58 protein-coding genes (2 of these 58 cut by a window edge) are annotated in these 55,380 nt (G+C 68.7%); 21 read left to right on the top strand and 37 right to left on the bottom strand.

The annotated features are described in order from the left end of the window. Positions 1–119, bottom strand: partial view of a GntR family transcriptional regulator gene (locus FDA38_RS37530; RefSeq protein WP_137258918.1) — the start only. The gene continues 763 nt to the left of window position 1, outside the view; only the first 119 of its 882 coding nucleotides appear in the window; it begins with the start codon at positions 117–119; its stop codon lies off the left edge, out of view. 97 nt (positions 120–216) lie between these two features. On the opposite strand from FDA38_RS37530, the gene FDA38_RS37525 reads away from it, so the two are divergent. The 5 genes from FDA38_RS37525 (at position 217) to FDA38_RS37505 (ending at position 5,573) form a co-directional block, all read left to right on the top strand. Beyond that, positions 217–1,044: an ABC transporter ATP-binding protein gene (locus tag FDA38_RS37525; RefSeq protein WP_137258917.1), complete on the top strand. Its 828-nt coding sequence runs from the start codon at positions 217–219 to the stop codon at positions 1,042–1,044. Then, positions 1,044–2,018 carry an ABC transporter substrate-binding protein gene (locus FDA38_RS37520; protein WP_137258916.1) on the top strand — a complete coding sequence of 325 codons (975 nt, stop codon included), beginning with the start codon at positions 1,044–1,046 and terminating at the stop codon, positions 2,016–2,018. Before FDA38_RS37525 ends, FDA38_RS37520 begins: the two co-directional genes overlap by 1 nt. Positions 2,019–2,062: 44 nt before the next feature. Further along, on the top strand, positions 2,063–4,231 hold the full coding sequence (locus FDA38_RS37515) for an iron ABC transporter permease (RefSeq protein WP_325053139.1): 2,169 nt from the start codon (positions 2,063–2,065) through the stop codon (positions 4,229–4,231). 22 nt (positions 4,232–4,253) lie between these two features. Beyond that, positions 4,254–4,844, top strand: a complete 591-nt coding sequence (locus FDA38_RS37510; RefSeq protein WP_137258914.1) for an HhH-GPD-type base excision DNA repair protein — start codon at positions 4,254–4,256, stop codon at positions 4,842–4,844. Positions 4,845–4,982: 138 nt separating this feature from the next. Further along, a complete protein-coding gene (locus tag FDA38_RS37505) occupies positions 4,983–5,573 on the top strand; it encodes a TIGR03086 family metal-binding protein (RefSeq protein ID WP_137258913.1) in 591 nt (196 codons plus the stop codon). On the opposite strand, the gene FDA38_RS37500 is transcribed toward FDA38_RS37505, so the two are convergent. The 3 genes from FDA38_RS37500 to FDA38_RS37490 form a co-directional block, all read right to left on the bottom strand. Next, positions 5,523–6,755 carry an FAD-dependent monooxygenase gene (locus tag FDA38_RS37500; RefSeq protein ID WP_137258912.1) on the bottom strand — a complete coding sequence of 411 codons (1,233 nt, stop codon included), beginning with the start codon at positions 6,753–6,755 and terminating at the stop codon, positions 5,523–5,525. The two genes, FDA38_RS37505 and FDA38_RS37500, sit on opposite strands and share 51 nt — an antisense overlap. 84 nt (positions 6,756–6,839) lie before the next feature. After that, the gene (locus tag FDA38_RS37495) at positions 6,840–8,855 is read right to left on the bottom strand and encodes an NADPH-dependent 2,4-dienoyl-CoA reductase (protein WP_137258911.1); all 2,016 of its coding nucleotides are present in this window, start codon (positions 8,853–8,855) and stop codon (positions 6,840–6,842) included. Continuing rightward, positions 8,852–9,394: a PadR family transcriptional regulator gene (locus FDA38_RS37490; protein WP_137258910.1), complete on the bottom strand. Its 543-nt coding sequence runs from the start codon at positions 9,392–9,394 to the stop codon at positions 8,852–8,854. The genes FDA38_RS37495 and FDA38_RS37490 overlap by 4 nt, the downstream gene beginning before the upstream one ends. A gap of 127 nt (positions 9,395–9,521) precedes the next feature. On the opposite strand from FDA38_RS37490, the gene FDA38_RS37485 reads away from it, so the two are divergent. Continuing rightward, positions 9,522–9,998, top strand: a complete 477-nt coding sequence (locus FDA38_RS37485) for a cation:proton antiporter regulatory subunit (RefSeq protein WP_137258909.1) — start codon at positions 9,522–9,524, stop codon at positions 9,996–9,998. Between the two features lies 1 nt (position 9,999). Then, on the top strand, positions 10,000–11,202 hold the full coding sequence (locus tag FDA38_RS37480; RefSeq protein WP_137258908.1) for a cation:proton antiporter: 1,203 nt from the start codon (positions 10,000–10,002) through the stop codon (positions 11,200–11,202). Here FDA38_RS37480 and FDA38_RS37475 read toward each other — a convergent pair. From FDA38_RS37475 to FDA38_RS37465, 3 genes are read right to left on the bottom strand one after another with little or no spacing between them, the layout of a single operon-like run. Then, positions 11,199–11,684, bottom strand: coding sequence for a methylated-DNA--[protein]-cysteine S-methyltransferase (locus FDA38_RS37475; protein WP_137258907.1), 486 nt, complete (start codon positions 11,682–11,684; stop codon positions 11,199–11,201). The genes FDA38_RS37480 and FDA38_RS37475 overlap by 4 nt on opposite strands. Next, positions 11,681–12,235, bottom strand: a complete 555-nt coding sequence (locus tag FDA38_RS37470) for a GNAT family N-acetyltransferase (protein WP_137258906.1) — start codon at positions 12,233–12,235, stop codon at positions 11,681–11,683. The genes FDA38_RS37475 and FDA38_RS37470 overlap by 4 nt, the downstream gene beginning before the upstream one ends. Positions 12,236–12,237: 2 nt before the next feature. Then, a complete protein-coding gene (locus FDA38_RS37465) occupies positions 12,238–13,731 on the bottom strand; it encodes an AlkA N-terminal domain-containing protein (protein WP_325053136.1) in 1,494 nt (497 codons plus the stop codon). A 118-nt stretch (positions 13,732–13,849) separates the two neighbouring features. Here FDA38_RS37465 and FDA38_RS37460 point away from each other — a divergent pair, with 118 nt between their 5' ends. The 4 genes from FDA38_RS37460 (at position 13,850) to FDA38_RS37445 (ending at position 19,254) form a co-directional block, all read left to right on the top strand. Further along, positions 13,850–14,590 (top strand): SDR family NAD(P)-dependent oxidoreductase, encoded by a 741-nt coding sequence (locus FDA38_RS37460; protein WP_137258905.1) that lies wholly within the window; start codon positions 13,850–13,852, stop codon positions 14,588–14,590. Positions 14,591–14,621: 31 nt separating this feature from the next. Next, positions 14,622–15,398 carry an LLM class flavin-dependent oxidoreductase gene (locus tag FDA38_RS37455; RefSeq protein ID WP_137258904.1) on the top strand — a complete coding sequence of 259 codons (777 nt, stop codon included), beginning with the start codon at positions 14,622–14,624 and terminating at the stop codon, positions 15,396–15,398. 75 nt (positions 15,399–15,473) lie between these two features. Next, positions 15,474–16,478, top strand: a complete 1,005-nt coding sequence (locus tag FDA38_RS37450) for a LacI family DNA-binding transcriptional regulator (protein WP_137258903.1) — start codon at positions 15,474–15,476, stop codon at positions 16,476–16,478. A gap of 46 nt (positions 16,479–16,524) precedes the next feature. Further along, positions 16,525–19,254, top strand: a complete 2,730-nt coding sequence (locus FDA38_RS37445; RefSeq protein ID WP_233715161.1) for a glucosidase family protein — start codon at positions 16,525–16,527, stop codon at positions 19,252–19,254. A gap of 390 nt (positions 19,255–19,644) precedes the next feature. Here the strand turns inward: FDA38_RS37445 and FDA38_RS37440 are convergent, their stop codons facing one another. The 10 genes from FDA38_RS37440 to FDA38_RS37395 all read right to left on the bottom strand — a co-directional run bounded on the left by FDA38_RS37440 (position 19,645) and on the right by FDA38_RS37395 (position 27,318). Further along, complete coding sequence (locus FDA38_RS37440; RefSeq protein ID WP_137258902.1) at positions 19,645–20,406, bottom strand: hypothetical protein; 762 nt, start codon at positions 20,404–20,406, stop codon at positions 19,645–19,647. Further along, positions 20,403–21,299, bottom strand: a complete 897-nt coding sequence (locus FDA38_RS37435) for an ATP-binding cassette domain-containing protein (RefSeq protein WP_137258901.1) — start codon at positions 21,297–21,299, stop codon at positions 20,403–20,405. Before FDA38_RS37435 ends, FDA38_RS37440 begins: the two co-directional genes overlap by 4 nt. Further along, a complete protein-coding gene (locus FDA38_RS37430; protein ID WP_137258900.1) occupies positions 21,299–21,658 on the bottom strand; it encodes a GntR family transcriptional regulator in 360 nt (119 codons plus the stop codon). Before FDA38_RS37430 ends, FDA38_RS37435 begins: the two co-directional genes overlap by 1 nt. Positions 21,659–21,716: 58 nt before the next feature. Then, positions 21,717–22,436: a GOLPH3/VPS74 family protein gene (locus FDA38_RS37425; protein ID WP_137258899.1), complete on the bottom strand. Its 720-nt coding sequence runs from the start codon at positions 22,434–22,436 to the stop codon at positions 21,717–21,719. Further along, positions 22,420–22,638, bottom strand: coding sequence for a hypothetical protein (locus FDA38_RS37420; protein ID WP_137258898.1), 219 nt, complete (start codon positions 22,636–22,638; stop codon positions 22,420–22,422). The genes FDA38_RS37425 and FDA38_RS37420 overlap by 17 nt, the downstream gene beginning before the upstream one ends. Positions 22,639–22,651: 13 nt before the next feature. Beyond that, positions 22,652–23,557, bottom strand: a complete 906-nt coding sequence (locus FDA38_RS37415; RefSeq protein WP_137258897.1) for an SPFH domain-containing protein — start codon at positions 23,555–23,557, stop codon at positions 22,652–22,654. Positions 23,558–23,624: 67 nt separating this feature from the next. Further along, positions 23,625–24,323 carry an aminotransferase class IV gene (locus FDA38_RS37410; RefSeq protein WP_137258896.1) on the bottom strand — a complete coding sequence of 233 codons (699 nt, stop codon included), beginning with the start codon at positions 24,321–24,323 and terminating at the stop codon, positions 23,625–23,627. A gap of 12 nt (positions 24,324–24,335) precedes the next feature. Further along, positions 24,336–25,706, bottom strand: coding sequence for an aminodeoxychorismate synthase component I (pabB, locus tag FDA38_RS37405; RefSeq protein WP_137258895.1), 1,371 nt, complete (start codon positions 25,704–25,706; stop codon positions 24,336–24,338). A 43-nt stretch (positions 25,707–25,749) separates the two neighbouring features. Then, positions 25,750–26,529 carry a class I SAM-dependent methyltransferase gene (locus FDA38_RS37400; RefSeq protein ID WP_137258894.1) on the bottom strand — a complete coding sequence of 260 codons (780 nt, stop codon included), beginning with the start codon at positions 26,527–26,529 and terminating at the stop codon, positions 25,750–25,752. Between the two features lie 75 nt (positions 26,530–26,604). Then, positions 26,605–27,318 carry a metal-dependent transcriptional regulator gene (locus FDA38_RS37395; RefSeq protein WP_137259116.1) on the bottom strand — a complete coding sequence of 238 codons (714 nt, stop codon included), beginning with the start codon at positions 27,316–27,318 and terminating at the stop codon, positions 26,605–26,607. Positions 27,319–27,370: 52 nt separating this feature from the next. Here FDA38_RS37395 and FDA38_RS37390 point away from each other — a divergent pair, with 52 nt between their 5' ends. After that, positions 27,371–28,681, top strand: a complete 1,311-nt coding sequence (locus FDA38_RS37390) for a cryptochrome/photolyase family protein (RefSeq protein WP_325053135.1) — start codon at positions 27,371–27,373, stop codon at positions 28,679–28,681. 73 nt (positions 28,682–28,754) lie between these two features. After that, a complete protein-coding gene (locus FDA38_RS37385; protein ID WP_202878018.1) occupies positions 28,755–29,147 on the top strand; it encodes a GntR family transcriptional regulator in 393 nt (130 codons plus the stop codon). A gap of 37 nt (positions 29,148–29,184) precedes the next feature. Here the strand turns inward: FDA38_RS37385 and FDA38_RS37380 are convergent, their stop codons facing one another. Beyond that, positions 29,185–30,399, bottom strand: coding sequence for an RNA-guided endonuclease InsQ/TnpB family protein (locus FDA38_RS37380; RefSeq protein WP_233715160.1), 1,215 nt, complete (start codon positions 30,397–30,399; stop codon positions 29,185–29,187). 65 nt (positions 30,400–30,464) lie between these two features. On the opposite strand from FDA38_RS37380, the gene FDA38_RS37375 reads away from it, so the two are divergent. Both FDA38_RS37375 and FDA38_RS37370 read left to right on the top strand, forming a co-directional pair. Continuing rightward, positions 30,465–31,343 (top strand): ABC transporter ATP-binding protein, encoded by an 879-nt coding sequence (locus FDA38_RS37375; protein WP_137258892.1) that lies wholly within the window; start codon positions 30,465–30,467, stop codon positions 31,341–31,343. Beyond that, positions 31,340–32,389: an ABC transporter permease gene (locus tag FDA38_RS37370; protein WP_137258891.1), complete on the top strand. Its 1,050-nt coding sequence runs from the start codon at positions 31,340–31,342 to the stop codon at positions 32,387–32,389. Before FDA38_RS37375 ends, FDA38_RS37370 begins: the two co-directional genes overlap by 4 nt. Here FDA38_RS37370 and FDA38_RS37365 read toward each other — a convergent pair. From FDA38_RS37365 to FDA38_RS37355, 3 genes are all read right to left on the bottom strand, one after another. Continuing rightward, entirely contained in the window at positions 32,355–33,626 is a 1,272-nt protein-coding gene (locus FDA38_RS37365) for an APC family permease (protein WP_137258890.1), read from the bottom strand. The two genes, FDA38_RS37370 and FDA38_RS37365, sit on opposite strands and share 35 nt — an antisense overlap. Position 33,627: 1 nt before the next feature. After that, positions 33,628–34,161 (bottom strand): hypothetical protein, encoded by a 534-nt coding sequence (locus FDA38_RS37360; protein WP_137258889.1) that lies wholly within the window; start codon positions 34,159–34,161, stop codon positions 33,628–33,630. 75 nt (positions 34,162–34,236) lie between these two features. Further along, on the bottom strand, positions 34,237–34,794 hold the full coding sequence (locus FDA38_RS37355; protein ID WP_137258888.1) for a TetR/AcrR family transcriptional regulator: 558 nt from the start codon (positions 34,792–34,794) through the stop codon (positions 34,237–34,239). 74 nt (positions 34,795–34,868) lie between these two features. On the opposite strand from FDA38_RS37355, the gene FDA38_RS37350 reads away from it, so the two are divergent. Beyond that, entirely contained in the window at positions 34,869–35,123 is a 255-nt protein-coding gene (locus FDA38_RS37350; RefSeq protein WP_137258887.1) for a hypothetical protein, read from the top strand. On the opposite strand, the gene FDA38_RS37345 is transcribed toward FDA38_RS37350, so the two are convergent. From FDA38_RS37345 to FDA38_RS37325, 5 genes are all read right to left on the bottom strand, one after another. Beyond that, positions 35,120–35,956, bottom strand: a complete 837-nt coding sequence (locus FDA38_RS37345; protein ID WP_137258886.1) for a class II fructose-bisphosphate aldolase — start codon at positions 35,954–35,956, stop codon at positions 35,120–35,122. The two genes, FDA38_RS37350 and FDA38_RS37345, sit on opposite strands and share 4 nt — an antisense overlap. A gap of 11 nt (positions 35,957–35,967) precedes the next feature. Further along, positions 35,968–36,882, bottom strand: a complete 915-nt coding sequence (locus FDA38_RS37340; RefSeq protein WP_137258885.1) for a 1-phosphofructokinase family hexose kinase — start codon at positions 36,880–36,882, stop codon at positions 35,968–35,970. After that, positions 36,870–38,000 (bottom strand): N-acetylglucosamine-6-phosphate deacetylase, encoded by a 1,131-nt coding sequence (gene nagA / locus FDA38_RS37335; protein WP_137258884.1) that lies wholly within the window; start codon positions 37,998–38,000, stop codon positions 36,870–36,872. The genes FDA38_RS37340 and nagA overlap by 13 nt, the downstream gene beginning before the upstream one ends. Next, the gene (locus FDA38_RS37330; protein ID WP_233715159.1) at positions 37,997–38,953 is read right to left on the bottom strand and encodes an ROK family protein; all 957 of its coding nucleotides are present in this window, start codon (positions 38,951–38,953) and stop codon (positions 37,997–37,999) included. Before FDA38_RS37330 ends, nagA begins: the two co-directional genes overlap by 4 nt. Positions 38,954–39,102: 149 nt before the next feature. Then, on the bottom strand, positions 39,103–39,699 hold the full coding sequence (locus tag FDA38_RS37325) for a TetR family transcriptional regulator (RefSeq protein ID WP_233715158.1): 597 nt from the start codon (positions 39,697–39,699) through the stop codon (positions 39,103–39,105). Positions 39,700–39,978: 279 nt separating this feature from the next. On the opposite strand from FDA38_RS37325, the gene FDA38_RS37320 reads away from it, so the two are divergent. Continuing rightward, complete coding sequence (locus FDA38_RS37320; RefSeq protein ID WP_137258882.1) at positions 39,979–40,701, top strand: hypothetical protein; 723 nt, start codon at positions 39,979–39,981, stop codon at positions 40,699–40,701. Here FDA38_RS37320 and FDA38_RS37315 read toward each other — a convergent pair. The 4 genes from FDA38_RS37315 to FDA38_RS37300 form a co-directional block, all read right to left on the bottom strand. Next, on the bottom strand, positions 40,698–41,303 hold the full coding sequence (locus FDA38_RS37315) for a CGNR zinc finger domain-containing protein (protein WP_137258881.1): 606 nt from the start codon (positions 41,301–41,303) through the stop codon (positions 40,698–40,700). The two genes, FDA38_RS37320 and FDA38_RS37315, sit on opposite strands and share 4 nt — an antisense overlap. 4 nt (positions 41,304–41,307) lie before the next feature. Beyond that, positions 41,308–42,288: an SPFH domain-containing protein gene (locus FDA38_RS37310; RefSeq protein WP_137258880.1), complete on the bottom strand. Its 981-nt coding sequence runs from the start codon at positions 42,286–42,288 to the stop codon at positions 41,308–41,310. Next, positions 42,288–42,581 (bottom strand): hypothetical protein, encoded by a 294-nt coding sequence (locus tag FDA38_RS37305; RefSeq protein WP_233715157.1) that lies wholly within the window; start codon positions 42,579–42,581, stop codon positions 42,288–42,290. Before FDA38_RS37305 ends, FDA38_RS37310 begins: the two co-directional genes overlap by 1 nt. A 270-nt stretch (positions 42,582–42,851) precedes the next feature. After that, positions 42,852–43,568: a TetR/AcrR family transcriptional regulator gene (locus FDA38_RS37300; protein ID WP_233715156.1), complete on the bottom strand. Its 717-nt coding sequence runs from the start codon at positions 43,566–43,568 to the stop codon at positions 42,852–42,854. A 109-nt stretch (positions 43,569–43,677) separates the two neighbouring features. On the opposite strand from FDA38_RS37300, the gene FDA38_RS37295 reads away from it, so the two are divergent. Continuing rightward, the gene (locus FDA38_RS37295; protein WP_137258877.1) at positions 43,678–45,852 is read left to right on the top strand and encodes an MMPL family transporter; all 2,175 of its coding nucleotides are present in this window, start codon (positions 43,678–43,680) and stop codon (positions 45,850–45,852) included. Here the strand turns inward: FDA38_RS37295 and pdxH are convergent. From pdxH to FDA38_RS37280, 3 genes are read right to left on the bottom strand one after another with little or no spacing between them, the layout of a single operon-like run. After that, positions 45,801–46,442, bottom strand: a complete 642-nt coding sequence (gene pdxH, locus FDA38_RS37290; protein WP_233715155.1) for a pyridoxamine 5'-phosphate oxidase — start codon at positions 46,440–46,442, stop codon at positions 45,801–45,803. The two genes, FDA38_RS37295 and pdxH, sit on opposite strands and share 52 nt — an antisense overlap. Positions 46,443–46,451: 9 nt before the next feature. After that, positions 46,452–47,384 carry a hypothetical protein gene (locus tag FDA38_RS37285; protein WP_137258876.1) on the bottom strand — a complete coding sequence of 311 codons (933 nt, stop codon included), beginning with the start codon at positions 47,382–47,384 and terminating at the stop codon, positions 46,452–46,454. A 31-nt stretch (positions 47,385–47,415) separates the two neighbouring features. Continuing rightward, positions 47,416–47,937: a hypothetical protein gene (locus FDA38_RS37280; RefSeq protein WP_137258875.1), complete on the bottom strand. Its 522-nt coding sequence runs from the start codon at positions 47,935–47,937 to the stop codon at positions 47,416–47,418. Positions 47,938–48,099: 162 nt separating this feature from the next. Here FDA38_RS37280 and FDA38_RS37275 point away from each other — a divergent pair, with 162 nt between their 5' ends. Then, a complete protein-coding gene (locus FDA38_RS37275; RefSeq protein WP_137258874.1) occupies positions 48,100–49,212 on the top strand; it encodes a citrate synthase 2 in 1,113 nt (370 codons plus the stop codon). Here FDA38_RS37275 and FDA38_RS37270 read toward each other — a convergent pair. Beyond that, positions 49,209–49,961 carry an AraC family transcriptional regulator gene (locus tag FDA38_RS37270; protein ID WP_233715154.1) on the bottom strand — a complete coding sequence of 251 codons (753 nt, stop codon included), beginning with the start codon at positions 49,959–49,961 and terminating at the stop codon, positions 49,209–49,211. The two genes, FDA38_RS37275 and FDA38_RS37270, sit on opposite strands and share 4 nt — an antisense overlap. 101 nt (positions 49,962–50,062) lie before the next feature. On the opposite strand from FDA38_RS37270, the gene FDA38_RS37265 reads away from it, so the two are divergent. Both FDA38_RS37265 and serC read left to right on the top strand, forming a co-directional pair. Then, positions 50,063–50,914 (top strand): phytanoyl-CoA dioxygenase family protein, encoded by an 852-nt coding sequence (locus tag FDA38_RS37265; protein WP_137258873.1) that lies wholly within the window; start codon positions 50,063–50,065, stop codon positions 50,912–50,914. Positions 50,915–51,022: 108 nt separating this feature from the next. Then, positions 51,023–52,147 (top strand): phosphoserine transaminase, encoded by a 1,125-nt coding sequence (gene serC, locus FDA38_RS37260; protein WP_137258872.1) that lies wholly within the window; start codon positions 51,023–51,025, stop codon positions 52,145–52,147. Between the two features lie 55 nt (positions 52,148–52,202). Here the strand turns inward: serC and FDA38_RS42800 are convergent, their stop codons facing one another. The 3 genes in view from FDA38_RS42800 to FDA38_RS37240 are tightly spaced (at most 54 nt apart) and all read right to left on the bottom strand, a layout consistent with a single transcriptional unit that may run on beyond the window. Next, the gene (locus FDA38_RS42800) at positions 52,203–53,183 is read right to left on the bottom strand and encodes a GNAT family N-acetyltransferase (RefSeq protein ID WP_202878017.1); all 981 of its coding nucleotides are present in this window, start codon (positions 53,181–53,183) and stop codon (positions 52,203–52,205) included. A 54-nt stretch (positions 53,184–53,237) separates the two neighbouring features. Next, entirely contained in the window at positions 53,238–54,332 is a 1,095-nt protein-coding gene (locus FDA38_RS37245; RefSeq protein WP_233715153.1) for an esterase-like activity of phytase family protein, read from the bottom strand. Next, a protein-coding gene (locus FDA38_RS37240; protein ID WP_233715152.1) for a class I SAM-dependent methyltransferase crosses the window boundary here: on the bottom strand, positions 54,329–55,380 show its 3' portion. 355 nt of this gene lie beyond the right edge of the window; 1,052 of the gene's 1,407 nt are visible here — the last part of the coding sequence; its start codon lies beyond the right edge, outside the window; its stop codon occupies positions 54,329–54,331. Before FDA38_RS37240 ends, FDA38_RS37245 begins: the two co-directional genes overlap by 4 nt.

Raw genomic sequence — 55,380 nt, 5'->3', positions numbered from 1 at the left:
ATCGCCACCCCGAAGTCCCGCACCAGCGCCCGCGTCGACGGCACCCGGTCCCCCGGTTTCAACTCACCGGCCTTGATCCGCCGCCGCAACTCGGCCGCGATCGTCTCGTACTGCGTCATTGCCCCTCCCGAGCTAGTGCGCATACATCGTACGCGCACTATCCCGGAATGAGACCCCTCCTGACAGGTCAGCTTAGGTAAGGCTATCCTCTGCCGCATGCAGGAAACGATCGGGCTGACCGGCGACGGGCTGTGTCTCGGGTACCACGGCCGGCGTGTCGTCGACGGCGCCTCGCTGCATCTCGAGCCCGCGCGCGTGACCGCGCTCGTCGGTCCCAACGGCAGCGGCAAGTCGACGCTGCTGCGTGCCCTCGCCCGTCTCCATCACCCCGACGCCGGCAGCATCACCTTCCCCGGTGGCGGTAACGCGCTCGACCTGTCGGCGAAGGAGTTCGCCCGCAAGGTCACGCTGCTCTCGCAGTCCCGGCCGACCCCGAGCGGCGTCAGCGTGCGCGACGTCGTCGGGTACGGGCGTCATCCGCACCGGAGCCGTTGGCGCAACGACGACGCGGACGGCCCGCGCGCGATCGAGCACGCGATGACGGTCACCGGCGTCACATCGATGGCCGAGCGTGCGGTCGACGAGCTGTCCGGCGGCGAACTGCAGCGCGTCTGGCTGGCAACGTGTCTCGCCCAGGACACCGGCGTACTCCTGCTCGACGAACCGACCACGTTCCTCGACCTGCGGTATCAGATCGAGATCCTCGACCTGATGCGCGAACTCGCCGACGAGCACGGCGTCGCGGTCGGCGTCGTACTGCACGACCTGAACCAGGCCGCTGCGGTGGCGGACCGGATCGCACTACTCGATCAGGGGCGGGTATGTGCGACCGGTACGCCGGACGAGGTACTGCGAGCCGACGCACTCACCGAGACGTACGGCATCACCATCGAGGTCGGCACCGATCCGGCCACCGGTCTGGTCACCACTCGCCCCATCGGCAAACACCTGTCCCGCGTCACGACGAGCTGGAAGTCATCCTGATGAGACGAACCGCCATCGCTCTGGTCGCTGCTGCCCTGCTGGGCCTGACTGCCTGCGGTACCAGCGAACCCACCGCCTCGAACGACGCCAGCGACGCCGCGGCGCAGCCGGTCTCGCTGACCGACGCCCGGAACAAGAAGCTCGACCTGAAGGCGCCCGCCAAGAAGGTCGTGGCGCTGGAGTGGAACGCCGCCGAGAACCTGGTCACGCTCGGCGTGATGCCGGTCGGCGTCGCGGACACCAAGGGCTACACGAACTGGGTCACCGCGGCGAAGCTCGACCCGTCGGTGAAGGACGTCGGTACCCGCGGCGAGGCGAGCGTCGACGCGATCGTTGCCCTCAACCCCGATCTGGTCATCACCACGACCGACGAGGCCGCGAACACGATCACCCAGCTCGAGAAGGCCGCGCCGGTGCTGGTGATCCGCGGCGCGGACGCGAAGAACGCGATCCCGCAGATGAAGACGAACCTGGACCTGATCGGCCAGGCGGTCGGGAAGGCGGACCAGGCCAAGCAGCTGAACGCGGACTTCGACAAGGCGATTGCCGACGGCAAGCAGAAGATCGCCGACGCGGGTAAGGCCGGCACCGGGTTCACGATGGCGGACGGGTGGAAGCAGGGCAGCACGATCTCGATCCGGATGTTCACGACCGGGTCGCTGCTCGGCGCGGTCGCGACCGAGCTGGGTCTGAAGAACGGGTGGACCGGTGCCGGCGACAAGGACTACGGGCTCGCACAGACCGATCTCGAGGGGCTGACCAAGCTGCCCGACGGGAACTTCCTCTACATCGCGAACAAGAACGACGGCGGTGACGTGTTCGGCGGCGACCTGGCCGGGAACGCGATCTGGAAGAACCTGCCGTTCGTGAAGACCGACAAGGTCCACCGCCTGCCCGACGGCATCTGGATGTTCGGCGGCCCGAAGTCCACCGAGCAGTTCATCGACGCCGCCGTCCAGGCAGTCACATCTTGACCCAGCAGGCGGGCGCAGGCGCCCCGCCCGACCACCCGGACCGAGTGGGCGCAAGCGCTCCACACCCGGACCGGGTGGGCGCAGGCGCTCCACACGCGGATCGGCCGGCGGCGCCCCGCCCCGCGACCCACCACGGTCTCGGGGCCGCAGCGCGGGAGGTCCCGCTTCAACCCGTTCGGCCGGTGCGGGTGGCGGGGGTGTTCGTGGTGGCGGCGGTTGCGATCCTCCTGCTGGCTGCCGTGCATCTGACGCAAGGCACATCCTCGGTGGGAGCCGGGGACCTGCTGCGGCTGGTGTTCGGGCAAGGAACGGACAACGCCGCGAACGTGCTGGTCGCGTCGCGGTTGCCCCGGCTGCTGGCCGGGGTGCTGGTAGGTATCGCCCTGGGGGTTGCGGGAGCGGGGTTGCAGTCGTTGGCTCGCAACCCGCTCGCTTCACCCGACACGTTGGGGGTCAACGCAGGGGCGTACCTGGCCGTCGTGATCGTGGCCGCGTTCGGGGTGTCGTTGCCCGCGCTGCCCGCCGGTGGAGTCGCGTTCGTCGGCGGGCTCGCAGCCGCAGGGCTGGTGCTCGTGTTGTCGGCGGGCGGCTCCACCGGGCCGACCCGGCTGATCCTGGCCGGGTCGGCGGTCGCGATGGCGCTCGCCGGCGTGACCACGCTGCTCCTGCTGCTGTACCGCGAGGAGACGGTCGGCACGTTCGCCTGGGGCGCCGGCACGCTGGTGCAGACCGACCTGCGCGCGGTCACCCAGATGGCACCGATCGTTGCCCTCGGCATCCTCACCGCGTTCCTGCTGGCCGCGAAACTCGACATCCTTGCCCTCGGCGACGACACCGCCGCCGTCCTCGGCGTGAACGTACGCCGGATCCGCGTCCTCACCACCCTCGTCACGGTCATGCTCTCCGCGGCCGCCGTCACCGTCGCGGGACCGGTCGGTTTCGTCGGCCTGGTCGCGCCGGTCCTAGTCCGCCTCACCGCCCCGCTCGTCCCCGGCCTGCTCCGGCACCGGGTACTGCTCCCGCTCTCCGGTCTCGCCGGCGTCCTCGTCGTACTCGCCTCGGACGTCGTACTGCGGGCCGCGTTCGGCGGGCAGGCGGGTGTGGAGATCCCGACCGGGATCATGACGATGGTGGTCGGCGCGATCGTCCTGATCTGGCTGGCCCGTCGCCATCGCGACTCGGGACCGAGCCGCTCCCCCGGCGGGACGAGCAGCGGGCTGCGGAGTCGCCGTACGTTCTGGATCGTGACCGCGGCGCTCGTCGTACTGCTGATCGCCGCGGGGGTCGGCGCGATGCTGACCGGTGACGCGCTGCTCCGGACCGGCGACCTCGCGAACTGGATCAACGGCGCGTCGGGCCGCGCGATCACCTACGTGCTGGACCAGCGCTTCCCACGGGTCGCCTCGGCGCTGCTGTGCGGTGCCGCGCTCGCGATCGCCGGTACGACGGTGCAGGCGGTCTGCCGCAACCCGCTGGCCGAACCGGGCATCCTCGGCATCACCGGCGGCGCGGGCGTCGGCGCGATCGCCACGCTCATCCTGTTGCCCTCAGCAAGCATCTGGCTGCTGTCGGGCGTCGCCGCGGTCGCAGCCGTCGTCACGTTCGGGCTGGTTTACCTGATCTCCTGGCGCGGCGGCTTGAGCTCCGACCGGTTGGTGCTGATCGGGGTCGGCGTCTCGGCGGTGGCGACCGCGATCATCACGTTGCTGATCGTTGCCACCGATCCGTGGAACCTGAGTCTGGCGATGACGTGGTTGTCGGGGAGCACGTACGGGCGGACGCTTCCGCAGGTGCTACCGGTGACGATCGCGCTGATAGTCCTCACTCCAGTTGTTGTCCATGCCCGTCGAGAGCTGGACCTGCTGGCCCTGGACGATGATGTGCCGCGGATCCTCGGCGTGCGGCTCGAGCGAACGCGGCTGCTGATGCTGCTGGCAGCAGCTCTACTGACTGCGGCGGCGGTCTCCGCGATCGGTGTGGTCGGGTTCGTCGGCCTGGTCGCCCCGCACGCAGCACGGGCGCTGGTCGGCGGTCGGCATGCGCGGATCCTCCCGGTCGCGGCCCTGCTCGGCGCGATCCTGGTCAGTGTCGCGGACAGCCTCGGCCGTACGGTCCTCGCCCCAGCCCAGATCCCGGCCGGCCTCCTAACAGCACTCATCGGAGCGCCGTACTTCGTCTATCTGCTCTGGAGAACACGGGTGCCCACGCGCTGAACCTCGTGTCAAGATGGTCCGCATGCTGCGCGAACTGCACCTCACCGGCAATCCGGACGCCGACAAGTTGCTCAACGACGACCCGTTCGCCTTGCTGGTCGGGATGCTCCTGGACCAGCAGTATCCGATGGAGCACGCCTTCTCCGGCCCGTGGAAGATCGCGAACCGGATGGACGGTTTCGACCTGCACAAGATCGCCGCGAGCGACGTCGACACGTTCGTCGAGCTCTGCGTCACGCCGCCGGCCATCCACCGGTACGGCGGTTCGATGGGCCGCCGGGTGCACGCGCTGGCGCAGCACATCATCGACAACTACGACGGCGAAACCGCGAACATCTGGCTCAGCGGCCGGCCGAAGCCCGACGGCGCCGAGGTGCTGAAGCGGCTGAAGGCACTGCCCGGGTTCGGTGAGCAGAAGGCGAAGATCTTCCTCGCGATGCTCGGCAAGCAACGCGGCGTACAGCCCAAGGGCTGGCGGGAGGCCGCCGGGCACTACGGCGACCGCGGCTCGCACCGCTCGATCGCCGATGTCACCGACGCCGCCTCGCTGGCCGAGGTGCGCAACTTCAAGAAGGCCGCGAAGGCCGCCGCCAAGGAAGTCGCCGGCGCCTGAATCCCCGCGACACCAAGGCCCGACCTGTTGCAGGTCAGGCCTTCTGCGTGCGGGTTGTCCCTTGTGAACCACGCGGTTTCCTGCAGGAGGCGACGTACCGCCTTATGCTCGGCTGGGGCAGCCACGGGAGGAGAGCGGATGGACATCCGGGATCTGGATCGTCGGGCCGGCGCAGTACTCGGTGAAGTCGTGATGCAGGTGCGGACCGAGCAACTCTGGTTTCCCACCCCGTGCCCCGACTGGACCGTGCGCGGTCTGCTCCGCCATCTGGTCAGTCAGAACGAGGGCCTCGCAGCTGCTGCCCTGAACGGCTCCGCCTCCATCCACACCTGGAACGGCGGCCGCCTCGCCGACAACCCGGCCGGCGCGTACCGGCGGTCGAACGTGCGGGTCGCGGACGCGTTCGCCGACGGCGGCGCGTTGGACCGGCTGGTCGAGGTACGCGAGTTCGGCTCGTTCCCGCGCCGGATCGCGCTGACCTTCCACCAGCTCGACTGCATCGTCCACGCCTGGGACCTGGCCCGCGCGATCGACGTCCCGTACACCCCGCCGCCGGACATGGTCGAGATGGCGCTCACGCTGGCCCGCCGGATCCCCGACACCGAGGGCAACCGCGGCCCCGGGTACGCGTTCGACCGGATCGTGAAGGTCTCCGGCACAGCCCCCGACCTCGACCAGCTACTCGGCCTGCTCGGACGCAATCCGGAGTGGGTTTCCCCGCTGGACTGAGTACTCCGGCAGGTCGATCGCATCAGGTTTCGCCAACGTCATCTTCGCCAGCGCACCGGACATCAGCTTCGACGTCATCGTCCGGAGTACGAAGTCGCGGTAGGCGATCCCGAACGACGACATCGGCATCGCCATCTTGATCCCGCCCGGCGGCAGCTCCATCCGCTGATCGACGTACGCCTGCATCCGGGCCTGGTACGCCGGGAACGCGCGGACGTGATCGCCGTCGACCGCGGCCAGCTCGCCCGCCAGGACGTACGCCCCGACGAGCGAGAGCGCCGTACCGTGGCCGGCCATCGGCGAACCGCAGTACCCGGCGTCGCCGACGAGCGTGATCCGGCCGCGAGACCACTCCGGTACGACGACGCGGCTCGTGCTGTCCAGGTAGAAATCCCCGGCCTGGTCGAGCTGCTCCAAGATCCGCGACGTGTGCCAGCCGAGCCCGACGTACTGCTCCCGCACCAGCCGCTTCTGCGCCGCGAGGTCGCGCCGGTCGTAGCTGATCACCGGCGACCGGAAGCTGAGCAACGCCTTCGCGTACTGCGGATCGTGGTCCGGCCGCAGCCCGACCCATCGCCCGCCCGGCGCGGTGTACACCTTGAACCAGTGGTCCAACGGCTCAGGCGTCTCGACGGTGAAGTACGACGTGTAGCCGCCGAGGTGACGCACGTACTCCGACTCCGCGCCGAACGCCAACCGCCGTACCCGCGAGTGCACCCCGTCGGCGCCGACCACCAGGTCGAACCGCCTGTGCGTCCCGCTCGCGAACGTCACGTCGACGCCGGTCGTGTCCTGGTGCAGCTCGGTGATCGAGTCGCCGTACACGTACTCGACCCCGGCCGTCGCGTCGGTCAGGATCGCGGCCAGATCACCGCGCTGAATCTCGATCTCCGCGACCGGACCGGCACCGTCCATCAGCTCGGCGTGCATCACCGCGGACCGCGAGCCGTCGGCGCGCACGTACTCGAGCCCGCGCTCGTGCATCTTCCGCTCGGCCACCGCCGGCATGATGCCCATCCGCTCGGCGACCACCCGCGACACCCCGCGCAGGTCGACGGTCTGCCCGCCCGGCCGCGGCCCCGGCGCGATCTCCACAACCGTCGGCACAAACCCGAACCGCCGCAACCAGAACGCCAACGCCGGCCCGGCAATCCCACCACCGGAAATCAGAACAGTCTTCATCACTCACCCCTTTGACTAGTGCGCGTACGCCGTACACGGTGCACTACTCGCACCGCGCGACGCCACCGCGCACTAGTGCACCGATCAGAGGGTGAGCGCCAGCCGAGTCGCTTGCTCGATGGCCCGTTTGGCATCCAGTTCGGCGGCTACGTCGGCGCCGCCGATGAGGTGGACCGGGCGGTTGGTGGCGCGGAGTGCATCGGCGAGGTCGCGGACCGGTTCCTGGCCGGCGCAGACGACGACCGTGTCGACGGCGAGGACCTGCGGCTTCTCGTGCTTCGGGCCGAAGGTGACGTGCAGGCCATCGTCGTCGATGCGCTCGTAGTTGACGCCGCGCAACTGCTCGACCTGCTTGTTCTTCAAGGCAGCCCGATGCACCCATCCCGTGGTCTTGCCCAGGCCGGCCCCGATCTTCCCGGTCTTACGCTGCAACAGATACACCTTCCGCGGCGACGGCTCCGGCTGCGGTACTGCGAGCGCACCGGCGAGCTTCGTCGGATCACCGACACCCCACTCCCGCTTCCAGGCCTCGAGATCAGGCGACACCGGCGTGGTCAGGAACTCGCTCACATCCACACCGACCCCGCCGGCCCCGATCACCGCAACCCGTTCACCAACCGGCTTCCCCTCGCGCACGACCTCCGCGTAGGACAGCACAGTCGGATGATCGATCCCCGGGATCGCCGGCACCCGTGGTACGACGCCGGTCGCGAGCACGATCTCGTCGAACCCGGCCAGGTCCTCGACGGTCGCGCGCCGACCGAGATGCACCTTCACGCCGGTCAGTTCGAGCCGCCGCCGGTAGTACCGGATCGTCTCGGCGAACTCTTCCTTGCCCGGGATCCGCCGCGCGATCCCGAACTGCCCGCCGATCTCCGCATCCGCCTCGAACAACTCGACCCGATGCCCCCGCTCGGCCGCCGTCACCGCCGCCGCCAACCCGGCTGGCCCGGCCCCGACAACCGCGATGCTCTTGGTACGACGGGTCGGCAGCAACTGCAACTCGGTCTCGCGGGCCGCCCGCGGGTTGACCATGCAACTCGCCTTCTGCTTCGCGAACACATGATCCAGACACGCCTGGTTACAGGCGATACAGACGTTGATCTCGTCGGCCCGATCAGTTGTTGCCTTCAGCACCCATTCCGGATCGGCCAGGAACGGGCGGGCCATGCTGACCAGATCGGCATCTCCACGCGCCAGGACTTCCTCGGCGACCTGCGGCAGGTTGATCCGGTTCGAGGTGACGACCGGGATCTTCACGTACGGCTTGAAGGCCGCGGTCACGCTGGTGAACGCTGCGCGCGGCACGGACGTGACGATCGTAGGGACGCGGGCCTCGTGCCAGCCGATGCCGGTGTTGATGATCGACGCACCGGCCGCCTCGATCTCCTTGCCCAGCGCAACCACGTCGTCCCAGGTCTGACCACCTTCGACCAGGTCGGCCATCGACAGCCGGTAGATGATCAGGAAGTCCTCGCCGACCCGCTCCCGGGTCTGCCGGACGATCTCGACCGCGAGCCGGCGGCGGTTCTCCGGGCTGCCGCCCCAGCGATCGGTCCGCTTGTTCGTGCGCTCGGACAGGAACTGATTGATGAAGTACCCCTCGGACCCCATGATCTCGACGCCGTCGTACCCGGCCTCGCGGGCCAGCGCCGCGCAATCGACGTACGCCTTGATCTGCTTCAGCACTCCGCGGTCGGTCAGCGCGCGGGGTTTGAACGGGTTGATCGGGGCCTTGAGCGCGGACGCGGAGACGCTGAAGGGGTGGTACGAATAGCGGCCGGCGTGCAGGATCTGCAGCGCGATCCGGCCGCCTGCTTCGTGGACCGCGTCGGTCAGCAGCCGGTGCTTGCGTGCCTGCCGATGGCTGGTGAGCGTCGACCCGAAGGGCGTCAGCCAGCCGGTGCGGTTCGGCGCGTAGCCGCCCGTCACCATCAGGCCGACCCCGCCGCGCGCCCGCTCGGCGAAGTACGCCGCGAGCTTGGGCAGATCGCTCAGCCGATCCTCGAGACCGGTGTGCATCGAGCCCATGATCACCCGGTTCGGCAGCACCACATGGCCGAGATCCAAAGGCTCCAGCAAATGCGGGTACGCCGTCATCGGTTGTCCTTCCGGAGGGCTTCGATCACTTCGTCGCACCAAGCCGTGAACGACTCCTCGGCGCGGATCCCACCGCGCAGCACGAGGTACTGGTGCAGGTCGCGGCCGTGCAGCGTGGACGGTTTGGGGAAGTCGCGCCTCTGGATCCCGCGGTACACCTCGAGCCGGGTCGCATGCTCGGCCCGGTGCCGCTCGATCTCCTTGAGGACGACGTCCAGTGAGCCGAGCGAGGCACCGCGAAGCTTCACGCCGAGCCCGTCCCGCAGTACGGCGGGATCCTCAGGCTCGGCCAGCCAGCGGGTGAGCTCCGCCCGCCCGGCGGCCGCGACCCGATAGACCTTCTTGTCCGGCCGGCCCTCCTGGGCGATCTCGGTGTGCGTCACCCAACCGGCCTCGTCCATCCGGCGCAGCACCCGGTAGATCTGCTGGTGGGTGGCCGGCCAGAAGTAGCCGATCGACCGGTCGAACCGCCGGGCCAGCTCGTAGCCGGACCCGGCGCGCTCGGTCAACGAGACCAGGATCGCGTGCTCCAGCGCCATGACCGGAGCGTACCTATGCAACTCGTTGCACTGCATCTGATTGCAACCCGGATCACATCCAGGACCCGGACCGGGTGCTCGGAGTTTGAGAGAATGGTTGCAGACGCCATCTATTGATCGGAGCATCATGAATCACCCGACCAAGACGACGTTGCCAGGGATCGGTACGCGGTACGACCTGGTCACCGAGGGCGGCAAGCACGTCTCGGTGGTGGTGCACAACGACGGCCGGCGGTTCCTCGGCTTCCACGATCCGGAGGACGACGACACCTGCCAGGCCACGGTCCCGCTCGGCCAGAGCGAGGCGGCGGCGCTCGCGCAGCTGCTGATCCCGGAGTCGATCGACCCGGTCCGGGGCGAGATCGAGATCGACCTGGTCACCGAGCACATCCCGATCACCGCCAAGTCGCCGTACTCCGGGCGCACGCTCGGCGACACCCAGGCCCGCAGCCGGACCGGCGCGTCGATCGTCGCGGTACTGCGGCGTACCGGAGCGACGCCCTCGCCGACGCCGGACTTCCGGTTCGCGATCGGCGACACCCTGGTCGTGGTCGGCACCCGCGAGGGCGTGGATGCCGTGGCCGACCTGATCGCGGGTGGGTGAGATGCACGAGAACATCACCGCCCTGCTGATCGAGCTCGGCGCCGTCATCCTTGCTCTCGGCATCCTCGGCCGGATCGCCGGCCGCCTCGGCTTCTCGCCGATTCCGCTGTATCTGTTGGCCGGGCTCGCGTTCGGGCACGGCGGATTGTTGCCGTTGGCAGCGAGTGAGGAGTTCGTTGCCACCGGCGCCGAGATCGGTGTGATCCTGCTGCTGTTGCTGCTCGGGCTCGAGTACACCGCGTCGGATCTGGTCGGCACGCTGAAGACGCAGTACGTCTCGGGTGCGGTCGACTTCCTGCTGAACGCGTTGCCCGGTGCTGCCGTGGCGTTGCTGCTCGGATGGGGTCCGGTGGCGGCGGTGGCGTTGGGCGGTGTCACCTGGATCTCGTCGTCGGGCGTGATCGCGAAGGTGGTCGGCGACCTCGGCCGATTGGGTAACCGAGAGACGCCCGTCGTACTGGGGATCCTGGTGCTCGAGGACCTGTCGATGGCGGTTTATCTGCCGATCCTCACCGCGCTGCTCGCGGGTGTCGGTTTGGCCGGTGGCAGCATGACGCTGTTGATCTCGCTGGGGACAGTCAGCGTGGTGCTGTTCATCGCGCTGCGGTACGGACGGGTGATCAGCCGGGCGGTGTCCTCCGACAACCCCGAGATGCTGTTGCTGGTCGTACTCGGGCTGACGTTGCTCGTCGCGGGGATTGCGCAGCACCTGCAGGTGTCGGCGGCGGTCGGTGCGTTCCTGGTCGGGATCGCGTTGTCGGGCGAGGTCGCGCATGGTGCCCGGAATCTGCTCGCTCCGCTGCGTGATCTGTTCGCCGCGGTGTTCTTCGTGTTCTTCGGGTTGAGCACTGATCCGGCGAAGATCCCGCCGGTGCTGGCGATCGCGTTCGGCCTCGCCGTACTCACCGCGCTCACCAAGATCGCCACCGGCTGGTACGCCGCACGCCGGGCCGGCATCTCGACCGCAGGACGCTGGCGCGCCGGCGGGACGTTGGTGGCGCGGGGCGAGTTCTCGATCGTCATCGCCGGCCTCGCCGTCGGGGTCGAACCCAAGCTCGGCCCGCTCGCAACGGCGTACGTGCTGATCCTCGTCATCCTCGGTCCGGTCGCCGCCCGCTACACCGAGCCGCTCGCGCGGCGCCTGTTCAAGTCCAAGCCGAAGGCCGCCGTGCCCGTTGCCGAGCGGGTCGAGACGCCCAGCTAGAACAGCTTGTCGCCCTGTTCGTGATCGAGCAGGGCTCGTTTGCGTTCGATGCCGCCGCCGTAGCCGGTCAGGCTACCGGTCGAGCCGACCAGGCGGTGGCACGGAACGATGATGCTGATCGGGTTCTTGCCGTTCGCGAGACCGACGGCGCGGGCCGATTGGGGTTTGAGTCCGAGCGCCGCGGCGAGACCGCCGTACGTGGTGGTCTCGCCGTACGGGATGTCCTGGAGGGCCACCCAGATCTGGCGCTGGAAGTCGGTACCGCGCAGGTGCAGTGGTACGTCGAACTTCGTGCGGCCGTGGTGGAAGTACTCGTCGAGCTGCTCGGCGACCGCCGGCAGGGTCGAGTCGTCACGGTCGCCGAAGCCGGCTTCGTCGGGGCGGTAGCGCTGCTGGTCCATGTACAGGCCGGTCAACTCGCCCGCGTCGGTCCCCACCAGGGTGAGGGGACCGAGCGGGCTGTCGATGACGGCGTACGTCACTTGGTGGACTCCCACTGGGCGCGGTCGATCCGGTAGAGCACGTGCCGGCGCAGGCGGTGGCCTTCCTTGACCCGTGGGTGATCGAAGTCGCCCGCCTCGTCGTGCACCATGCCGATCCGCTGCATCACCCGCTGCGACGGCAGGTTCGTGGTCGCGGTGAACGAGACGATCTCGTCCAGCCCGACCGGGCCGAACGCGTACGCCAGCGCGGCCCGGGCCGCCTCGGTCGCATAACCGTTGCCCCAGGCACCTTTCGACAGACGCCAGCCGATCTCGACCCCGGGCAGGAACGGCGCGTCGAACGTCGGTACGTTGAGCCCGGTGAAGCCGATGAACTCCCCGGTGTCCTTCGCCTCCAGCGCCCACAGGCCCCAACCGCGGCCGTCGAGGTGCGGGACGTTCAGATCGATCAGGGCGTCGCTCTGCTCACGGGTCTGCAGGGCCGGAAAGTGCTCCATCACCGCCGGGTCCGCGTTCAGGGCGGCGAACGGCTCCCGATCGGAGTCACGCCACTGACGGAGCAACAGACGGTCGGTGGTCAAATCGGTCATTCTCACTCCGGAATCTTGTTGATCGCGTGGTCACCGGTGGCCCACAGGTACTGCACGGCGTACGCACGCCAAGGCCGCCACGCGCGAGCGTGGTCGGTCAGGAGTTTGGGGGCCTCGGGCAAGCCTAGGTCACGAGCGGCGTACCGGATACCTAAATCACTGGCCACAAAGGCATCCGGGTCGCCCAGCGCGCGCATCGCGATCGACTCGACGGTCCACGGCCCGATCCCCGGCAACGCGGCCAACTGCTCCCGCGCACGATCCCAGTCCGCCCCCGCGCCCAGGTCGATCTCCCCGTCGGCGAGCGTCCGGACCAGCGTCGTCAACGTCGTACGACGGGACTTCGGGAACGCCAGCGTCTCCGGATCGAGCCCGGCCAGCGCCTGCGTCGTCGGGAACAGATGCGTCAGCCCACCGGCGGCATCCTCGATCGGCTCGCCGTGCTGCAGCACCAGGCGATGCGCGTGCGTACGTGCGGCCGCGGTCGACACCTGCTGACCGAGCACCGCGCGTACGGCGAACTCCTCGCCGTCGACCGTATGCGGAACCCGTCGGCCCGGCGCCTTCACGATCAGCGGCGCGAGCACCGGATCCTCGCTGAGCAGGTCGTCGACCGCGACCGGATCCGCGTCGAGGTCGAGCATCCGCCGGCAACGGCTGATCGCGATCGCGAGATCGCGCTGATCGGTGAGCGAGAGCTGGCACGCGATGTGGTCGGGCATCGGCCGCAACGCGACCACGCCGTGACCGTGCGGGAGACGCAGCGTGCGGCGGTAGTGGCCGTCGCGCCACTCCTCGACGCCTGGCACCCCGGTCGCGATCAGGTGGCCGAACAGGTTGTCGGGCGTCAACGGCGCACGGAACGGGAGGCGCAGCGAGATCGTGCCCGGCGCGGCGGTCGCCGTACCGCGGCGGGCGCGGCGACGCAGCTCGGTCGGAGCGAGCGCGAAGACTTCCTGCACGGTCTCGTTGAACGTCCGTACGCTCGAGAACCCGGCGGCGAACGCGACGTCCGCCATCTGCAGGTTGCTGGTCTCGATCAGGAGCCGCGCGGTCTGGGCCCGCTGCGCCCGGGCGAGCGCGAGCGGCCCGGCGCCGAGCTCGGCCAGCAGCTGCCGCTGCACCTGCCGCACGCTGTACCCGAGCTGGCCGGCCAACCCCGGCACGCCGTCGCGGTCGACCACCCCGTCCGCGATCAGGCGCATCGCGCGGGCCACCAGGTCGGCGCGGTCGTTCCACTCCGGGGAGCCCGGGCTCGCGTCCGGACGGCACCGCTTGCAGGCGCGGAATCCGGCCTGCTGGGCGGCGGCCGCGCTCGGGTAGAAGCGCATGTTCTCGACCTTCGGCGGCACTACCGGACAGCTCGGCCGGCAGTAGATCTTCGTGGTCAGAACAGCCGTGAAGAACCACCCGTCGAACCGCGCGTCCTTGGACTGGACGGCCCGGATACATCGCTCCCTGCACTCGTACACGTCCTCCAGCATCCCTGCCGCCACCGACAGTCGCTAGCGGTTTTACGACATGGAGGTGGACCGGGTCGCGGTTTTGCGACGCCACGATCCGGCGTCGGATTCCTGCCAGCTTCACCGTCACGGCTCGCGTGGACTGGTTCACATGAACGAACTGCTTGGCAAGAAGGCAATGGTGACAGGTGGCAGCCGCGGGATCGGCGCCGCGACCGCGATCGCGCTGGCGGAGAAGGGCGCCGACGTCGCGATCACCTACAACGCGTCCGCGGATGCGGCGGCAACAGTCGTGAAGGAGATCGAGGGCCTCGGTCGGCGTGCTGTTGCACTCGCGATCGACGCCGCGGATGCGGTTGCGGTCGGTGACGGCGTACGGCGGGCTGCGGAAACCCTTAGTGGGTTGGACATTCTCGTGAACAACGCCGGGGTGGGTGCGATCGCGCCGATCACCGAGCTGACGCCGGCCGCCGTGGATCGGGTGGTCGCGGTCAACATCCGGGGCGTGTACGCCGCCACGCAGGCCGCCGTACCGCTGCTGTCCGACGGCGGCCGGGTGATTCATCTCGGCAGCTGCGCGGCCGGCCGGGTCACGAGTCCTGGTATGACGCTGTACGCGATGAGCAAGGCTGCGCTGGTCGGACTGAGCAAGGCGCTGGCTCGCGAGCTGGGCGCCCGCAACATCACCTCGAACGTCGTCCAGCCGGGGCCGATCGACACCGACATGAACCCGGCCGACGGCCCGTTCGCGGCGACGCAGATCGCGGACCTCGCGCTGGACCGTTTCGGCAGCCCGCTCGAGGTCGCCACGGCGATCACCTACCTGGCGGGCCCGGCCGGCGCCTACATCACCGGCACCGAACTCACCATCGACGGCGGGCACACCGCCTGAATTGTCGGAGGTCGTCTCTAGTCTCAGCAGCATGAAGTTCTCGGTCACTGTTGGGGCGGTGGGTGACGGGCGGGATCCACGCGGGCTGGCTGAGCTCGCCCGCGCGGTGGAGGACTGTGGCTGGGACGCGTTGTTCCTGGAGGACTACCTCGTCTACCAGGGCGACGCGTCCCAGCCGACGTACGACCCGTGGATCTGCATGGCCGCGATGGCGGTCGCGACGGAGCGGATCAGGATCGGTACGACGGTGACGCCGCTCCCCCGGCGCCGGCCGTGGAAGGTGGCGGCGGAGGCTGTTGCGTTGGATCACCTGTCCGGTGGGCGCATGGTGCTCGGGGTGGGGATCGGGGATCCGGGCGATCCGTTCATGGAGGGCCGGAGTCCCAAGGTGCTGGCGGAGATGCTGGACGAGGGGCTGGAGTTGATCGATCGGCTCTGGAGTGGGGAGCGGGTCACCTTCACCGGCAAGCACTACCGGTTGGAGGACGTGCAGTTGACGGCTCGGCCGGTGCAGGAGCCACGAATTCCTGTCTGGGTGGGCGGGAACATGTTGGTGCCTGCCGTGCGGCGGCGGATTGTGCGGTGGGGTGGGTCTTGCGCTTATAAGGGGAGCACCGATGCGCCGCAGACCATCACTCCTGATGATGTCCTCGGGCTGTTGGCGGAGGGGGCGCACGAGGTGAAGGTCAGTGGGGGTGAGCCCACGGCGTTCGCGGAGGCGGGGGCCGCGTGGTGGGGGCGGTGGATCGCGCCGATGGGGGTCGAGGAGACGTTGGCGATCGTGCGCCAGGGTCCGCCGCCACTCTGAACCGTTGACAGGTTTGGAGGGGCCGGGGCAGACTGCGGATGTTTTTAACGTTCAAAACGTCCGTGGGAGGTCGCTGTGGCTACGCTCAAGCAGGTCGCCGCCCACGCCGAGGTGTCGGTGCAGACGGTATCGAACGCGCTCAACGCCCCGCACCGGCTCCGGCCGGACACCCTCGAACGCGTGAACAAATCGATCGAACTGCTCAACTACCGGCCCAATCGTAACGCCCGCAGTCTGCGCACCAGCGCGGTCGAACTGATCGGGTACTGCGTCCCGAACTGGCCGAACCAGACCCATCTCGTCATGGACCAGTTCCTGCACGCGCTCTGCGCCGCCGCCGAACGCACCGGCCGGCACATCCTGCTGTTCACCGCACCGCCCGGCGTCGACGGCATGCCGACGTACGACGATCTGCACGCGCGTCGGCTGGTCGACGGGTTCGTGCTGTCGCAGACCGAGACGCACGACCCGCGGCATGCGTGGCTGAAGGAGCAGGGCATCCCGTTCGTCAGCTTCGGGCGGGTGTGGAAGGAGACCACGCAGCCTGGTCCTTGGGTGGATGTTGACGGTGCTGCTGGTTCGGCGATGGCGGTCCGGCATTTGTACGAGACCGGTCGGCGGCGGATCGCGTTCATCGGCTGGCCCAAGTCGTCCGGTCTCGCCGAGGACAGGTACGGCGGTTGGCGGGACGAGTGCAAGAAGCTCGGGCTGCAGACCACCGGGCTGTCGATCCGGTGCCGCGAGGACAGCCTGGACGAAGGCGCCCGCGCGACCGCGGCGCTGCTCGACGCCGGGCGGGAGCTCGACGGGATTGTTGCCCTGAGCGACATTCTCGCGCTCGGCGCGCTGCGCGAGCTGACCCGTCGCGGTATCACCGCCGGCCGGGAGATCGGCCTCACCGGCTTCGACGACTCACCCCTGGCCGACGTCGTCTCCCCCGGCCTGACCAGCCTCCGGCAACCGATGGATGACATCGCCGGCGAACTGATCGAGATCCTCACCGGCGCGCCCGACGGTACGCCGACCGAACGCTTACTGCAGCCAGAACTGGTGATCAGGGGCAGCTCGGCCCCTGGCTGATCCCCGGCGCTGTCCCCCCGGCGCCGCGAGAAGGAGGAAACCGCCAATGACTCCCGATCCGACCAACCGAAGTAGACAAACCAGCTCCGCCCCACCAACCCCGCAGTCCGCTCCACCCGCCCGGCAGTCCGGCGCCGCCACGCGGCGCCCGGTGCGTCGCACCGCGGGCATCGCGCTGCTCGCCGCCGCGACCGTGCTCGCCGGCACGGCGTCCGCCCTCGCGGGCCCGTCCACCACCGGCTCGGCCGGCGCCGCCTCAGGCCCCACCACGAACTCCACGACAACAACTGCTGGATCGTCTGAGCTTTCCGAGACGACTCGGCTTGCTGATCGGCGGTCGCTGGTGGTTGGCGATCGGGCCTACGCGATGGGTGATGAGACCGGCCTCTACCCCGCCACCGGATGGCACATCCGTGGTGAGATGGGTGGCTTCTGGTCGCAGCCGATCAAGTTGCTCGACGGGATCTGGTTCGGGCTCGACGGTAACTGGCTCGGCAAGGACGTCGCTGCCGCGAAGTACACCAGTGGCCAGGGCTACAGCCGGATCGACTACTCCGGTTCCGTCAACGTACGCCGTACCGACTTCGTCCCCGACGGGGTCCGCGCGACGCTGGTCGGCCTCACGCTCAGCTCGAGTACGGCGAAGACGGTGAAGCTCGACGTCGACGCGCACTCCGAGCTGATGCAGTCGTACCCGTGGGACTGGACCACCCCGGGCGCAGCCGACGCCAACCTGCCCGACACCGGCGACTACACCAACGGCGCGCTGCGGTTCCGCGAGCAGGGCACGCCGTCGTACCCGAACGCGACCGCCCACGACTACGCCGCGTTCGTCGGATCGTCCCTGCGTCCGACGGATCACCAGCTCGGCCCGGACCACCGCGGACCGCAGAGCCCCGCGGTGATCTGCCCGAAGGACGGTACGACGCCCGCCCGCTGCGACGACTCGCTCGTCGGCAAGGGCACCGGCGGCCGGCTCACGTACGACGTGAAGCTGTCGGCCGGTCAGCAGAAGACGATCTGGTTCGCCGTGGCCGGATCGGACCAGGGCAGCCAGGCCGCCGCACGCGAGTACGGCAAGGCGCTGAGCAACCCGGACAAGTTGCTGCGGGCAAAGACCGCCTTACGGCAGCAGATCGACGCGCAGTCCGCAGTGGACCTTCCTGGTGACCGGCTGCTGCAGCAGAGCGTCGAGTGGAGCAAGCAGAACCTCGCCGACTCGGTGCAGGAGGCGCACAACCTGCAGATCCGGGACGTCAACGAGGGCAAGGACTACCCGGCACCGGCCGGGACGGTGCAGACCGCGCGCTGGTTCGGCGCCGGCTTCCCGGACTACCCCTGGCTGTTCGCGACCGACGGCGAGTACACCGCCTTCGCCGCGGTCGCAGCGGGTCAGTTCGACACCGTCAAGTCCCACCTCAAGGCGCTGCGCGATGTCAGCGACATCCTGAACAACCGCAGCGGCAAGGTCGCGCACGAGGTCACCCCGACCGGCTCGGTGTACTTCGGTTCGAACCAGAGCGCGGGCAACACCGACGAGACGGTGAAGTTCCCCAGCACCGTTGCGCTGCTGTGGCGCTGGACGGGTGACAACAAGTTCCGCGACGACATGTACGACTTCAGCGTGCGGAACCTTCAGTACGTGTACCGCGAACTGGACAAGGACGGCGACGGCTGGCCGGAGGGGCTCGGCAACGTCGAGCGCACCGGGATGGGTGTGGAGAAGCTCGACAACACCGTCTACCTGATCCGCGGTCTGACCGACCTCGCCGACCTCGCCGCGTCGAAGCACGACACGAAGGTGCAGCAGTGGGCGACTACCCGCGCGAACGACCTCGAGTCCCGCTTCGAGGCACAGTGGTGGGTACCGCAGGCGATGGGGTACGCCGACTCGATCGACGACCCGGCCAACCCGGCGAACGACAACACGCCGATCTTCCAGCGGCACTGGATCGGCGTCACGCCGATGGAAGCGGTACTGAACCACCCGGGCAAGCCGGCCTCACCGCTCGCCTCGACCGCCAACGCGAACACGGCGCTCGACCAGCGCGAAACGGCTTGCTACACAGGCGAATTCGGCCTGTTCCACACCGGCACCGGCGCGACGTCGGACCCGGCCGGCAACCCCGGCGCGACGTGCGACCCGGTCGTGTCGCAGGTGAAGAGCGAGCGCAGCATCTTCGGTCTGAACACGTCGATCATGGCCGTTGCGGAAGGCAACTTCGGCCGGTTGGGCGCCAAGCAGCAGCAGGCGTACACCACCGGTAACGCCCGGATCCAGCTCGACCCGTCGGTCTGGGAGACCCCCGGCGCGATGCCGGAGATCGCCCCGTCACCGGACTCGGCGGCGAACATCGGCCGGCCGTTCTACGACCGCTCGATGGCGCTGCAGGCCTGGGGTGCGTACGGCATCCTCTGGCCGGTGATCCACCAGCAGCTCGGCGTCGACCCCGACCTCGGGCACGGCCGGATCGCCGTCGTACCGCAGCTGCCGCAGGGCCAGCAGAAGGTGGCCGGTAGCAACATCCGGGTCGGCCGCGGCTCGGTCGATGTCTCCGCACGCCTTACAGGTAAGGCGTTGTCGACCGACGTGACCGCGAAGGGCGTCGGCGCGACGCTCACGGTCGGCGCCGTACTGCCGTCCGGGGCGAAGGTGAAGAGCGTGTCGGTCGACGGCCACGCGGCGCAGTACAAGCTCGTCACCACCACGCGCGGGACCGAGGTCCAGGTGCCGGCGAAGGGCTCTCACACCGAACTGAGAATCACACTCCGCTGAGAGAGATCCCTGCACAGAACCCCGAGGTCGTTCGCGACCTCGGGGTTCTGTTTTCTGCACTGGTGAGTTCAAGAAGGCGAGCCCCTCCGAGTATGAGTCGGAGGGGCCCGCACCAGCTGAAGGAAGGTGACGTCTCCAGCTTCCCGATACGGGTCCGTGGAGGCCGGCAGACCCCGTCACCGGTCTACCTCGGTGGGGATCCCCACCGCTAGGGCCCTCGGTTTCCGATCGACCCGCCACTCCAGTCCGAAGCGGCGTGTCGACATTTCTACGCTCTTGAACGGGGGTCGCACAAGCCTTTCCTGGCAACAGTTTTGGTCGTCCACAGTGATCGCGCAACCATCCACAGAAACTGTCCCGGTTATACACACCCCCTGTGCATAACGTGTCTTAGCCCTTAGCGGGTTTGAGCGCCATCGGTTGCAGAATGCGATACCCGGCATACACACCGAGCGCGCTGACCGCGAGCACCGACGGTACGGCGACGGCGAGCGGTGGCCGGTGATACCCGGCGTTGGTGAGGATGTCGGCGAGCCATTGCGCGACGAGCAGGAACTCGGCCGCCACCGCCGGGATCAACGCCAGCGGCAGCATCAGCAGACCGCGCCAGACGCCGAAGCGAACGAAGGTGATGCCGAGCAACCAACCCGTCACCTCATGGGACAGGATCAGCAGGAAGAACTCGGCGAACACCAGGCCGACCTGCGAGGTGCTGGTGAACAGGTGCGGGTTGTTCAACTTGTCGGGCCAGCCCTGCCATGCGTAGATCAAGTGCTCGATCTGGTAGGCCAGCACCCAGACGATCGAGGTGGCTGCCGCGGCGCCGGTCAGGTAGATGCCTGAGGCAACCGCATACATCCGCCGGGTGACACCATGCGCGACCAGCAGCACCAGGTACGCCGGGGTGAGTGTCACGCCGATCGCCAGCGAGAAGTACTTCGGCGACTGGGTGCCGTAGTCCCACATGCTGCTGGTGACGCCGCTGGTCACGAGCTGGATGACGAGCCCGATCGCCAAGAACGCAACGAGCATCACGATCCAGTAGCCGACGAGCATCTGGCGCAGACCGACGGTCATCGACAACAACACCGTCTTCAACCGGCGCCAGTCGGTGGCCTCGCGCGGAAGCGTCGCCTCGGCCGTGGTGGTCATGAGCGGGCTCCTGTCAGATGGACGAAGAGATCCTGCAGGCCGACCGGACCGATCTCCAGACCGGCGGCAGCCGCGTCCGCCAGCAGCGCCGGATCGAGGTCGCCGAGAACCGTCGTGGACTTGGTGCCGCCGAGCCGCTCCTCCGCGAGCACGGTGAAGCCGACGGTGAACTTGTCCACGGCCGCGGCCGGTCCGACGATCGAGGCGCCGCGGCCGCGCAACGAGTCCACCGGTGACTGCGTGACGAGGCGGCCGTTGTCGAGGATGACGACCTCCTCGAGCATCGCGCTGACCTCGCTGACCAGGTGGGTCGACAGCACGAACGTGCGCGGTACTTCGGTGTAGTCGGCGAGCAGGGCGTCGTAGAACAGGTTCCGCGACGGGACGTCCATGCCGAGGTAGCTCTCGTCGAAGATCGTCAGCGGAGCGCGGCTGGCGAGCCCGAGGACGACGCCGAGCGCGGACTTCTTACCGCGGGAGAGCTTCTGGATCTTCTTGTTCAGCGGCACTTCGAAGCGGTCCAATAGGTCGCCGGCGAGCTCGGCATCCCAGTACGGCCGGAGCGCGGCCGCGAGACTGATCGCTTGTTTGACTGGTACTGCGTCGGGCCGGTCGCCGGATTCGCGGATCAGGCAGAGCCGGCTGGTGACGACGGCGTTCTCGTACGGCTCCTGCGCCGTACCGAGGTCGCCGCCCTCGATCAGGACGCGACCCTCGTCAGGCCGCCGGAATCCGGCCAGGACCGCGGCGAGCGTGCTCTTCCCGGATCCGTTGCGGCCGAGCAGCCCGTGGATCTTGCCGGGCGCCAGCCGCAGATCGAGCCGGTCCAGCGCCGGCACGCCGGCGAACCGGACCGAGAGGTTCTCGGTCCTGACGGTCAGGGCGGTGGTCATCAGGCGTCTCCGTACGTGCGGATGTGCTGGAGGATGTCTTTCAAGGGGATGCCGATCGCTTTGGCCTCGCGGATCATCGGGTCGACGACGTCGGCGAAGAACGAGTCGCGGCGGCCGGTGCGGAGCAGGTCGCGGGCGTTCGGGGAGACGAACATCCCGATACCGCGCTTCTTGTACAGCACGCCCTCGTCGACCAGCTGCGCGAAACCTTTGGCCGCGGTGGCCGGGTTGATCCGGTAGAAGGCGGCGTACTGGTTGGTCGACATCACCTGCTCGTCCTCGGCCAGCGCGCCGGTCACGATGTCGTTCTTGATCTGGTCCGCGATCTGCAGATAGATCGGACTCCGGTCGTCGAACACAACCCCACCCCCTTCCTTGGTTAGTTACTTGAGTAACGAACCATAGCACCCCCCGGGGTCACCCGCCGGCGGATTGCCCCTGCTGGATCGCCTTCTTCAGCGCCGGTACGACGGGACCGACGCGCACCGCGAGCTGCGCCAGGCGGTCCTTGTGCCGGATCCGCTGCTCCTTGCTGACGATCGTGCGCAGGTCCGCGGTGGACGCGAGTACGACGATCGAGGCGTCGCGCAGGTCCACCCGCGACACCAGCCGCGAGGCGCGCAGCGTGTCATGGGCGGCCTGGAGCAGCTGCCGCCGCATCAGCGGGTGCCGGACCGTGATGCGATCCGCCGGGATGATCCCGAGAATCCGATGCGGCTCCACCTTGATCAACCGCGCCCGCTCGAGCTCGTCGCGAACCCGGCGTACGGTCACCCCGCCCCGCCGATCAATCCAGTGCCGCCACCGCCGCGGGCCCACCGCCCGCAGTTCCTCCAACACCCCGGCCGACACCACATCCCGCGGAGCCGGCACCGCCGTCACCCGCACCCGCCCACCCTCGTCAACCACATTCCCCGCCAGCTGCAGGTCCACAAGCGTCGCCGCCCGCAGCACCTTCCCGATCTTCGACCGCGCACCCAGCCGCCCCCGCTCCGGATCGCAACACAGCAAGAACATCCGGGCCGCCAACGAGTCCGGCGTCTGGAGATTGCCTAGAGCAACTACCTTCCGGGCAGGCCGCGGCGTACGTCGCAACGTCTGCCCACCTCCGGCGAGCGTTTCATTCCTTCTGGTCATCGTCTTCCTCCTTCGGAGGACGGCCGGGGCGGCGGAGTTTGCCTACTCCGCCGGGGAGGCGGCCGGCGTCGGCCAGGGCCCGGCGGAGCAGGAACTCGATCTGGGCGTTGGTGCTGCGCAGGTCGTCGGCCGCCCAGCGGGCCAGCGCGTCGTGCACCACGGGATCCAGCCGGAGCAGGATCTTCTTGCGTTCGACAGCCACGGCAGACGACCACTCACTGGTAGAGCGAGCCGGCGTTGACCACCGGCTGGGCGTCACGGTCGCCGCACAGCACCACCAGCAGGTTGCTGACCATCGTCGCCTTCCGCTCCTCGTCCAGCTCGACCACCTCGTGCTCGGACAGCCGGTCCAGCGCCAGCTCGACCATGCCGACCGCACCTTCAACGATCCGCTGCCGGGCCGCGACGACGGCACCCGCCTGCTGCCGCCGCAGCATCGCCTGGGCGATCTCCGGCGCATACGCAAGGTGGGTGATCCGCGACTCGATCACATGCACACCGGCCGCGTGCACCCGAGCACCGATCTCGGCCGACAACTTCTCGGTGATCTCGTCCGTGCTGTCCCGCAGCGACAACACCTCGCCATCGGGATGTACGTCGTACGGATAGCTGTTGGCGATGTGCCGGACCGCGGTCTCGGTCTGGATCGCGACGAACTCGACGAAGTCGTCCACCTCGAACATCGCCTGCGCGGTGTCCTCGACCTGCCAGACCACCACCGCGGCGATCTCGATCGGGTTGCCGTCGGCATCGTTGACCTTGGCAACGGCCGTCTCGTGGTTGCGGATCCGGGTGGAGACCTCACGCCGCGAGGAGATCGGGTTCACCCAGCGCAGCCCGTTGGTCCGCACGGTCCCGGAGTACCGCCCGAGGATCTGTACGACCCGCGCCCGGCCCGGCGACACCGGGGTCAGCCCGGCGGCGACGATCAGGCCGACCACGAACACCGCGATCGCGAGCACGACCTCCGCACCCCGATCGTGGGTGGCGCCAATGATGAAACCGGCCACCCCTGCCACCAGCAGCACGAACGCCAGCAGCGCCATCGGCCAACCGTTCAGATCCCGGCCGGCGCGCTCGGTCACCTTCGGGGCCGGCATCTCCACCGCGACATCCACCATCACATTGCCTCCTTCTCGAATAGCTCGAAGGTAGCAAAATGATATCACATTTACAAGTGGGTTCCGATCAGGGCAGACGGGCCGCCAGCGACTCCAGGTGGGACTGCCAGAGGGTGGAGACGGAGTTCGGCAGCGGATCGATCGCCGAGGCGCCCCAGGCGTGGATCGGGCGGATGCCGTGCAGCGCGTTGACCAGCCACGCCTCGGTCGTGTTCTGCAGGTCCTGCGGAGTGACGGCTCGCTCGGAGATCTCGACGCCCTGGCTGCCGGCGATCCGGCGCAGGAGCTGCGCTGTCACCGAAGCGAGCAGCGGCCGATCTGACTGCGGGAAGCAGAGCGTCTCGTCGTCCCACCAGACAACAGCCGAGTACGTCGCCTCGAGCACGGTCCCGTCGGCGTCGAGCAACAGGATCTCGTCGGCACGATCAGGCGCCGACTCCTTCAGCTTGCCGAGCAGCTCCAGATCCGGACCCTTCACCCGCGGCGCGGTCCGCGGATCCGGCCCCTCGTGGACGGCGACCCGCACGCGCCCGCCGATCGGCGGCGCCGGCCGCAGCTGGACGGCGAGCTCACCCGACGCCTGCAGCTCGAACCGCGGGAACCACCGCCCGAACCCGGGCAGCCGCCCGGCCTGCTCGTCCCAGAACCGTTCCGCGGCGACCCCCGCCGCGGCACACGACCGGACGAACCGTTCCCGGTGCAGCTCCAGTCCCCGGACCTTGCCATTGGCAACCAGGAACGAATCCGCCACCAGCAGACCACTCATCTCCCCCACCCTTCATCCGCGGAAAGATCCGTACCCGCGGCCCGCCCGGCCTACGGCTGCCGTTGCTTTCAGCACCATTTCTTCGTACTCCGCGACCGGGTCGGAATCCAGCACGATCGCACCCCCCGCCCCGATCACGGTCCCGTCCGGAGTCAGCACCGCCGTCCGGATCACCACACTCAGGTCCGCCCGCCCGTCCAGGGACAGGTAGCCGAGCGCACCGGAGTACACCCCGCGGGCACTCCATTCGAGCTCGTCGATGATCTCCATCGTGCGGATCTTCGGCGCACCCGTCATCGACCCCGGGGGGAAGCAGGCGCGAACCGCGTCGACCGCAGTGAGCCCGTCCCGCAACCGGCCGCGGACCGTCGTCACCAGCTGGTGCATGGTCCGGTAGCTCTCGACCTGCATCAGCTGCGGCACGGTCACGGTCCCCGGCACGCTCACCCGGCCGAGGTCGTTGCGGATCAGGTCGACGATCATCAGGTTCTCGGCCCGGGTCTTGTCGTCCTCGGCCAGCGCCTTCGCCGCGAGCTGGTCCTCGGCCGGGTCGAGATCGCGCGGCGCGGTCCCCTTGATCGGCCGGCACTCGGCCCAGCCGTCCGCGTCCACGGTCAGGAACCGTTCCGGCGACGAGCTCGCCACAGCGAGGTCGCCATACCGGAGGAAGGCGGCGTACGGCGCCGGGTTGGCCGAGCGTTGCCAGCGGAAGAACTCGAACGGGTCCTGCACGGCCGGCAGCCGGACCCGGTTCGTCAGATTGACCTCGTACGTCTGGCCGGCCTCCAGCTCCTCCAGCACCCGCGCGATACCGGCCAGGTACGTCGCCCGGTCCTGCTCGAGATGCGCCTCGAGGTCGAGCGCGGCGATCGCCGGGGCGTCGACGCTGCCCATCCACCAGTCGGCGGCGGCTGTCTCGGCACGATCCAGCCAGCTCTCGCCGGCGCCGGGCTCGTCGACGGCGACGAGATAGGTCCGGTCGTGATCGTGGTCGATGACGACGAACCGGTTCGCCCAGATCCAGAGTGCGTCCGGTGTCGGCGACTCGTGCGCGGCCCGACCGCCGGTGAGCGCCTTCAGCTCGTAACCGAAGTACCCGACGTAGCCGCCGCAGAAGAGCCCGGCCAGTTCAGCCGGCGGCTCCCCGGCCCGGTCCGCGAGCAGTTGGTTGAGCTCGGCGAAGACGTCGCCGACGGCAACATCCCTGGTGATGACCTCGGCGCCGACGCTCGTACCGAGCACGGAGACGCGTCGCGGGGCGCGGTCGGTCAGACTGCCGTCGAGCCAGTACGCGACCGGTTCGGCGGCCAGCAGCTCGCGGTAGACCGTCTCGCCGTCGAGCGCTCGATCGAGCGTCCGGACGGACCAGCGCAGCGCACTCACAAGCACACCGTACCGACCGCGGGCCCCGAACGGAGCCCGGTATTCAGGAGATGGTCAGTGCGACCTTGGTGCGCATCGCGGTGATGCGGCGGATCGGGATCGCGACCTCGAGCCCGTCCTTCGATTCGGCACGATCCGCGAGCCACCCGGCGGCGGTGTCGCGACGGACGTCCGGCGTACCCGGGAGGTAGAGCGCGTTCACCAGCCGCACGGCGTCGTCGCGGCTGCGGATCATGTAGACGTACCGCTCGCGCTGGCTCTCCATCACGTCGAACCCGGCGTGATGGAGCTGGTCCTTCAGCTCGGTGATCTCGCCGCCGGCCGGGAACTGGGGCGTCGACCGCAGCCGCGTGGTCAGACCGCTCAGCGTCCGGATGTCCCCGCGCCGCAGCGGCCGTACGGCGGGCACGATCGCCGCCAGTACGCCGCCCCGCCGCAGTACCCGGGCCGCCTCCGCGAGGACGTCAGGGAGCGGCTGGAGGACCATCAGGCCCATCGAGCAGGTGACGACGTCGAAGACCTCGTTCGCGAACGGCAGGTGCAGCGCGTCGGCCTGCACCTTCGGACCGGGCGCACCGGCGAGCTGGGCCGGGTTGTTGTCGACGCCGACTACCCAGCGCCCGTACAGCTCACGCGCCACCGGCCCGTTCCCGCAGGCGAGGTCGAGCACCCGGCGCGCCTCGCCGGAAACGGCACGGACCAGCCAGCGGTACGGCGTGTGGTCGCCGGCCACTGCCCGTGACAGCAGCGCTTCCGTGCTGCCGGGCGTGGCGGTGTGGAACTCCCGCAGGTACTGCGGCCAATCGATCGCGTTCTCAGACATTGCGGGATGACGGTACCCGTCGGCAACCCGACGTACCGCATCGGGTGCGCAGCGTTAACACAGCCTTGACGATGCTCAAACGCGGCTGACGAAGATGTGGCCGGCGGTCTCGTCGCTGATCACACCGCCCGCCTCACGGCTGCCGACCAGTACGCCGTCGGCGTCCATGATCGAGTCGACCTCGCGGCCGGGCAGGGCGCCGGCCTTCCGCAGTACGGCCATCGCGCCGTCGTCGGTCTGCACCGGCTCGGCGATCCGGCGGACGAGCACCCGCACACTCTCGCCGGTGGACTGGTCGAGGACCTGGTCCAGCGGCTCGACCCCGATCCGGAAGTCCTCGATCCCGCTCGCGATACCGCTGGTCTGCAGCTCCTCCAGCCCCGGGATCGGGTTGCCGTACGGCGACTCGGTCGGGTTGTCGAGGATCTTCAGCAGCCGCAGCTCGACCGCGTCGCTCATCACGTGCTCCCAGCGGCAGGCCTCGGCGTGCACGTCCTCCCACTCGAGCCCGATCACATCGACCAGCAGACGCTCCGCGAGGCGGTGCTTGCGCATCACCCGGACCGCCTGCTTGCGGCCGACGTCGGTGAGCTCCAGATGGCGATCGCCCTCCACCTTGATCAGACCGTCGCGCTCCATCCGCGCAACCGTCTGACTGACCGTAGGACCGGACTGGTGCAGGCGCTCGGCAATCCGGGCCCGGAGAGGGAGGATGCCTTCTTCTTCCAGCTCGTAGACGGTCCGCAGGTACATCTCGGTGGTATCGATCAGCTCGCTCACGACAACCATTCTCACCTATTGAGGCAACCCTTACCGAATCGCTGCTGGGTACTGGCGGATGATGAGCACGATGACAGCGGTGATGTGGTTCCGCCGGGACCTGCGGTTGGCGGACAATCCGGCCCTGCTCGACGCGGTTGCGGCGGGTGACGGCCGGGTTCTGGGCGTATTTGCGGTGGATCCGTTGCTCTGGGACCGGTCGGGCGATCCACGACGGGATCACCTCGCGGCGTCGCTGCGCAGCCTGTCCGAGGCGATGGGCGGACGGCTCGTCGTACGGCGTGGTGATCCGGCAACCGTCGTACCCGCTCTGGCGGACGAGGTCGGGGCTGCGAGTGTGCACATCAGCGCGGACTACGGGCCGTACGGACAACAGCGCGATCAAGAAGTTGAAGCCTCATTGAAGTGTCCGCTGAGGCGGACGGGATCGCCGTACGCCGTGGCGCCGGGACGGGTGCTGAACCAGCAGGGGCGGTCGTACCAGGTGTTCACGCCGTACTTCAAGGCATGGCTGGCGCACGGGTGGCGGCAGCCGGTGGAGGCGCCGGCCGACGTGACGTGGGTGAAGTCTTCCGGCGAGGAACTGCCGTCGTCGGGTGACGGGGCCGGCGAGCGGGCGGCGCTCGAGCACTGGAAGGCGTACCTCGAGGACGTCGCGGCGTACGACGACGAGCGCGATCGGCCCGATCTCGACAGCACGTCGCGGATGTCGGTCCCGTTGAAGTACGGCGAGATCCACCCGCGGACGATGCTCGCCGATCTGGCCCGCAGGCGCAGCGTCGGCGCGGAGGCGTACCGGCGCGAGCTGGCGTGGCGTGAGTTCTGCGCGGACCTGCTGGCGCGCAACCCGCAGGCCGCGTGGAAGCCGCTGCGTCCGGAGTTCGACAAGATGCAGTACGAGGAACCGGGCGAGCTGTTCGAGGCGTGGTGCGCGGGGCGGACCGGGTTCCCGCTCGTCGACGCCGGGATGCGGCAGCTGGCCGAGACCGGGTTCGTCCACAACCGGGTGCGGATGGTCGTCGCGTCGTTCCTGGTCAAGGATCTGCACGTGCATTGGCGGTTCGGCGCACGCTGGTTCATGCGGTCGCTGCGCGACGGCGATCTCGCGTCGAACTCGCTGAACTGGCAGTGGGTGGCCGGCTGCGGGGCGGACGCGGCGCCGTACTTCCGGATCTTCAACCCGGTCAGCCAGGGGCAGAAGTTCGACCCCGACGGTGAGTACATCCGGCGCTGGGTGCCCGAGCTGCGGCACCTCGACGGCAAGGCGGCGCACGAGCCCTGGAGGTACGGCGCCGACGCCTACCCGGCCCCGATCGTCGACCACAGCGAGGCCCGCGCCGAGGCCCTCCGCCGGTACGCCGCCATCCGCTGATCGCTGCCCGCTCTTGACGAGCGGTCGCGCCATACCCCTATAGTGCTAGTTACCTAGATGAATGGGGTTATGGATGATCGAGTTCCATCTGGACGGCCGGTCGGGGGTCTCGCCGTACCAGCAGATCGTTCAGCAGGTCCGCAACGCCTTACGGCTCGGACTGCTGCGGGAGGGTGACCAGCTGCCGACCGTGAAGGACGTGGTGGCGTCGCTGGCAATCAACCCGAACACAGTGCTCAAGGCGTACCGCGAACTCGAGCACGAAGGCCTGGTCCAGGCCCGGCCCGGGCGCGGCACGTTCGTCACCCGCACCCTCACCGACAACACCCTCGCCGCCCACGGCCCCCTCAAACAGGACCTCCGCCGCTGGCTGGCCAAGGCCCGCAAAGCCGGCCTCGACGACGAAAGCATCGAGGCCCTCTTCCTGACAACCTTTCGGTCCGCCGCTCAGGAGGACATAGCTTGACGCCCTCCCCGTCTCGGAAGACAGGGATTCCAACCATCTACGGGGAGGAGGTAGAGAGTTGAGGTTCGCGCTTCATTGCCGGCAAAACCCGCTCGGCTCCACGCGCGGTCACGGCACGCCCTGCCGCGATGTTGATAGCTGCATTCACGTCCGCATTCGCGGTGTAGCCGCATGCACGGCACCGGAAGGTCGCTTGGCTCTCGCGTGCCTTCCTGTCCCTGGTTCCACACCGCGAACAGGTTTGGGAGGTGTAAGCCGCGGCGACCTTCTGCACCCGGCCCACAGCCTTCTGCTCCAGTCGCTCGACAAGCCGTCCCCAACCATTCGCGAGGATGGCTCGGTTGAGGCCCGCCTTCTGCCGAACGTTCTTGCCCGGGGCGACAGTCGTTCCGCCGGCCGACCGAGTCATGCTCCGAATGTCCAGGTCCTCGACGCGGATCACATCGAAGCGCCGGGCGAGGTCTGTCGAGACCTGCTCGACCCAGTCCTTCCGCCGGTCTGTCTCCCGGGCCTTCAGTTTGGCGATGGCCGCCTTGGTGCGGATCCGGCGATTCGAGCCAGGACTGGCTCGCGCGAGTCGACGCTGCAATCGACGAAGGCGCTTCCGCTCAGCCGGCCGGGGCGCCGGACAGACGAGGAGCTGGCCGGTCGACAAAGCAGCGGACACGGCCACGCCTCGATCTACTCCGACGACCCGACCGTTGCCGGGTGCAAGGATCGGCTCCGGCCTCGCCGCGAACGCAATGTGCCACCTGGAGGCTGCATCCCGGGTGATTCGGTACGACCTCGCCGCCGGCAATGTCCTGGACAGCCGGAATCTGATCCAACCGACCTTCGGAACCAGAACCTTCGCCCACTTGCGCGACAGGCGCTCAACACGACCGGCCTGACTGCCGACGACTCGAAAACCTTCGCGCCGACCGGCCTTCCGCCAGGTCGGACGTCGGCGGGCGCCGGTGAAAAACGCCTTCACTGCATGATCGAAGTCCCGCAACGCCTGTTGCTGCACGGTCTGAGAACCCGCACGCAGCCAGTCGTGCTGTCTCCGAGCTTCGGTCAGTTGCCGCATCTGAACAACGAGGCCGGGAGCGGACAACCGACGTCCTGGCCGCCACATCGACCATTGCTCGAGCGCCAGATTCCAAACGAACCTCGCATGACTGCACTGCTCAAGCAGTCCTTCAGCTTGAGCACCGGTCGGTGCGAGGCGGTAACGCGACACCTGAACGACGTAATCAGTCGCCTCCGACATTTTCTGAAGGGAGGGAGATGGCGTCCCAGTCCCGCTGTCAGCAGTAGGACCACGCCATCGATCCGATGAACACAGTTCTGCAGGCTCAGGGGTTGGGGAAGAAGTATGGGCGGCGCTGGGCGCTGACCGATTGTGATTTGGAGGTTCCGGCTGGGCATGTGGTCGGGCTGGTCGGGCCTAATGGGGCCGGTAAGAGCACCTTGCTGAATCTGGCGGTGGGGATGTTGTCGCCCAGTGCGGGGACGGTGGAGGTGCTGGGGGCGCCGGCGGGGTCGCAGCAGGCGAAGGTTGGGTATGTTGCGCAGGACACGCCTACGTACGCGCGGTTGAGTATTGCGGACCATCTGCGGCTCGGGCGGCGGCTCAACCCGGCGTGGGACGAATCCCTTGCGCAGCAGCGGATCCAGCATCTGAAGCTCGATCCGAAGCAGCGGGCGGGGAAGTTGTCCGGTGGTCAGCGTGCACAGCTCGCGCTGACGCTCGGGCTGGCGAAACGACCGGATCTGCTGATCCTCGACGAACCCGTCGCGGCGCTCGATCCGCTGGCTCGGCGGGAGTTCTTGCAGGACCTGATGGAGGCGGTCGCGGAGCAGGAGCTCAGCGTCGTACTGTCCTCGCATCTGGTCTCCGACGTCGAGCGGGCCTGCGACTACGTGATCGTGCTCGTCGACTCCCGCGTGCAGGTCAACGGCGAGATCGACACCCTGCTGGCGACGCATTACCGGCTGACCGGTCCGCGCCGCGATCCGAAGGACATGCCGCGGGACCAGTTCGTCGTGACGGCGAGCCACACCGACCGGCAGTCGACGTACCTGATCCGGACCGACCAGCCGATCCACGATCCGGCCTGGACGGTCACCCAACTCACGCTCGAGGATCTCGTGCTGGCCTACATGGGTCGCGACGTCCAGCCGGAGCGCCCAGTCCTGGAGGTGCAGCGATGATCTGGCTGACCTGGCGACAGTTCCGCGTGCAGTTCCTGGTGGTCGCGTCGGTGATCCTCGCGGCCGCGATCTTCTTCGCCGTGACCGGGCCGAACCTGCTGGACGACTACCACCGCCTGACCGACAAGTTCATCAGCAACCTCGCCTTCGAGCGCCTCAACCCGCTGCTCTACATCATCGGCCAGGTCCTGCTGTACGCCGTTCCGCCGGTCATCGGCGCGTTCTGGGGCGCACCGATGATCGCCCGCGAGCTGGAGACGGGTACCCATCGGCTGGTGTGGAGCCAGAGCATCTCGCGCCGGCGCTGGCTCGCGACCAAGCTCGGAGTCACCGGTCTCACCGCGATCGGGATCACCGGCCTGCTCAGCCTCGCGGTGACGTGGTGGGCGGACCCGATCGACGACGCGATCAACGCAGGCCAGGACTCGAACACGTACCTGCCGCGGATGTTCCCGTCGACGTTCTCCGCCCGCGGTCTCGTCCCCGTGGGGTACGCCGCGTTCGCGTTCGCTCTCGGGGTCGCGGTGGGACTGGTGGTACGTCGTACCCTCGTCGCTCTCGCGGTCACGCTGGCCGTGGTGATCCTCGTGCAGATCCTCACGCCGCACTTCATCCGGCCGCACCTGCTCACGCCGACGGACAAGTACGTCGTGGCAACCGCGGACAACATCCGCGGCTTCGGGATCAGCGGTGACGGGCCGAACCAGCATGTGAAGGAAATGGAAGTCACGACCGGCGCGATCGGCGCGTGGAAGTTGTCCGACAACACCGTGGACAAGTCCGGCAAGGCATTGAGCACGTTGCCCGACTGGACCATGGCCTGTGCGCCCGCGCCGCCGCCGGGGCTCAAGCAGCAGCCGACCAACACGCCGGACGAGGCCGCGTGTTTCCAGCGGCTCGCCGACGAGGGGTACCGCCAGCACGTGCGCTACTTCACCGCTGACAAGTTCTGGGATCTGCAGTGGCGGGAGTTCGGGTTGTTCATGCTCGCAGCGTTCGCGCTGGTCGGGTTCAGCTTCTGGCGGATCCGGCGCGACCTGTCCTGAACCGACGTACGAGAAGGGCTGCCGCCAGCAGGGCGGCAGCCACGACCGCGGACGTCCACGGGAGGGTGACCGCGAGTATGACGCAACCGATCAGGCCGATCACGTTGACGGCGCGGGGCCAACGACGCTGATCGGCCGGTTGGGTGAAGGCGGAGGCGTTCGCGATCGCGTAGTACAGCAGGACGCCGAACGACGAGAAGCCGATCACGCCCCGCAGATCGGTGGTGAGCACCAGTACGCCGACGACCGCGGCGAGCGCCAGCTCCGCGTGGTGCGGGACCTGGTAGCGGGGATGTACGGCGGCCAGCCAGGCCGGGAGGTCCTGGTTTCGGGCCATGGCGAGCGTGGTGCGGCCGACGCCGGCGATCAAGGCGAGCAGGGCGCCGAGGCTGGCGAGCGCGGCACCGATCCGGACGATCGGTGTCGCCCAGGCCGCACCGACCCCGTCGACCGCGGACGCGAGGGGCGCCGTGGTCGACGCGGGGTCGCCGGTCCGTAGCAACGCGACGGCGACGAGCAGGTAGATGCCGATGGCAATGATCACGGCCGCGGTGATCGCTCGCGGGATGGTTATGGCGGGCTCGCGAACCTCCTCGCCCATGGTCGCGATGCGCGCATAGCCGGCGAAGGCGAAGAACAGCAGGCCGGCCGATTGCAGCACGCCGTATGCCGAGGTGGGCGTGGATGTGTGGTGGTGGGGCTCGCCAGTGAAGAGCAGGACGAGGACGAGGGCGAGTACGACGAGGGTGCAGGTCACGAGGATCCTGGTCAAACGGGCCGTCCTGGTCACACCGCGGTAGTTGACGGCGGCAAGTATCAGAACCGCTGCGAGTGCCAGCAGACGTTGCAGCCATTCGTCGGGGACGAAATAGGTAGCGAAGGTCAGCGCCATCGCAGCACATGACGCTGTCTTCCCGATCACGAAGCACCAGCCCGCGGCGAATCCCCACCACTCCCCCAGGCGTTCGCGACCGTAGACGTACGTGCCGCCCGAGACCGGGTAGACCGCGGCCAACTGCGCAGAGGAGGCCGCGTTGCAATAAGCAACAACAGCCGCGATCCCCAGGCCGAGCAGCAACCACGAGCCGGCGGCGTGCGCGGCCGGCGACCAGACCGCGAACACTCCGGCACCAACCATCGAGCCCAGCCCGATCACCACCGCATCGCCCAGCCCGAGCCGCCGGGCGAGCCTCGGCTCGTCCGGCTGCTTCGCGTGCTCCGGCTGGGATGCGCTCATGTCAGCTGTCCGCCGCCAACGCCGCCGCGATCTTGTCCTCGGCATCGGCGACGACCTCCTTCGGAGCTTCCGGCAGCACCTCCGCCCACAAGGGCAGCATCTCGCGCTTGGCCTCGAGCATGCCCAGCGGCCGCGGGTAGAACCACACGTGGAAGTGGGCGGAGCCGTCGCCCCAGCGATAGACGTGCACCCTGGCGATGTCGCCGAGCGCGAGAATGGCCCGCTCGACCCGGGCGATCATCGGCCCGTAGCTGCGCGCCAGGGCATCCGGTAGATCGGCGAACGAGTCGTGGTGAGCGCGGCTGGTCAGCCAGACCACGCCGGGGATGGTGACCCCGGTCGCCCGGCAGAGCGCCCAGTCGGCGTCATACCAGAGCGGTTTGTCCTCGGCGTCCCGAGCGGTGTCGTCCAGGCCGGACAACCAGCTGCACAGACCACAGGGATCCCCACCCGGCTCGCCGACCCGCAACGGTTCGGGAATCACCCGGGGCTGCAGCTCGCGGCGGACCAGCGGTTCGGCGTACGGCAGTGTCATGGCGGTCTCCTCCAGGAGAAGCTGATGATGCCGTCAGTGAAACACGCTCGTTGCATTTCTCGCAACAGTCATGTTTCACGCTTCCAGCACGCCGCGGAGTACCAGGTCGAGGGTCAGGCGCCGGGCCCTCGACCGCGACCAGTGGTGCCGGCCGCGCATGTGCACATAGGTGAAGGCGGCCGAGACCATCAGCACCTCGGCCACGTCGCTGACCCGGCCGTGCGGGTGCAGCGTGCCGTCCGCCTCGCCGTCGCGGAGGAACCGCTCGAACGGATCGAGGAACGAGACCGGCCCGTTGCGCGCCTGCTCCTGGTGGAACACCAGGTCCGACGACAACATCAGCGGCAGATGCCGGTCGATCACGTCGAACAGCGCCTCGATCGCGCGGATCAGGCCCTCGCGACCGGTCCCGGAACCGGCCAGCACCGGCCACATCGTGTCCCGGTAGTCGTCGGCCAGGGCGTCCAGCAGCGAGTTCAGCAGCGCCTCGACGGTCAGTCCCTGCCGCCAGAGCGTGACCCGGGACCGGCCGACCTTCTCCGCGACCCGCTCCAGCGTCACGCCGGCCCAGCCGTACTCGGCCAGTACGGCGATGGCGGCCGTGCGTAGCGTCTCGTCCACCGCCACGGTCATCCGCGACCCCTCACTCTTGTGCAACATGGTCGTTGCACTGCACGATGACTGTACCAACCAGCTGAGGAGGCGGCGTGGACAGCAGGACCGAGGTCCGGGTGCAATTCACCGACCAGGAGCTGGCCGGCCTGACCGCGCTCGCCGCCGGGCTGCGCGGGGTAGCCGAGGCCGACCTCTCCGAAGAGGATGCGCTGGTCGCGGCGGTGGAGATGGCGCTCACCAGGTTGATCGATGACTTCGAGGTGCCCGACCCGACGACCCGCGAGCAGGTCCAGGTCGCCCGCGACGACCTGCGCGCGCACTGGATCCGGGGCGCCGCGGGGATCTAGACCGCCTTCAGCACACCCAGCAGTCGCGCCACTTCCGTCGCGACGGCATCGCGGGCCGGGCCGAGGTACTTGCGGGTGTCGACCAGCTTCGGGTTCTCGGCCAAGACCTCGCGGACCACCGCGGTGAAGACGTTGTTCAGATGAGTGGCGATGTTGACCTTGGTCATACCGGCTTCGACTGCCCGCGTCAGATCCGGGTCCGCGACGCCCGATGAGCCGTGCAGAACGAGCGGCACCGGGACTGCGTCGCGGAGCTGGCTGATGAGCTCGAAGTCGAGAGTCGCCGTGCGCTCGGTCATCGCATGCGAGGAGCCGACAGCAACTGCGAGCGCGTCCACGCCCGTCGCTTCGGCGAAGGCAACTGCCTCGTCGGGGCGGGTGCGGGCGCCGGGTGCGTGGACGCCGTCCTTGCCGCCGACCTCGCCGATCTCGGCCTCGACGAACACGCCGTGGTCATGGCAGTACGCCACGACCTCGGTCGTCGCGGCCACGTTGTCGGCGTACTCGAGCTTGGACGCGTCGTACATCACCGACGTGAACCCGAGCGCGACCGCCTCGGTGACCAGGTCCCGGTCCATCGCGTGATCCAGGTGTACGACGACCGGCACCGTCGCGGCCGCCGCAGCAGCCAGCGTGCCGAGCCCGATCGGCTTGAGTGCGCCGTGGTACTTCACCGCGTTCTCACTGATCTGCAGGATCACCGGCGCACCGGCCTGCTCGGCCCCCGCGATCAGCGCGGTCGCGTGCTCCAGCTGGATCACGTTGAACGCACCGACACCACGACCGGCCTTGGCCGCAGCCAGCACAACCTCGGCCCCGGAAACCAACGGCATGAGAACTCCTTCTAATTAACGGTTACCTGAGGTTGCCAGCGGCGATAAGCAGCCAGATCGATGTCTCCGGCAACGGGTGTCAACACTGCGGCAGCGGATGCGGCGACGGCCGACTTGAGTACGGCGGACCAGTCGGGCTCCGGCGATTCCGCGACGACCGCCGCGACGACCGCCGTACACGCATCGCCTGCACCGGTTGGGTTCCCGCTGACGGTCTCGACCGGCAATGCCCGCCAGACGCCCTTCTTGCTGGCAGCAACCATCCCGCGCGGTCCGTCGGTGATCACCGCAGCGGCCGCACCGAGCGCGACCAGTTCCGACGCACCCTCCTCGACCTCCACGTCACCAACAGCCGCACGCAGTTCCGACGCGTTCGCCCGCACTACCGCACCCGTCTTGGCCGCGGCGGTCAACGCGTCGCCACCGGTATCGATCACCGACAGTACGTCGTGATGCCGCGCCCGTACCGCGAGCTCGGCATAAGCATCTGACGGCAACCCCGGCGGCAGGCTGCCCGAACACGCGAGCACACCCATCCGGCCCCACGGCATCCGATCCAGGAATGCGCGCCACTCGTCCGCACTCACCGTCGGCCCGGCCTCGTTGAAGATCGTGGCGTCGCCGTCCACACCGTTGACAATGGCAACGGTACGGCGGGTCTCACCGGCGATCGGCGTGAGCAGAGCCGTCAGCCCGGCGTCGAACAACTCCTCGGCGACCAGCTCGCCGGTCACGCCACCGACGAACCCGAGCACCAGCACCTGATGCCCAAGCGTCGCCGCGACTCGCGCAACGTTCACGCCTTTCCCGCCGGCCCGCCGACGGATCCGGTCGACACGATGACTGCCGCCGACCTGCAGTTCGTCGACCTCGTACGTCACGTCCAGCGCGAGGTTGAGCGTGACGGTCCCGATCAGTCCAGCCACGACCCTGCCCGCATCACTTTCTGCACGACGTACTCGTCGTCGAACAGCACCAGGTCGGCCCGCTTCCCGGTCTCGATCGAGCCCACGTCGTACCAGCCGAAGGTCTGCGCCGGGGTCGTCGACGCCATCCGCGACGCATCCACCAGCGAGACCCCGGACTTCACCGCGTTGCGGTAGGCAACATCCATGGTCAAGGTGCTGCCGGCAATGGAGTGCGTGCCGTGGGCAAGCGTCGCGAGGCCGTCCTTGACGTCGACCTCGAGGTTGCCGATCTTGTAGCGGCCGTTCCCCATCCCGGTCGCCTCCATCGCATCGGTGATCAGCGCGATCCGGTTCACCCCGGCAGCCGCCAGCGCGACCCGGACCACCTGCGGGTCCAGGTGCATGCCGTCGTTGATCACCTCGAGCAGCAACCGCTCGTCGTTCAGCGCCGCGCCGACCGGGCCTGGATCGCGGTGATGGAACGGCCGCATCCCGTTGAACAGGTGCGTGGCGACGGTCGCACCGGCATCCGCCCCGGCGACCATCTGCTCGTACGTCGCATCCGTGTGCCCGAGCGCCGCGACCGCGCCCGCGTCGACGACCTGGCGGATCGCTTCCAGCCCGTTCTCGAGCTCCGGCGCGATCGTCACCATCTTGACCGTGTCACTGAGCACCTTCGCCACGTCGTCCTTGAGCGGCGGCCGGAGCAGCGACGGGTCGTGCGCACCACACCGCGCCGCCGACAGGAACGGTCCTTCGAGATGCACGCCCGCGATCACGCCATCGGCGAGCAGCTCCGCGAGACAGGCCGTCTGGTCGACGAGTACGTCGAGCGGCGCCGTGACGAGACTGGCCAGCGTGGTCGTCGTACCGTGCTTGCCGTGGAAGGCCGCGACCTTCCGCGCCTCCTCCGGATCGGTCATCGAGTACGTCGACCCGCCGCCGCCGTGCGTGTGGATGTCGACGAACCCAGGTACGACGGTCACGTCACCGAGGTCCTCGGGCCGCTTGCCGTCCGCGGGCATCCCCTCGGACCGGCGACCGAACGCCTGGATGTCCTCGTCGACCACCTGGATCCAGGCGTTCTCCAGAACGTCGTCCGGCGTGACCACCCGGCCCACGCGGTACGTCGTCATGCCCTGCCCTCCTCGTCAGCGCGGTCCCAGGCCATCTGCGCGGCACCGAGCATGCCCGCCTCCTCGCCCAGCACAGCCGCCACGATCTCCGGCTCGCGCTGGAACGTCAGCCGCGCGTGCACGCCCTCCCGCAGCGGCTGCAGCAGCGTCTCGCCGGCTCCCACCAGGCCGCCGCCGATCGCGATCTTCGTCGGCGCAACCAGGGTCGTGTAGAGCACCAGCGCGTCGACGAGGGCGGCCAACGCGTCCTGCCAGACCTGTTCGGCGTCCGGGTCTCCGGCCGCCAGCAGCTCCATCACCTCGCGGGCGCCGTCCACGGTCCGTCCGGTGCGGGCGGTGTAGCGCCGGGCCAACGCGGCCGCAGATGCGACGGTCTCGAGGCAGCCCCACTGACCGCAGGCGCACAGCTCGGCGGCGTCGCCGTAGATGAACTTCGAGTGGCCGAGCTCGCCGGCGTACCCGTCGCCGCTGACCAGGGACCCGTCGACGATCATCGCGGCGGCGATCCCGGTGCCGAGCGGCAGGAACATCGAGTTCGTCGTACCGGCCAGGGCGCCCTGGCGGAGCTCGGCGTACCCGCCGGCGCGGACGTCGTGGGCGAGCACGATCGGCACGTCGTCGCTGATCGCGGCCTTGAGCTCGGCCAGCACCGGCGTGGCGACCCACTCCAGGTTCTCGGCGCCGACCGTGCCGTGCTCGGCATCGATGACACCGGGCACCACGACGCCGATCGCGCGCACCCGGTGCCCGTCGGCGGTCGCCTTCTGGCTGAGCTCGACGACGGTCTCCAGCAGCGCTTCGAGTACGACGCGACCGCCACCGCGCTCGTCGGACGCAGCCCGGGGCGTCGGCCTGGTCTCGCGGTGCAGCACGGCACCGTCGGCGGCGACCAGGCCGCACTTCATCCGGGTTCCACCGAGGTCGACGGCAACCACGACTTCACAGGGGTCCACGGAGCGCCATTATGCAGCGTTACCAGGCGGTCCGAACATCCGCGAGCAAAACACGGACAAAACTCACCCGGACCAGTGCGCAGGGTGAGGAGGTGACACCCGGGAGCCGTAGGCAGGGATCCACGGTTTCCGGGGCATCGGCGATGTGGTCAGGCCCGCAGGCCGCGGTCGAACGCCGCAACCAGGAACGCGACCAGGTTCTCGGCGAGTTTGCCGGGATCCTCGGCAGTGGCTCCGGAGCCGGCGGCACCCGGCGTCGGGGACAGTGCCTGTGATTGGTGCAGGGCGAGCAGACCGAGCATGTTCATGTACCCGAAGGCGACCGCATCCGGCGACGCCTGCGGCAACGCCCGCTGCAGGGCGGCCAGGTAGCGACTCTCGATCGGATCAGATTCGGCCGCGTACAGCTCCCGGATCCGCCGGCTCGGATCGAACGCGATCCGGCCGATGAACCGCGCGACCACGGCACCGCGCTCGCCCCGGCGCAGTACCAGTTCCAGACCGGGCTCGATGAACGCCCGGATCAGCTCCTCCGGTGTCGGTGGCCCACTGGCCTCCAACTGGTCCAGCCGACGCCGCCGCTCGGTGTTGACCGGCGCCATCGCACGCGCCACGGCAGCCCGCAGCAACGCTTCCTTCGAACCGAAGTGATAGTTGACGGCGGCTATGTTCGCGGCTGCTGCGACCGTGATCGCCCGCAGCGATGTTCCCTCGTAACCCCCTTCTCCGAATCGTTGCTCAGCCACATTGAGCAATCTCTCCCGGGTCGTTTCGACCGGTGTTTCCACAGAGTTCTCCTTCCCCCCGACTACCGCTCGCGCAGGCACCCCACCTGCTCACGCGCAGTAGCCTGCAGTCAGCATAGTTCAAACGGTCGTTTGAACTGGAGGGCTCAGCTCAGTTGTTCCGAGAAATCCTCAGATTTCTCTGAAACCCTTTCCTTCCCACGGTTCTCGGCACTCACACCTCAACCACAGCCCGTGCACGGTCGGGTGAAACCTGTTATTGGGTTAGGGTCCAGGGCCATGACTTCTGTGTGGGTCGACCAACGATTCCGGGGGCCGGAGCGATCGGGGAACGGCGGATACGTTGCCGGGCTGGTCGGGACGAGGTTGGCGGCGGAACTCAATGGCGCATTTGTGCCGCAGGTGAAGTTGCGAATGCCGCCGCCACTGCAGAAGGACCTCGGCCTGTCGGCCGGCAACGCCGGCGCTCAATTGACTGACGGTGACGAATTGGTCGCGGATGCAGTACCGGTCGACAGCGATTTCCTCGCCGACGCGACGATCGAGCCGGTCCCGGCGGAGGAGGCCCGCGCGGCGGAGGCGGCGTACCGCGGGTTGCAGGGCCATCCGTTCCCGAACTGCTTCGTCTGCGGGCCGGAGAACCAGGGCGGTCTGCGGCTGAAGCCCGGTCCGGTCGGCGACGGGCGTACGGCGTGCACCTGGAAGCCGGCCGCGGATCTCGCGACCGACGGACTGGTCGACGAACTGTTCCTGTGGGCCGCGCTCGACTGCCCCGGCGGCTGGACGATCGACCTCGAAGGACGTCCGTCAGTGCTCGGCCAGCTGACCGCGTGCATCGACGCCCGACCGCAGGCCGGCGAGGAATGCGTCGCGCTCGGCCGCTACCTCGGCGAGGACAGCCGCAAGACGTTCACCGCCAGCACCCTGTACGACGCCGAAGGCCGCGTGCTTGCCCGCGCGAAGCACACCTGGATCACGGTCGATCCGGCAGCCTTCAACTAGCGCACACGGGCCGCGTGGGCGCGGACCTTGGCGCGATTGCCGCAGGTGGCCATCGAGCACCAGCGGCGGCGTCCGCGCGGGTCGAGGAACAACCAGCCGCAGGACGGGCAGGTGCGGACATGCTCGCGGGACGGACCGGTGAGCAACTCACCGGCGAGCAGCGCGAGGTTGTGCAGCGGGAGCGCGAGATCTTCCCGCAGCTCCCAGGTCAGTCCTTCGTCGGCGTGCACGAGCCGGCGGCCGCCGTACGCCTTCTCGATCAGGCGCGCGGCGGCCTCGAAGGTCGTATCGGTCGCCTGGTCGGTCAGGACGTCGTACAGGTCGACCCGGAAGTCCAGCGTGGCCTGCAGTCGCCGTGCCACCTCGGTCGGGCTGCTGCCGGCCTGCTCGATCAACCGGAACACGCTGGCCGGCGACAACAGGCCGACGTACGAGTTCCAGATCAGAAAGGCCTCGTACGACGTCAGCCACTCGGTCCGGGCGGGGCCGCGGGAGGTCCACTCGGACCGGGTGTTGACGAAGTCGAGGACCGGATGCGCGCCGACCGGCTTGGGCAGGACGACACCCTGCACCAGCTCGAGGTGGGACGGCAGCGCATTCATCTGGTTACCGGGCCGGCTGGGTGGGCTGGTCGCTGGGAGTGGACGGCGTGGTGGTCGGCACCGGGATGCTGACGTTGCCGTTCTGCGGGATGACCATGAACTGGATCTTGCCCGATTCGATCGCGGTCTTCAGCAGGTAGCCGTTCGCACCGAGCATCGCGACCTGCTGCTTGACCGACTGCAGCTCGACGTTCACCTGCTGGTTCTTCTGCTCCTGGGTCGCCTTCGCCAGCTCGGCGCGCTGCTTGGCCTCCAGGCCGTCGATGATGCCTTTGTCCAGCGGCATCGGCTTCTGGATCGTGAACGACAGCTCGCCGCAGTCGTTGCTGCCGTTGTAGCCCGGGCCGCAGAAGTAGTCACCGCCGACCGCGGCCGGCAGCAGCCGGGTGAACTCCTTGGCCGCCGAGCTCTGGAACGCGGACTTCTTCGCCTCGTTGTTGTACAGCTCGGCCCAGTTGTAGTTGGTCGCCACCGCGGACAGCGCGCGGTCGATCTGCGGCCGGAAGTAGCTCTGCAGCATGTCGTTCCAGCCGCTCTCCTCGTAGGCCTCGGTCTTCAGGCCGATGCGCTCGTGGAACGACTTGATCACGTCCTTGTCCCGGTTCAGCGTGAAATACACCTGTACCCGGACGCCGAGCCGGACGTTGTCCTTGCTGACCACGGTGACCTCGTCGGCCGCGTCGGTGTCGGCGCCGTCACCGCCGATGATGTACGAACGCTGGTCGATCGGGTACGTGTAGAGCGTGTCGCCGGGGCCGATCAGCTTGTTCGTCGAGCCCGGCGGGACGATCGACTTGAACTTCTTGTCCTCGATCACGCCGCCGCCGTAGTGCAGGCCGATCCGGTTCGCGTCGGTGTTCGCGAAGTTGAAGAGGTTGAACAGGATGATCAGCGCGATCACGGCGACGATCAGCCCGCCGATCACCTTCACCTTCACATTCCCCTTGGGCTTGATCGCGGCGGCTGCGTTCCCCAGTTTTGCCATCAGTCGTCGAGCTCCTTGTTGCGTTCCACCAGACGCCGTACGTCGGCGAGGGTCAGGTCGGCGGTGACCGCGACGTCGCGCGGTACCGACGGATGCGAGCTGAGCGTACGCAGGCCCTGCTCGGCAGCCGCGACCGCCCGCTCGAGCGACCTGACCTCGTTCATCAGCGCCCGGTGTTCGGCGTTGACCTCGGCCAGCGCCTGCTCTGCCTGGACGGCCCGGCGGTACGACGCCCACCCGAACCAGGCGGTTCCGATCAACAGCACGATCACCGGCAGCCCGAGTCTGATCATGCCGACGATTGTCGTTCATCCCTGGGCGAAAAACGGTTGAACCGTTGACCGCCGGACAGTAAGTTCGCAGTACACGCGAAGGGAGGTGGTCCAACGCATGAATTGCTATCGGACTCGTGAGGTGGCGGCGGGCTAACCGCCAACCACAGTTAGTGGGCAAGTGGTCGGCCGAAACCAACGCCAGCCACCGGGCCTGCGGGCAGTCAGGTAGTCCGCCTGACCCTGAGTTCGGCCACCCGGTCGTGTCTCTGGAAGCGCCCGCAGGCTTTCTTATGCCTCCGGCGGCGGGCAGTCCAGGCCGAGCGCCTCGCCGATCTCGCGCAGCTGCGCCTCGAAGTACGCGCCGGCATCCGGCAGCACCCAGTGCAGCTGGCCGAAGACCTCCATGCAGATCAGGCCGTAGAGCCGCGTCCAGTAGGTCAGGCCGAGGTAGATCGCACCCGGCGGCATGCCGCTGAAATGCTCCGACTCCTGCGTCAACTGCTCGATCAGCGTCGGACCGAGCAGGTCGTCGGACGGGTACGGGAACGGCTTCTGGTACCAGATCGACGCAACCAGCTGCTTGAACAGGTCTCCGAACCGCATCGCGGCCTGGTGTCCCGGCGTCTCCTCGTGATCGTCGGCCTCCGGACTCGGCACCGCCGTCCCGAACAGCAGCGCGAACTCCGCCGGATGCGCCAGTCCCCAGTCCCGGAAGCCGTTCGCCAGCAGGTAGAGCTTCACGCCGAGGTCGACGGCCTCCTCGGACGCCTCCAAGGTCATCAGTCCGGTGGTCAGCTCGTCGTACAGGTCCGCGACCAGCGCGCCGATCAGCGCCTCGTGGCTCGGGAAGTACCGGTACAGCGCCGGCGGGGTCAGCCCGAGCTCGCGCGCGACCGCCCGCAGCCCGATCGCCGCCGGGCCGCCGCTCACCAGCAGCCGGCGGGCCGCCGCCTTGATCTCGACGACCGTCGCCGCACGGCGCCGGTCGCGTCCGGACTCTCCCAACCCGCGAAACCTCCTTGACATCAGCTCAGGGCAGGCGTTTACAGTGTTAACAGTTAACGCTGTTCACTCAACGCCCGCTGCTCCAATCTAACGCCCTGGGGGAGAGTTCGTGTTCGAGACGCTCGGCCACTTCACGTATCGGCGCCGCCGGCTGGTGCTCGCCCTGACCGGAGTCTTCGTCGTGCTCGGGCTGGCCTGGGGCACCGGCGTGTTCGGGTCGCTCGCGAACGGCGGCTTCGACGCGCCGGACACCGAGGCCGCGAACGCCGTCGCGACGATCGAGCAGAACGTCGGCCGCACCGGCACGGACGTCGTCGTGCTGTATCGCAGCCCGTCCGCGACCGTCGCCGACCCGGCGTTCAAGCAGTCCGTCGAGAGCCATCTCGCCGGGTTGCCGACCGCCGACGTGACCGGCGTTTCGACGTACTGGAGCACCAAGTCGCCGGTGTTCGTGTCGAAGGACCAGCACAGCACGTACGCCGTACTCACGCTGGCCGGCGCGACGCAGGAGGCTCGGCTGGACACGTTCCACCGGATCGCGGCTGAGGTGCGCGCCGCGCCGCCCGGGCTGGAGACGAAGGTCGGCGGTGAGGTCGCCGTGTTCGACGAGGTGAACACGCAGACCGAGCACGACATCGTGAAGGCCGAGTCGATCTCGACGCCGATCGTGCTGGTGCTGCTGGTGGTGGTCTTCGGCGGTCTCGTCGCGGCCTCGCTGCCGCTGTTCGTCGGCGCGCTCGCGATCCTCGGCTCGTTCGTGCTGCTGCGCGGGCTGTCGGCGGTGACCGACGTGTCGATCTTCTCGATCAACATCGTCACGATGATCGGGCTCGGGCTGGCGATCGACTACGCGTTGTTCATCGTCACCCGGTTCCGCGAGGAACTTGCTCGCGGCAACGATGTCGAGACGGCGCTGACCGCGACGATGGCCACGGCCGGGAGGACGGTCGCATTCTCCGGCGTGACGGTCGGCGTGGCGATCAGCAGCCTGGTGCTGTTCCCGGTGATGTTCCTGAAGTCGATGGCGTACGGCGGTGCCGCCGCCGTGGCGATCGCGATGATCGCGGCGCTGACGGCCCTGCCGGCGCTGCTCGGCGTACTGGGGCATCGGGTGAACAGTCTGCGGATCTTCAAGCCACGCAAGGCTTCTGGTGAGCACGGTGCTTGGTATCGCCTTGCACACAGTGTGATGCGGCGACCGGTGCGGTACGTGCTGGTGCTCGTTCCGGTGCTACTGATACTGGGGATTCCGTTCCTGTCCGCACAGCTGGGCGGGGTGGACCACCGGTCGTTGCCGCCGGGCGCTACCTCGCGGACGGTGACCGAGACGCTGCAGCAGGACTTCCCGGGAGCGGGCGGGTCGGACATCTACTCGGCGGTGCGATTCGACTCTGCTCCGAGCGATCCGGCGGCGGCGTTGGCGCCGTACATCTCGCGGCTGCAGCAGGTGCGGGACGTGGAGAACGTGCGGATCGGTGGTTATGCCAACGGTGTCGCGTCCGTGGTCGTGCACACCCATTTCACCGGGCAGGAGCTGGTGGCGCGGGACGTCGTCCATGGGGTGCGGGCGGTGCCTGCGCCGGCTGGTACGCAGGTCCAGGTCGGTGGTGAGACGGCGGCGGTGATCGATCTGCTGCACGTGCTGAAGGAGCGCGCGCCGTACATGGCCGGGTTCATTGTCGTGGTGACGTTCGTGCTGCTGTTCATTGCCTTCGGCTCGTTCGTGCTGCCGGCGAAGGCGTTGCTGATGAACGTGTTGTCGTTGTCGGCGGCCTTCGGGGCGATGGTGTGGATCTTCCAGGACGGGCATCTGTCCGGGTTCCTCGGGTTCACGCCGGCCGGGTTCCTCGATGCGACCAACCCGGTGCTGCTGTTCGCCGTACTGTTCGGGCTGTCGATGGACTACGAGGTGTTCCTGCTCAGCCGGATCCGGGAGGAGTACGACCGGACCGGCGACAACACCGAGGCGGTCGCGCACGGGTTGCAGCGGACCGGCGGGATCATCACCAGTGCGGCGTTGCTGCTGATCATCGTGGTGGCAGCGTTCTCGACGTCGGGCATCGTGTTCGTCAAGATGATCGGCGTCGGGCTGGTGATCGCGATCGCGCTGGACGCGACGATCGTGCGAGCGCTGCTGGTGCCGGCGACGATGCGGCTGCTGGGACGCGCGAACTGGTGGGCACCGCGGTCGCTCGTGCGGTGGTGGGAGCGGAACGGCTTCCGGGAGACCGATCAGGGCTGGAGCCGGACGAGCTCCCAGGAACCGGAGCTGGCCCGGCGGTAGGCCAGGCGGTCGTGCAGCCGGCCGACTCGACCCTGCCAGAACTCGAACGCCTCCGGGGCGACCAGATATCCGCCCCAGAAGTACGGCGTGGAGATCTCGGTACCCTCCGGCCACTGGCGTTCGTACGACGCGTACTGCAGGTCGAGCTCCTCACGGGATGCGACCGGCTGGCTCTGCTGGGATGCCCACGCGCCGAGCTGTGACTCGCGCGGCCGGCCGGCGAAGTACTCGTCGACCTCGTCGGTCGGGAGCTTGGTCACCGTGCCCTCGATGCGGACCTGGCGCTCCATCGCGTGCCACGGGAAGACCAGCGCGCAGTGCGGGTTGTCGGCCAGGTCGTCGGCCTTGCGGGACTGCTGGTTGGTGTAGAACACGAGCCCGCGCTCGTCGACTCGCTTGAGCAGGACGGTCCGTGCTGATGGCCGCCCGTCGGTGTCGGCCGTGGCCAGCACCATCGCGTTGGGCTCCGCCAGGCCGGCGTCCCGGGCCTGCTGCAGCCAGATCTCGAACTGCTTGATCGGGTCAGAGGTCATCTGATCCTCGAGCAGCTCCCCCAGTCCGTACGTACGCCGCATCTCCGCAAGATCCACGCGTCGAGCCTACTTGTTGACCTCGGCGAGGTGCTGATCGAAGGTGGCTCGCCACAGCGCCTGACGGAGCGTTGCCTCGCCGCTGGGCGAGCTCGCGCCGGCGATCGAGGCGGCCCAGAGGGTGCTGAGATCGCCGAAGCCTTCGACGTCGGCCAGCAGCGGTTCGATCAGGTCCCGGTCGGCGGCGGAAGCGAGGTTCTTGTGGACGGGAGTGAACGGAGCAGCTCCTCGGCGCAGGGGCTCGACCGCGTAGAAGTAGTCGAGCATGGTCGCGTCCTCGATGCCGTTGTCGACGGCGGTCCGGAGTACGCGGTCGATCTGCTCGGTGACCGCGGCGCGGGCCGCCTGCGTGGGACCTGCCGCAGGGATCAGCCGGGTCCGCAGATGGTTGCTGAAGGCACGCAGCTTGTCGGGCAGCGGGAGTGCGTCGAGCTGGTCCACGTCGCGCGGATAGAAGTAGCCGTTGGCAACCTCACCGATCGGTTCACCGGCGATGAATCCATCGGGCGGTGTGTCGAACAGGCTGCTGGCGGGTTGGAGACCCTCGGCGTACCTGTGCCAGCTGAGTGCCTGCTCGATCAGCCTGACGTCCGTCCCCTGCTGACGGTGGCCGTCGGCAACAATGTGCGCCGTCCCGGATACAGCGAGCACACCGTCGTACGGCGTACTGTCGGCCATGAACCATCCGCAGCCCGCGGCGAAGGTCCATCCGCGCGACGACGCGACCGCCGGCACGCCCGCGAACAGCAACGCCGCGACCGGCCGATTGGTCCAGACGCACCCGTCCGGCAACTGCAGCTCGAACAGCGGATCGACGTTCGGCCGCTCGTCCGACGGATTCACCTCGGGCCGGGCGCCGTAGTACGCCTCGACGCGGTCGCGACCGGCCGCGGCGCGTGCGGCGCTGTCGTACGCGAAGGTGTAGGCGACCAGCGTTTCCATGCAGAGCCTGATGCAGGCTCCGCGGGGAAAGTTATCGCGGCGGTTGTTGCTGCTGGCCCGGGTATCCGCCCCACTGCTGTGGGTAGTTGGGCGCGTCCTGGAGTTGCCCCGGACCCGCCATCAGCTTGGCCAGCTTGGCGTCCTGCGCCCAGCGCCGGATGCCGACCAGCAGCAGCGGAATGCCGAACAGGATGACCGATCCGTCGAACAGCAGGTACGACCCGCCGTACCGCGAACCCGGGAACTGGAACAGCTTCACCAGGTCGATCGCCTGCGCCACGGGCAGCAGCAGCACGGCCACTCCGGACACGGTCAGCAGCAGACCGGCGCCGACCGTCACGCCGGATCCGATCACCGGCGCGATCATCAGCAGGCCGAGCACCACCGCGATGGCGGCCATCAGGGCGAGCCAGGGCAGCACCTGGCCGACGTCGCTACGGAAGGTCTGGACCCGCAGCAGCAGCCGGGTGGTCGCGTACGACGCGACGACCATGGCGGCGTAGGAAGCGATGATGCCGATCACGAGCCCTAGGGCGGGGAGGGGCTTGGCCATGCCGTCGAGCGTAGACCTCTCCGCGGTCCACCCGCGGCGCGAAGTCCTCGAACGGGTCACAAAGCTGTCGTGTCATCAGTACGGAGAACTATGCTGCCTGAGCGCCCAGGGTGCGCGCCTGCCTGGTGGGCCCGCGCGCCGAGACGAGGACGAGGGAGTCGCATGTCTGATCCGAGGACCGAGGTGCAGCACGGGCTGGAAGGCGTGGTCGCGTTCGACACGCAGATCGCCGAGCCGGACAAAGAAGGTTCGGCGCTCCGCTACCGCGGCGTGGACATCGAGGACCTGGTCGGCCGGGTGCCGTTCGAGAACGTCTGGGGCCTGCTGGTCGACGGTGCGTTCACCCCGGGCCTGCCGCCGGCGGAGCCGTTCCCGCTACCGGTGCACACCGGCGACGTGCGGGTCGACGTACAGTCCGCGCTGGCGATGCTCGCACCCGCCTGGGGTCTGCGGCCGCTCTACGACATCGACGACGTACAGGCGCGTGAGGACCTGTCCCGGGCGGCGGTGATGGCGCTGTCGTACGTCGCACAGGCAGCCCGTGGCGTCGGCCACCCGATGGTGCCGCAACGCGAGGTGGACAAGGCGACGACGATCACCGAGCGGTTCATGATCCGCTGGCGCGGCGAGCCGGATCCCAAGCATGTGAAGGCGGTCGACGCGTACTGGACGTCCGCGGCCGAGCACGGCATGAACGCGTCGACGTTCACCGCGCGGGTGATCGCCTCGACCGGTGCGGACGTTGCTGCGGCGCTGTCCGGTGCGGTGGGCGCGATGTCGGGTCCGCTGCACGGCGGTGCGCCGGCGCGGGTGCTGACGATGATCGAAGGCGTGGAGCGGTCGGGTGACGCCCGCTCGTACGTGAAGGGCCTGCTGGACGCGGGCGAGCGACTTATGGGCTTCGGGCACCGGGTGTACCGCGCCGAGGACCCACGCGCACGGGTGCTTCGTCGTACGGCGCGTGAGCTGGACGCACCGCGGTACGAGGTGGCCGAGGCGCTGGAGCAGGCCGCGCTGGCCGAGCTGCGCGAGCGGCGGCCGGACCGGGTGCTGGAGACCAACGTGGAGTTCTGGGCGGCGATCGTCCTGGACTTCGCGGAGGTACCGCCGCCGATGTTCACCTCGATGTTCACCTGCGCGCGTACTGCGGGTTGGAGTGCGCACGTGCTGGAGCAGAAGCGGACCGGACGGCTGATCCGGCCGTCGGCGATCTACTCCGGTCCCGCGTCCCGCCCCGCCGACGCGATCGAGGGCTGGAACCCGAGCTGGGCCTAGCGGTCCTGGCTGGGCGTGCGGCCGGTGCGTTGCTTGTACTGGCGGCTGAAGTACGGAACGTCGGTGTAGCCGAGGGCGGCGGCTGTCTCGGTGACAGTCATGCCGCTCTCGGTGAGCAGCTGGTGCGCGCGGTCGATCCGGGCCTGGATCAGGTACTGCGCAGGTGACATGCCGAACTGCGCGACGAACCTTCTCGTGAACTGCGCCCGGCTCAGCGAGGCCTTGGCGGCCATCTCGGCCACGGTCCAGTCCCGGCCGGGGTCCTGACGGAGCTGCCGGGCGGTCTCGTCGACGGCGGCGTCGGTCACGCGTCGGCCGGGGTTGTGCACGGCGTCCCAGATCAGCGCGATCAGTTGCTCCAGGCACAGTTCCGCCTGGCGTCGGCCGAGTGCGTCCTGGCGGCGGTACGACGCGTCGCTCGTCCGCGCGAGCACGCCGAGCAGTTCGCGGTCCATCACCTCGCCCCAGCGTGGATCGGGTGCTGCACCGGTGGTCTGGAAGTGCATGCCGAAGACCAGCAGCCGGCGGTGCGGGTCATGGGTGGCGCGTGGGGCGTCGCCGGGCTGGAAGACCGCGCAGACTCCCGGGTGCAGCTCCTGACGGTCGCCGTTGAGCTCCAGCTCGCCGCGGCCGTCCATCACGCACCAGAGCAGGTGGTCCTTGAGGACCGGTGAGGTCCAGGACCAGCTCGGCTCACACCGCCAGAAGGTCGGTGCGGACATCCGCTCGAGCTCCAGTCGATGCAACAAAAGTTCAACTCCTCGCGCGAATCCTCCGTGGTTCGGTACTGGTACCTGGCAGGAGAATTGGTTCTGACAGGCAGCCTAGAGCACAGTCGCGGGAGTCGCGCATGAGCGTTTCATCCAACATCGACGCCGTAGTTCGGGAAGAGTTCGAGCAGACCGGCTACACGCTGGTGCGCGGGCTGTTCAGCACCGACGAGGTCGACCGGTTGCGGGACCACTACATGGAGGTCCGGCACCGCGGCCCGCGGGCGAACGACTTCGCGGGGCACAACTCCACCGACCGGGACCCGCTGAAGCGGTACCCGCGGATGGCGCAGATGCACCGGTGGGACGAGACGTCACTGCAGTGGATGATCGACCCGCGTATCGACGAGGTGATGACGACGCTCCTCGGCAGGTCGCCGTACGCCGTACAGACGATGGTGTACTTCAAGCCGCCGGGCTCCCGCGGGCAGGCGCTGCACCAGGACAACTTCTATCTGAAGGCCGATCCGGGGACGTGCGTGGCGGCGTGGATGGCGCTGGACCGGGTCGATGAGGCGAACGGGTGCCTCGAGGTCGTGCCCGGCTCGCACCGCTGGCCGATCCTCTGCACGGAGAAGGCCGACACCACGGTCAGCTTCACCGACGTGACGGTGCCGCTGCCGTCGACCGGGTCCGCCGTACCGGTGGTAATGGAACCGGGCGACGTGCTGTTCTTCCACGGCGCGCTGGTGCACGGAAGCAACCCGAACGTCACCACGGACCGGTTCCGGCGCGCGCTGATCGGCCACTACATCGAGGGCGAGGCGGAGCGGGTGGCGCAGTACTACCACCCGGCGCTCCGGATGGACGGGACCGAGCTCACGCTCGAGGTGGCCGAGGGCGGCGGCGCCTGCGGCGAGTGGACGGAGACGCCGGACGGTCCGGTTGCGGTCCTGACTGGTACGCAGACGATCACGCGCAAGCACGAGTAGTCCGCGCGGTGAGCCCCGGGGCGGCGGGGTGGGACCGGTGTGCGAGGATGGTGTGCGCTGACAGCGTCGTCGGCTTTCTGAGATGCAGACGACGAAGGGAACACGCTGGTGACCAGCGACATTCAGATTCCTGCTGAGCTCAAGCCTGCTGACGGCCGCTTCGGTTCGGGCCCGTCGAAGGTCCGTCCGGAAGCGATCGCCGCGCTGGCGACCGAGGGCGCGAAGCTGCTCGGCACCTCCCACCGCCAGGCCCCGGTGAAGAACCTGGTGGCCCGCGTCCAGCAGGGCGTGGCCGATCTGTTCAACCTGCCCGAGGGCTACCAGGTCGTGCTCGGCAACGGCGGCTCGACCGCGTTCTGGGACATCGCGACGTTCGGGCTGATCCGGGAGAAGAGCCAGCACCTGAGCTTCGGTGAGTTCTCGTCGAAGTTCGCGAAGGCCGCGCAGCTCGCCCCGCACCTCGGCGACCCGACGATCGTGAAGTCCGACCCCGGCACCCGCCCGGTCGCGGTGGCCGAGGCCGGCGTCGACCTGTACGCGTGGCCGCACAACGAGACCTCCACCGGCGTGATGGCGCCGGTCAAGCGCGTCGAAGGGGCCGACGAGGGCGCACTGGTCGCGATCGACGCGACGTCGGGTGCGGCCGGTCTGCCGGTCGACGTGAACGAGGCCGACGTGTACTACTTCGCGCCGCAGAAGGGCTTCGCGTCCGACGGCGGCCTGTGGATCGCGCTGATGAGCCCGGCGGCACTCGCCCGGGTCGAGGAGATCGCCGCGACCGGCCGCTGGATCCCGGCGTTCCTGGACCTCGCGACCGCGGTCGACAACTCGAGCAAGAACCAGACGTACAACACGCCGTCGCTGGCCACGCTGTTCCTGATGGCCGAGCAGACCGACTGGATCAACAACCAGGGCGGTCTCAAGTGGAGCGTCGCCCGTACGACGGACTCGAGCAACCGGCTGTACACCTGGGCCGAGAAGTCGGAGTACGCGACGCCGTACGTCACCGACCCCGACGCCCGCTCCCTCGTCGTCGGCACCATCGACCTCGACGACGCGATCGACGCGGCCGCGGTCGCGAAGGTCCTCCGCGCCAATGGCATCGTCGACACCGAGCCGTACCGCAAGCTGGGCCGCAACCAGCTCCGCGTCGCGATGTTCCCCGCGGTCGACTCGGACGACGTCGAGAAGCTGACCCAGGCCATCGACTACGTGGTCGAGAACCTCAAGTAGCACCGCCTGCAGCCGCCGCGCCCCTTGCTCGGGGTGCGGCGGCTGTTTCGTTGGATCAGAAGTTGATGCGGAGGACCGCTCGTCGGTTGCCGGGGCGATTGACCTCGGCGAAGCCCGCATCGGTGAACATGGCGAGGGTGCCGACGGAGCCGCCGTCGACGAGGTCGGGGTAGCCCTCGATGGCGTGGGCTCCGGCTTTGCGCGCGAACGGGACCGTGGCGCGGGCGAGAGCGCGGCCGATGCCTCGGCGCCGGAAGCCGGCGCGGGTGACGAAGCAGGTGACGGCCCAGACCGTGGGGTCGGTCCTGTCCTCGTTGCGGCCGAGCCAGGGGACGCGGAAGTCGCGCACCAGCCTCGGGTGGTCCGCCCGCGGCGCGACAGCGCACCACCCGACGGGCTCTCCGTCGAGGTAGGCGACCAGGCCGCTGGTCTCCGGAGCTTGCGGGCTTCCGCCGGCGTGCTTCCCGCCCGCCAGCTGGCCGCAGGCCGTCTGATCTCGGAGACGGGCGGCGAGCTCTTCGGGACCTTCGGAGTCCCAGGACTCCTTGGGCAGCATCCGGAAGCGCTGACACCAGCACCGGCCGGGATCGCCGGCGCCGAAGACCGCCTGCACGTCCTCCCACAACGCCTCGTTCGCCGGGACGATCGTGAGCTGCTCATCGGTGACCGGCTCCCGTGAACCCGCGGTACGCGGAACAAGAACGCGCTTGGCCGGAGCCGCCTTCCGCTGCGGCTGCTTGCGAGCCGGGGCCTCGAACGTGAGCTGAAGGTCCACGGTGTCGCCTGCATCCAGGCCGTGGGGCTTACGCACTCCGTCCTTCAGCGGCACCACGTACCCGCCGTCCTTCGACCACAGCGAGGTCTTCCACTCCGTGCTCCCGAGGCGAGCGCGGATCGGGAGCATCCCCCAGCTGTGGTGGCCGGCGGCCGACGCGGCCGCCTTCAGCGCGGCAGCATCCTCGTCCGGCACGGGAACGAAGTAGTACGGCGCGGGACCGCGCCACTCGATGACCTCGCCGCTGAACTCGTGCTCCATGGACCCGATGCTAGGCCTGGATCCGGACGTACAGCTTCCGGATTGAGCTGTCGATCAGGCGCGGCGGTGGCCGGTCGGCGGGCCTTGGCCGGTCAGGCGATCGTTCTCGGCCTGGCGGTCGCGGCGTTCGCGGCGGCCCGGCGGGAACGTGACGATCGTGATGATCAGGGCGAACAAGCTGGCGCCGATGATGATCCAGCGGAGGTTGTGGTTCTTGCCGGAGTCGGCGTTGTTGGAGTCTGACGCCGTCGCCGGTTTGGGCGTGGCGCTGGCGGACGGCGGGGTGGATGCGACTGCCTTGGCGGGGGCAGTCAGCTGATAGATGGCTGAGTTGGCGCCTTCGCTGCCGACGAGGACGGTGTTGTCGGTCGGGCCGACCGCGACGGTCTCACCTTGGCCGAGGACTGCGGCGCCGCGGGCGATCGCGGTGGGAGTGTCGCCCCAGGCAACCGTTGCCACGTCGGTGTATGTCCGGAGGACCACGCGCTGTCCGTCCGGCATGAACGTGCCGTCGGTGATGATGCCGGAAGGGGCCGGCGCCAGCTTCGAGAGGTCGTTGGTGCCCTGGCGGGTCGGGGCCGGCGGGGCGGCGTAGATCGCGCCGGTGCCCTTCAGCTCCTTCGTCACGATGTACAGCTGGCTGGTTCCCGGCTCGATCAGCAGCGTCTCGGCGTCGTGCGCGCCGTCCGGGTACTTGAAGTCGAACTGGTGGTACTTGACGTCGGCGTCCTCCAGCGTCTCCGGCTCCGGGATCGTGTAGATCTCGATCTGCTCCCGGTCGGCCTTGTTGTCGCCGATGTCCGCGATGTAGATCGTGCCGTCCCGGTCCACGCCGAGCGCCTCGACATCGGTCACCTTCGCGCCGAACCGCAGTACCGCCTCCACCTTGCCGGTGGTCGCGTCGATCGCGAACACCCGGCCGGTGTCGCCGGAGTCGTTCACGGTGTAGTAGGTGCCGGGGTGCTTCACGCTCTTCGCCAGACCGGAGGACTCCTTGATCCGGTCGTCGCGGATCGTGAACAGCTTCTTCGGAGCCGCCGGGGTCGGGTCCGTCTCCACCGTCGCCGAGGCTGTTGTGGGAAGTGCCACACCCGCCAGAGTGACGAGCGTCGCGCCGACCAGCGCGAACGCAGTCCGAAGTCGTGTCACAAGCCCACCTCGGCGGCAGGCAACAGGAGCTGGGCGAGGCGCGGGTTGACCTGCCATTCGGCGACCAGGGCGTCGTACTCGGCCTGGAGCTCGGCGGTCGGCTTCGCGCCGGTCCGCGCAGCGCGGAGCAGCAGATTGCGCGGCGTGTGCTGACTGTCCACGAACTGCACGACCTCCACCCGGTAACCGAACTGTCGGAGCACCGCCGCCCGCAACGAATCCGTCAGGACGTCGGCAAACCGCTCACGAACGATGCCATATCGCGTCATCAGCGCATAAGGCGCCGGTGGTGTGACGCTCTTGAGCTGCTTTTGGATGTCGTGATGACAACATGGGGCCGCGAGCACCAGCGGAGCCTCCCAGCCGACCGCCCGCGCGAGCGCGTCGTCGGTCGCGGTGTCGCAGGCGTGCAGCGCCAGTACGACGTCCGGTCGTACGTCGAGCTCCGCCGCCTGGATGGTCGCGTCGACGAACCGCAGGTGGTCCTGCCAGCCGAGCGCCTCGACCACGCGGGCGTTCCGTTTCCGGGCCGCCGGGTTGTGGTCGATGCCTGTCATCCGTACGTCGTGGCCGGCCGCGGACAGCAGGTGGTACGCCGCCAGCGTGAGGTACGCGTTCCCGCAGCCGAGGTCGACCACCTGCAGCGGCCGGTCCTTCGCGATCCGGCCGGCCGAGATCGCCTCGTCGAGGGCGGGCGCGAGCAGCTTGCAGAACTCCTCGATCTGCTTGTACTTCGCCTGCCGCGACGGCTTGACCCGGCCCAGGTGGTCGCTGATACCGAGCTCGATCAGGAACGGCGCGGCCGGATCGAGCATCCGCTGCTTCACCCGGTCGTGCCCGGTCTCCTGCTCCCGGCTGTCGTCCTGCCGGTGCAGCAACTCCTTGCCCTTCTTGGTGTACCGCAACCGCAGCGTCTCGCTCGTCGTCTCCACATGCCACGACCCGTACGGCAACTCGAGAAGCCCGTCGACCACCTTCTCCAGCTCGGTGGCCGCGACGGCCGGCTCGGCTCCCCCGACGGCCGGCTCGGCTCCCCCGACGGCCGGCT

This window comes from Kribbella jiaozuonensis (assembly GCF_005233875.1).
GTDB lineage: Bacteria > Actinomycetota > Actinomycetes > Propionibacteriales > Kribbellaceae > Kribbella > Kribbella jiaozuonensis.
The sequence above is the reverse complement of the archived record's forward strand: the minus strand, read 5'-3'. Positions and strand labels throughout refer to the sequence as shown.

What these genes read in the sequence shown, in the direction of transcription:
- FDA38_RS37525 (WP_137258917.1), top strand. Translation starts at nt 217, where the DNA reads ATGCAGGAAACGATCGGGCTGACCGGCGACGGGCTGTGTCTCGGGTAC.
- FDA38_RS37520 (WP_137258916.1), top strand. Translation starts at nt 1,044, where the DNA reads ATGAGACGAACCGCCATCGCTCTGGTCGCTGCTGCCCTGCTGGGCCTG.
- FDA38_RS37510 (WP_137258914.1), top strand. Translation starts at nt 4,254, where the DNA reads ATGCTGCGCGAACTGCACCTCACCGGCAATCCGGACGCCGACAAGTTG.
- FDA38_RS37505 (WP_137258913.1), top strand. Translation starts at nt 4,983, where the DNA reads ATGGACATCCGGGATCTGGATCGTCGGGCCGGCGCAGTACTCGGTGAA.
- FDA38_RS37500 (WP_137258912.1), bottom strand. Translation starts at nt 6,755, where the DNA reads ATGAAGACTGTTCTGATTTCCGGTGGTGGGATTGCCGGGCCGGCGTTG.
- FDA38_RS37495 (WP_137258911.1), bottom strand. Translation starts at nt 8,855, where the DNA reads ATGACGGCGTACCCGCATTTGCTGGAGCCTTTGGATCTCGGCCATGTG.
- FDA38_RS37490 (WP_137258910.1), bottom strand. Translation starts at nt 9,394, where the DNA reads ATGGCGCTGGAGCACGCGATCCTGGTCTCGTTGACCGAGCGCGCCGGG.
- FDA38_RS37485 (WP_137258909.1), top strand. Translation starts at nt 9,522, where the DNA reads ATGAATCACCCGACCAAGACGACGTTGCCAGGGATCGGTACGCGGTAC.
- FDA38_RS37480 (WP_137258908.1), top strand. Translation starts at nt 10,000, where the DNA reads ATGCACGAGAACATCACCGCCCTGCTGATCGAGCTCGGCGCCGTCATC.
- FDA38_RS37470 (WP_137258906.1), bottom strand. Translation starts at nt 12,235, where the DNA reads ATGACCGATTTGACCACCGACCGTCTGTTGCTCCGTCAGTGGCGTGAC.
- FDA38_RS37460 (WP_137258905.1), top strand. Translation starts at nt 13,850, where the DNA reads ATGAACGAACTGCTTGGCAAGAAGGCAATGGTGACAGGTGGCAGCCGC.
- FDA38_RS37455 (WP_137258904.1), top strand. Translation starts at nt 14,622, where the DNA reads ATGAAGTTCTCGGTCACTGTTGGGGCGGTGGGTGACGGGCGGGATCCA.
- FDA38_RS37445 (WP_233715161.1), top strand. Translation starts at nt 16,525, where the DNA reads ATGACTCCCGATCCGACCAACCGAAGTAGACAAACCAGCTCCGCCCCA.
- FDA38_RS37440 (WP_137258902.1), bottom strand. Translation starts at nt 20,406, where the DNA reads ATGACCACCACGGCCGAGGCGACGCTTCCGCGCGAGGCCACCGACTGG.
- FDA38_RS37435 (WP_137258901.1), bottom strand. Translation starts at nt 21,299, where the DNA reads ATGACCACCGCCCTGACCGTCAGGACCGAGAACCTCTCGGTCCGGTTC.
- FDA38_RS37425 (WP_137258899.1), bottom strand. Translation starts at nt 22,436, where the DNA reads ATGACCAGAAGGAATGAAACGCTCGCCGGAGGTGGGCAGACGTTGCGA.
- FDA38_RS37415 (WP_137258897.1), bottom strand. Translation starts at nt 23,557, where the DNA reads ATGGTGGATGTCGCGGTGGAGATGCCGGCCCCGAAGGTGACCGAGCGC.
- FDA38_RS37410 (WP_137258896.1), bottom strand. Translation starts at nt 24,323, where the DNA reads ATGAGTGGTCTGCTGGTGGCGGATTCGTTCCTGGTTGCCAATGGCAAG.
- FDA38_RS37400 (WP_137258894.1), bottom strand. Translation starts at nt 26,529, where the DNA reads ATGTCTGAGAACGCGATCGATTGGCCGCAGTACCTGCGGGAGTTCCAC.
- FDA38_RS37395 (WP_137259116.1), bottom strand. Translation starts at nt 27,318, where the DNA reads ATGGTTGTCGTGAGCGAGCTGATCGATACCACCGAGATGTACCTGCGG.
- FDA38_RS37390 (WP_325053135.1), top strand. Translation starts at nt 27,371, where the DNA reads ATGAGCACGATGACAGCGGTGATGTGGTTCCGCCGGGACCTGCGGTTG.
- FDA38_RS37385 (WP_202878018.1), top strand. Translation starts at nt 28,755, where the DNA reads ATGATCGAGTTCCATCTGGACGGCCGGTCGGGGGTCTCGCCGTACCAG.
- FDA38_RS37380 (WP_233715160.1), bottom strand. Translation starts at nt 30,399, where the DNA reads ATGTCGGAGGCGACTGATTACGTCGTTCAGGTGTCGCGTTACCGCCTC.
- FDA38_RS37375 (WP_137258892.1), top strand. Translation starts at nt 30,465, where the DNA reads ATGAACACAGTTCTGCAGGCTCAGGGGTTGGGGAAGAAGTATGGGCGG.
- FDA38_RS37370 (WP_137258891.1), top strand. Translation starts at nt 31,340, where the DNA reads ATGATCTGGCTGACCTGGCGACAGTTCCGCGTGCAGTTCCTGGTGGTC.
- FDA38_RS37365 (WP_137258890.1), bottom strand. Translation starts at nt 33,626, where the DNA reads ATGAGCGCATCCCAGCCGGAGCACGCGAAGCAGCCGGACGAGCCGAGG.
- FDA38_RS37360 (WP_137258889.1), bottom strand. Translation starts at nt 34,161, where the DNA reads ATGACACTGCCGTACGCCGAACCGCTGGTCCGCCGCGAGCTGCAGCCC.
- FDA38_RS37355 (WP_137258888.1), bottom strand. Translation starts at nt 34,794, where the DNA reads ATGACCGTGGCGGTGGACGAGACGCTACGCACGGCCGCCATCGCCGTA.
- FDA38_RS37345 (WP_137258886.1), bottom strand. Translation starts at nt 35,956, where the DNA reads ATGCCGTTGGTTTCCGGGGCCGAGGTTGTGCTGGCTGCGGCCAAGGCC.
- nagA (WP_137258884.1), bottom strand. Translation starts at nt 38,000, where the DNA reads ATGACGACGTACCGCGTGGGCCGGGTGGTCACGCCGGACGACGTTCTG.
- FDA38_RS37320 (WP_137258882.1), top strand. Translation starts at nt 39,979, where the DNA reads ATGACTTCTGTGTGGGTCGACCAACGATTCCGGGGGCCGGAGCGATCG.
- FDA38_RS37315 (WP_137258881.1), bottom strand. Translation starts at nt 41,303, where the DNA reads ATGAATGCGCTGCCGTCCCACCTCGAGCTGGTGCAGGGTGTCGTCCTG.
- FDA38_RS37310 (WP_137258880.1), bottom strand. Translation starts at nt 42,288, where the DNA reads ATGGCAAAACTGGGGAACGCAGCCGCCGCGATCAAGCCCAAGGGGAAT.
- FDA38_RS37305 (WP_233715157.1), bottom strand. Translation starts at nt 42,581, where the DNA reads ATGATCAGACTCGGGCTGCCGGTGATCGTGCTGTTGATCGGAACCGCC.
- FDA38_RS37285 (WP_137258876.1), bottom strand. Translation starts at nt 47,384, where the DNA reads ATGGAAACGCTGGTCGCCTACACCTTCGCGTACGACAGCGCCGCACGC.
- FDA38_RS37280 (WP_137258875.1), bottom strand. Translation starts at nt 47,937, where the DNA reads ATGGCCAAGCCCCTCCCCGCCCTAGGGCTCGTGATCGGCATCATCGCT.
- FDA38_RS37275 (WP_137258874.1), top strand. Translation starts at nt 48,100, where the DNA reads ATGTCTGATCCGAGGACCGAGGTGCAGCACGGGCTGGAAGGCGTGGTC.
- FDA38_RS37265 (WP_137258873.1), top strand. Translation starts at nt 50,063, where the DNA reads ATGAGCGTTTCATCCAACATCGACGCCGTAGTTCGGGAAGAGTTCGAG.
- FDA38_RS42800 (WP_202878017.1), bottom strand. Translation starts at nt 53,183, where the DNA reads ATGGAGCACGAGTTCAGCGGCGAGGTCATCGAGTGGCGCGGTCCCGCG.